The organism is Hungatella sp. SB206, from assembly GCF_051132295.1.
Classification (GTDB): domain Bacteria; phylum Bacillota; class Clostridia; order Lachnospirales; family Lachnospiraceae; genus Hungatella; species Hungatella effluvii.
This window is the reverse complement of record NZ_CP096603.1, coordinates 2560935-2618605: the sequence shown is the minus strand read 5'-3', so window position 1 is coordinate 2618605 and position 57671 is coordinate 2560935. Positions and strand designations below refer to the sequence as shown.

Annotated in this window: 59 protein-coding genes, 2 tRNA genes and 1 riboswitch; of the genes, 9 read left to right on the top strand and 52 right to left on the bottom strand. The window is 50.4% G+C overall.

Translation table 11 applies throughout. From position 1 onward, the window contains the following. Positions 1-10: 10 nt before the first annotated feature. Positions 11-820: a Cof-type HAD-IIB family hydrolase gene (locus tag M1L66_RS11385; protein WP_187021227.1), complete on the bottom strand. Its 810-nt coding sequence runs from the start codon at positions 818-820 to the stop codon at positions 11-13. A gap of 156 nt (positions 821-976) precedes the next feature. Here M1L66_RS11385 and M1L66_RS11380 point away from each other — a divergent pair, with 156 nt between their 5' ends. Next, positions 977-1972, top strand: coding sequence for an ABC transporter substrate-binding protein (locus M1L66_RS11380; protein WP_055655409.1), 996 nt, complete (start codon positions 977-979; stop codon positions 1970-1972). An 87-nt stretch (positions 1973-2059) separates the two neighbouring features. On the opposite strand, the gene M1L66_RS11375 is transcribed toward M1L66_RS11380, so the two are convergent. The 16 genes from M1L66_RS11375 to M1L66_RS11300 all read right to left on the bottom strand — a co-directional run bounded on the left by M1L66_RS11375 (position 2060) and on the right by M1L66_RS11300 (position 15124). Next, the gene (locus M1L66_RS11375) at positions 2060-2539 is read right to left on the bottom strand and encodes a chemotaxis protein CheW (protein WP_187021229.1); all 480 of its coding nucleotides are present in this window, start codon (positions 2537-2539) and stop codon (positions 2060-2062) included. Beyond that, positions 2532-4484: a chemotaxis protein CheA gene (locus M1L66_RS11370; RefSeq protein WP_434692998.1), complete on the bottom strand. Its 1953-nt coding sequence runs from the start codon at positions 4482-4484 to the stop codon at positions 2532-2534. The genes M1L66_RS11375 and M1L66_RS11370 overlap by 8 nt, the downstream gene beginning before the upstream one ends. Further along, positions 4484-5422 carry a GGDEF domain-containing response regulator gene (locus tag M1L66_RS11365; RefSeq protein ID WP_187021239.1) on the bottom strand — a complete coding sequence of 313 codons (939 nt, stop codon included), beginning with the start codon at positions 5420-5422 and terminating at the stop codon, positions 4484-4486. Before M1L66_RS11365 ends, M1L66_RS11370 begins: the two co-directional genes overlap by 1 nt. 32 nt (positions 5423-5454) lie before the next feature. Further along, positions 5455-5937 carry a chemotaxis protein CheD gene (locus M1L66_RS11360; RefSeq protein WP_187021241.1) on the bottom strand — a complete coding sequence of 161 codons (483 nt, stop codon included), beginning with the start codon at positions 5935-5937 and terminating at the stop codon, positions 5455-5457. Then, complete coding sequence (locus M1L66_RS11355; RefSeq protein ID WP_187021243.1) at positions 5927-6550, bottom strand: chemotaxis protein CheC; 624 nt, start codon at positions 6548-6550, stop codon at positions 5927-5929. The genes M1L66_RS11360 and M1L66_RS11355 overlap by 11 nt, the downstream gene beginning before the upstream one ends. 1 nt (position 6551) lies before the next feature. Beyond that, the gene (locus tag M1L66_RS11350; protein ID WP_187021245.1) at positions 6552-6932 is read right to left on the bottom strand and encodes a response regulator; all 381 of its coding nucleotides are present in this window, start codon (positions 6930-6932) and stop codon (positions 6552-6554) included. Continuing rightward, complete coding sequence (locus M1L66_RS11345) at positions 6929-8602, bottom strand: methyl-accepting chemotaxis protein (RefSeq protein ID WP_434692992.1); 1674 nt, start codon at positions 8600-8602, stop codon at positions 6929-6931. Before M1L66_RS11345 ends, M1L66_RS11350 begins: the two co-directional genes overlap by 4 nt. A 26-nt stretch (positions 8603-8628) precedes the next feature. Continuing rightward, positions 8629-9111, bottom strand: coding sequence for a chemotaxis protein CheD (locus tag M1L66_RS11340; RefSeq protein ID WP_434692990.1), 483 nt, complete (start codon positions 9109-9111; stop codon positions 8629-8631). Beyond that, on the bottom strand, positions 9108-9725 hold the full coding sequence (locus M1L66_RS11335) for a chemotaxis protein CheC (RefSeq protein WP_187021251.1): 618 nt from the start codon (positions 9723-9725) through the stop codon (positions 9108-9110). Before M1L66_RS11335 ends, M1L66_RS11340 begins: the two co-directional genes overlap by 4 nt. Positions 9726-9734: 9 nt before the next feature. Beyond that, the gene (locus M1L66_RS11330; RefSeq protein ID WP_002600345.1) at positions 9735-10097 is read right to left on the bottom strand and encodes a response regulator; all 363 of its coding nucleotides are present in this window, start codon (positions 10095-10097) and stop codon (positions 9735-9737) included. 3 nt (positions 10098-10100) lie between these two features. Beyond that, positions 10101-10697 (bottom strand): CheB methylesterase domain-containing protein, encoded by a 597-nt coding sequence (locus tag M1L66_RS11325; RefSeq protein ID WP_434692986.1) that lies wholly within the window; start codon positions 10695-10697, stop codon positions 10101-10103. Between the two features lie 53 nt (positions 10698-10750). Next, entirely contained in the window at positions 10751-11560 is an 810-nt protein-coding gene (locus M1L66_RS11320; RefSeq protein ID WP_243270225.1) for a CheR family methyltransferase, read from the bottom strand. Beyond that, positions 11541-11879, bottom strand: a complete 339-nt coding sequence (locus M1L66_RS11315; protein WP_187021258.1) for a chemotaxis protein CheW — start codon at positions 11877-11879, stop codon at positions 11541-11543. Before M1L66_RS11315 ends, M1L66_RS11320 begins: the two co-directional genes overlap by 20 nt. An 18-nt stretch (positions 11880-11897) precedes the next feature. Then, positions 11898-14228 carry a bifunctional diguanylate cyclase/phosphodiesterase gene (locus M1L66_RS11310; protein ID WP_434692983.1) on the bottom strand — a complete coding sequence of 777 codons (2331 nt, stop codon included), beginning with the start codon at positions 14226-14228 and terminating at the stop codon, positions 11898-11900. A gap of 7 nt (positions 14229-14235) precedes the next feature. Further along, positions 14236-14631 (bottom strand): chemotaxis protein CheW, encoded by a 396-nt coding sequence (locus M1L66_RS11305; protein ID WP_434692981.1) that lies wholly within the window; start codon positions 14629-14631, stop codon positions 14236-14238. Positions 14632-14710: 79 nt separating this feature from the next. After that, on the bottom strand, positions 14711-15124 hold the full coding sequence (locus M1L66_RS11300) for a hypothetical protein (protein ID WP_187021264.1): 414 nt from the start codon (positions 15122-15124) through the stop codon (positions 14711-14713). Positions 15125-15279: 155 nt separating this feature from the next. On the opposite strand from M1L66_RS11300, the gene M1L66_RS11295 reads away from it, so the two are divergent. The 3 genes from M1L66_RS11295 to M1L66_RS11285 all read left to right on the top strand — a co-directional run bounded on the left by M1L66_RS11295 (position 15280) and on the right by M1L66_RS11285 (position 16413). Next, the gene (locus tag M1L66_RS11295) at positions 15280-15930 is read left to right on the top strand and encodes a DUF3298 and DUF4163 domain-containing protein (protein ID WP_434692978.1); all 651 of its coding nucleotides are present in this window, start codon (positions 15280-15282) and stop codon (positions 15928-15930) included. Positions 15931-16077: 147 nt separating this feature from the next. Beyond that, a tRNA-Pro gene (locus M1L66_RS11290) sits at positions 16078-16151 on the top strand. A 189-nt stretch (positions 16152-16340) separates the two neighbouring features. Continuing rightward, a tRNA-Ala gene (locus M1L66_RS11285) sits at positions 16341-16413 on the top strand. Positions 16414-16652: 239 nt separating this feature from the next. On the opposite strand, the gene M1L66_RS11280 is transcribed toward M1L66_RS11285, so the two are convergent. From M1L66_RS11280 to M1L66_RS11250, 7 genes are all read right to left on the bottom strand, one after another. Then, positions 16653-17249: a hypothetical protein gene (locus M1L66_RS11280; RefSeq protein ID WP_434692975.1), complete on the bottom strand. Its 597-nt coding sequence runs from the start codon at positions 17247-17249 to the stop codon at positions 16653-16655. A gap of 6 nt (positions 17250-17255) precedes the next feature. Beyond that, positions 17256-17804 carry a hypothetical protein gene (locus tag M1L66_RS11275; RefSeq protein WP_434692973.1) on the bottom strand — a complete coding sequence of 183 codons (549 nt, stop codon included), beginning with the start codon at positions 17802-17804 and terminating at the stop codon, positions 17256-17258. Positions 17805-17890: 86 nt separating this feature from the next. Then, positions 17891-18697 carry a protein-ADP-ribose hydrolase gene (locus M1L66_RS11270; protein WP_434692971.1) on the bottom strand — a complete coding sequence of 269 codons (807 nt, stop codon included), beginning with the start codon at positions 18695-18697 and terminating at the stop codon, positions 17891-17893. A gap of 1 nt (position 18698) precedes the next feature. Beyond that, complete coding sequence (locus M1L66_RS11265; protein WP_434692970.1) at positions 18699-19538, bottom strand: SIR2 family NAD-dependent protein deacylase; 840 nt, start codon at positions 19536-19538, stop codon at positions 18699-18701. Between the two features lie 204 nt (positions 19539-19742). Next, positions 19743-24008, bottom strand: a complete 4266-nt coding sequence (locus tag M1L66_RS11260) for a DEAD/DEAH box helicase (RefSeq protein WP_434692969.1) — start codon at positions 24006-24008, stop codon at positions 19743-19745. Positions 24009-24222: 214 nt separating this feature from the next. Next, positions 24223-24705: a DUF2461 domain-containing protein gene (locus tag M1L66_RS11255; protein WP_434692967.1), complete on the bottom strand. Its 483-nt coding sequence runs from the start codon at positions 24703-24705 to the stop codon at positions 24223-24225. Between the two features lie 11 nt (positions 24706-24716). After that, positions 24717-25565: an RNA polymerase sigma factor gene (locus M1L66_RS11250; RefSeq protein WP_434692965.1), complete on the bottom strand. Its 849-nt coding sequence runs from the start codon at positions 25563-25565 to the stop codon at positions 24717-24719. Positions 25566-25822: 257 nt separating this feature from the next. Further along, positions 25823-25943, top strand: a riboswitch (FMN riboswitch). A gap of 187 nt (positions 25944-26130) precedes the next feature. On the opposite strand from M1L66_RS11250, the gene M1L66_RS11245 reads away from it, so the two are divergent. Then, positions 26131-26763 carry an ECF transporter S component gene (locus tag M1L66_RS11245; protein WP_187021282.1) on the top strand — a complete coding sequence of 211 codons (633 nt, stop codon included), beginning with the start codon at positions 26131-26133 and terminating at the stop codon, positions 26761-26763. Positions 26764-26857: 94 nt separating this feature from the next. On the opposite strand, the gene M1L66_RS11240 is transcribed toward M1L66_RS11245, so the two are convergent. The 15 genes from M1L66_RS11240 to M1L66_RS11170 form a co-directional block, all read right to left on the bottom strand. Next, positions 26858-28258 carry an immunoglobulin-like domain-containing protein gene (locus M1L66_RS11240; RefSeq protein WP_187021285.1) on the bottom strand — a complete coding sequence of 467 codons (1401 nt, stop codon included), beginning with the start codon at positions 28256-28258 and terminating at the stop codon, positions 26858-26860. A 97-nt stretch (positions 28259-28355) separates the two neighbouring features. Next, a complete protein-coding gene (locus M1L66_RS11235) occupies positions 28356-29327 on the bottom strand; it encodes a DUF4846 domain-containing protein (protein WP_434692964.1) in 972 nt (323 codons plus the stop codon). Positions 29328-29445: 118 nt separating this feature from the next. Then, positions 29446-30354 (bottom strand): aldose 1-epimerase, encoded by a 909-nt coding sequence (locus tag M1L66_RS11230; RefSeq protein WP_434692963.1) that lies wholly within the window; start codon positions 30352-30354, stop codon positions 29446-29448. 338 nt (positions 30355-30692) lie between these two features. Further along, on the bottom strand, positions 30693-32171 hold the full coding sequence (locus M1L66_RS11225; protein ID WP_025530515.1) for an L-fucose/L-arabinose isomerase family protein: 1479 nt from the start codon (positions 32169-32171) through the stop codon (positions 30693-30695). Between the two features lie 47 nt (positions 32172-32218). Beyond that, positions 32219-32854, bottom strand: a complete 636-nt coding sequence (locus M1L66_RS11220; protein ID WP_187021291.1) for a DUF4867 family protein — start codon at positions 32852-32854, stop codon at positions 32219-32221. Between the two features lie 21 nt (positions 32855-32875). After that, positions 32876-34399 (bottom strand): xylulokinase, encoded by a 1524-nt coding sequence (gene xylB, locus M1L66_RS11215; RefSeq protein WP_434692960.1) that lies wholly within the window; start codon positions 34397-34399, stop codon positions 32876-32878. Between the two features lie 87 nt (positions 34400-34486). Further along, positions 34487-35317, bottom strand: a complete 831-nt coding sequence (locus M1L66_RS11210; RefSeq protein WP_187021385.1) for an AraC family transcriptional regulator — start codon at positions 35315-35317, stop codon at positions 34487-34489. 107 nt (positions 35318-35424) lie between these two features. Next, a complete protein-coding gene (locus tag M1L66_RS11205) occupies positions 35425-36609 on the bottom strand; it encodes a PD-(D/E)XK nuclease family transposase (protein WP_207729102.1) in 1185 nt (394 codons plus the stop codon). A 455-nt stretch (positions 36610-37064) separates the two neighbouring features. Further along, a complete protein-coding gene (gene rpsA, locus M1L66_RS11200; protein ID WP_187021298.1) occupies positions 37065-38168 on the bottom strand; it encodes a 30S ribosomal protein S1 in 1104 nt (367 codons plus the stop codon). Continuing rightward, complete coding sequence (ispH, locus tag M1L66_RS11195; RefSeq protein ID WP_434692956.1) at positions 38149-39000, bottom strand: 4-hydroxy-3-methylbut-2-enyl diphosphate reductase; 852 nt, start codon at positions 38998-39000, stop codon at positions 38149-38151. The genes rpsA and ispH overlap by 20 nt, the downstream gene beginning before the upstream one ends. 33 nt (positions 39001-39033) lie before the next feature. Further along, positions 39034-39711, bottom strand: a complete 678-nt coding sequence (gene cmk / locus M1L66_RS11190; RefSeq protein WP_434692954.1) for a (d)CMP kinase — start codon at positions 39709-39711, stop codon at positions 39034-39036. Positions 39712-39729: 18 nt separating this feature from the next. Then, a complete protein-coding gene (locus tag M1L66_RS11185) occupies positions 39730-39864 on the bottom strand; it encodes a hypothetical protein (RefSeq protein WP_434692952.1) in 135 nt (44 codons plus the stop codon). A gap of 202 nt (positions 39865-40066) precedes the next feature. After that, positions 40067-41320: an NAD(P)/FAD-dependent oxidoreductase gene (locus M1L66_RS11180; RefSeq protein WP_187021302.1), complete on the bottom strand. Its 1254-nt coding sequence runs from the start codon at positions 41318-41320 to the stop codon at positions 40067-40069. 64 nt (positions 41321-41384) lie between these two features. After that, positions 41385-42881 carry a polyphosphate:AMP phosphotransferase gene (pap, locus tag M1L66_RS11175; protein ID WP_187021304.1) on the bottom strand — a complete coding sequence of 499 codons (1497 nt, stop codon included), beginning with the start codon at positions 42879-42881 and terminating at the stop codon, positions 41385-41387. A gap of 51 nt (positions 42882-42932) precedes the next feature. Next, positions 42933-44054, bottom strand: a complete 1122-nt coding sequence (locus M1L66_RS11170) for an aldo/keto reductase (RefSeq protein WP_434692950.1) — start codon at positions 44052-44054, stop codon at positions 42933-42935. 153 nt (positions 44055-44207) lie between these two features. Between M1L66_RS11170 and rd the strand changes: the two genes are divergently transcribed. Further along, positions 44208-44369, top strand: coding sequence for a rubredoxin (rd, locus tag M1L66_RS11165; RefSeq protein ID WP_055655477.1), 162 nt, complete (start codon positions 44208-44210; stop codon positions 44367-44369). A gap of 87 nt (positions 44370-44456) precedes the next feature. Here the strand turns inward: rd and M1L66_RS11160 are convergent, their stop codons facing one another. The 6 genes from M1L66_RS11160 to M1L66_RS11135 form a co-directional block, all read right to left on the bottom strand. After that, positions 44457-45776 (bottom strand): aspartate kinase, encoded by a 1320-nt coding sequence (locus M1L66_RS11160; RefSeq protein ID WP_187021308.1) that lies wholly within the window; start codon positions 45774-45776, stop codon positions 44457-44459. A gap of 68 nt (positions 45777-45844) precedes the next feature. After that, positions 45845-47230, bottom strand: coding sequence for an MATE family efflux transporter (locus tag M1L66_RS11155; protein WP_187021310.1), 1386 nt, complete (start codon positions 47228-47230; stop codon positions 45845-45847). 10 nt (positions 47231-47240) lie between these two features. Continuing rightward, a complete protein-coding gene (locus M1L66_RS11150; protein ID WP_187021312.1) occupies positions 47241-48011 on the bottom strand; it encodes an arginase family protein in 771 nt (256 codons plus the stop codon). A gap of 39 nt (positions 48012-48050) precedes the next feature. Then, a complete protein-coding gene (locus M1L66_RS11145) occupies positions 48051-48641 on the bottom strand; it encodes a hydrolase (protein ID WP_434692946.1) in 591 nt (196 codons plus the stop codon). A gap of 176 nt (positions 48642-48817) precedes the next feature. Continuing rightward, positions 48818-49318, bottom strand: coding sequence for a DUF523 domain-containing protein (locus tag M1L66_RS11140; protein WP_434692943.1), 501 nt, complete (start codon positions 49316-49318; stop codon positions 48818-48820). A 33-nt stretch (positions 49319-49351) separates the two neighbouring features. Continuing rightward, complete coding sequence (locus M1L66_RS11135; RefSeq protein WP_434692940.1) at positions 49352-50641, bottom strand: metallophosphoesterase; 1290 nt, start codon at positions 50639-50641, stop codon at positions 49352-49354. Between the two features lie 217 nt (positions 50642-50858). On the opposite strand from M1L66_RS11135, the gene M1L66_RS11130 reads away from it, so the two are divergent. Both M1L66_RS11130 and M1L66_RS11125 read left to right on the top strand, forming a co-directional pair. Next, the gene (locus M1L66_RS11130) at positions 50859-51332 is read left to right on the top strand and encodes a DUF2752 domain-containing protein (RefSeq protein ID WP_187021318.1); all 474 of its coding nucleotides are present in this window, start codon (positions 50859-50861) and stop codon (positions 51330-51332) included. An 85-nt stretch (positions 51333-51417) separates the two neighbouring features. Beyond that, on the top strand, positions 51418-51678 hold the full coding sequence (locus M1L66_RS11125) for a hypothetical protein (RefSeq protein ID WP_187021320.1): 261 nt from the start codon (positions 51418-51420) through the stop codon (positions 51676-51678). Between the two features lie 94 nt (positions 51679-51772). On the opposite strand, the gene M1L66_RS11120 is transcribed toward M1L66_RS11125, so the two are convergent. Both M1L66_RS11120 and M1L66_RS11115 read right to left on the bottom strand, forming a co-directional pair. Further along, positions 51773-52369, bottom strand: a complete 597-nt coding sequence (locus tag M1L66_RS11120) for an ATP-dependent Clp protease proteolytic subunit (protein WP_434692937.1) — start codon at positions 52367-52369, stop codon at positions 51773-51775. Beyond that, positions 52366-52788: a helix-turn-helix domain-containing protein gene (locus M1L66_RS11115; RefSeq protein ID WP_187021324.1), complete on the bottom strand. Its 423-nt coding sequence runs from the start codon at positions 52786-52788 to the stop codon at positions 52366-52368. Before M1L66_RS11115 ends, M1L66_RS11120 begins: the two co-directional genes overlap by 4 nt. Before the next feature lie 274 nt (positions 52789-53062). On the opposite strand from M1L66_RS11115, the gene M1L66_RS11110 reads away from it, so the two are divergent. Beyond that, positions 53063-54265, top strand: a complete 1203-nt coding sequence (locus M1L66_RS11110) for an FprA family A-type flavoprotein (RefSeq protein WP_434692934.1) — start codon at positions 53063-53065, stop codon at positions 54263-54265. A 151-nt stretch (positions 54266-54416) separates the two neighbouring features. Here the strand turns inward: M1L66_RS11110 and M1L66_RS11105 are convergent, their stop codons facing one another. From M1L66_RS11105 to M1L66_RS11085, 5 genes are all read right to left on the bottom strand, one after another. Next, positions 54417-54752 (bottom strand): DUF3221 domain-containing protein, encoded by a 336-nt coding sequence (locus tag M1L66_RS11105; RefSeq protein ID WP_187021326.1) that lies wholly within the window; start codon positions 54750-54752, stop codon positions 54417-54419. Next, entirely contained in the window at positions 54753-55688 is a 936-nt protein-coding gene (locus M1L66_RS11100) for a hypothetical protein (protein WP_434692931.1), read from the bottom strand. 33 nt (positions 55689-55721) lie between these two features. After that, positions 55722-56087, bottom strand: coding sequence for a DUF6054 family protein (locus tag M1L66_RS11095; RefSeq protein ID WP_434692929.1), 366 nt, complete (start codon positions 56085-56087; stop codon positions 55722-55724). Then, positions 56074-56760 carry a hypothetical protein gene (locus tag M1L66_RS11090; RefSeq protein ID WP_187021332.1) on the bottom strand — a complete coding sequence of 229 codons (687 nt, stop codon included), beginning with the start codon at positions 56758-56760 and terminating at the stop codon, positions 56074-56076. Before M1L66_RS11090 ends, M1L66_RS11095 begins: the two co-directional genes overlap by 14 nt. A gap of 228 nt (positions 56761-56988) precedes the next feature. After that, complete coding sequence (locus M1L66_RS11085) at positions 56989-57168, bottom strand: hypothetical protein (RefSeq protein WP_002600396.1); 180 nt, start codon at positions 57166-57168, stop codon at positions 56989-56991. Positions 57169-57671: the final 503 nt, after the last annotated feature.

Here is a 57671-nt window from a genome sequence, read left to right as displayed (position 1 = left end):
CCCCGGACACTTATGACAGCATAAATTTTTCAATGACATGAGCAACGCCGTCGTCGTTGTTGGAAAGCGTCACGTAATCCGCCGCATTTTTCACGGGCAGGACCGCGTTCTCCATGGCCACGCCCAGACCGGCATACTGAATCATGGACAAATCGTTGTATCCGTCACCGCAGGCGATCATCTCGTCCTTCGTCATGTTAAGGCGCGTAAGCAGCCGCTCTAAAGACGCCGCTTTATCAATTCCCCTGGGCAGAACCTCCAGAAAGTGGGGTTCTGAACGGTACACACTGTAATCACGCCCCAGTGCGGCCTTCACCTTCGGTTCCACGAGAGCCAGGTAATCCCCGTCGTCGAGAAGCAGAAACTTTACCACCGGGAAATCCACGTACTGGTCGAAATTTTCTATCCGCCGGACCTCCAGTTTATTGATGTCGGACTCCTTTTTTACATAGATATCTCCGGGGTCCGGCGTAATAATGCAGTCCCCTTCGTATGTAAGAATGTTCACGCCGTGCTCCCTGGCCAGCGCAATGATCTTTTTATTCGATGTCACAGGAAGCTCCTTTGCAAACACGGTCTCACCCGTTTTGCATTCGATAATCCGCCCTCCGTTGAAGGACAGGATATAACCGCCATCCTCTGTGAGTCCCAGTTCCTTCGCCAGCGGCATCACACCATAGGTAGGCCGTCCGGAGGCCAGCACGATGGTTCCCCCCTGGCTTTTCAGCTTCATCAGCGCTTTCTTCGTCCTCGGTGTGATCACTTTATCCCGGTTTGTAAGTGTGCCATCCAGATCCAGCACGATCATTCGATATGCCATAATTCCTTCTCCTGCTTTCGTAAAATTCTCCGTGAAAAGTATATCATACTTCGGGGTAAAATGCAAAATTTAGAAATTCGACTCATAATCCGGGAACTGCTGCCTGTCACATTTCATACAATGTCACTATGAGAAACAACAAAAAAGGAGAATTCTATGAAAAAAATCGTGAGCATCGTTCTCGCCGTATCCATGCTTGCCGTCTGCGTAACCGGCTGTAAAACGACCACAAGGAAACAGCTAAAGCCAGTGGTTCTGAATGAAGTCGCTCATTCTATCTTCTATGCTCCCCAGTATGCCGCCATTGAACTGGGGTATTTTGAGGATGAAGGGCTCGACCTGACGCTGGTCAACGGCGCCGGCGCCGACAAGGTCATGACCGCCCTGATCTCCGGAGACGCCGATATCGGTTTTATGGGGTCTGAGGCCAGCATTTACGTCTATCAGCAGGGTTCTGACGATTACGCCGTAAACTTCGCCCAGCTGACCCAGCGGGCCGGTAATTTTCTGGTCGGCAGGGAAGCCCAGGATAACTTCACCTGGGCCGATTTGAAGGGCAAGAAGGTGTTGGGCGGAAGAGCCGGCGGCATGCCGGAAATGGTATTTGAATACATTTTGAAGAAGAACGGGATCGATCCCGCCGCAGATCTGACCATCGACCAGAGCATCAACTTCGGTTTAACCGCCGCCGCCTTCACCAGCAACGACGCCGATTACACGGTAGAGTTTGAACCATTTGCCACCGGTCTGGAAAAAGAAGGAAACGGCCACGTCATCGCCTCCCTCGGCGTCGATTCCGGATACGTTCCCTATACCGCTTACAGCGTCAAGAAGAGCTATTTAGAGAAGAATCCCGAAACCATCCAGAAATTCACCAATGCGATTCAGAAAGGCCTGGAATATGTAAACACCCATTCCGCCGAAGAAATCGCCAAAGTGATCCAGCCTCAGTTTAAAGAAACCGATGAGGATACCATTGCAACCATCGTTGGCCGCTATAAAGATCAGGACACCTGGAAAGGCGACACTGTCTTCGAAAAAGAAAGTTTCGAACTTCTGGAAAACATCCTGGAGGAAGCCGGCGAACTGAATGAGCGCGTTCCTTACGACAAGCTGGTAACAACCGAATTTTCACAGGAAGCGGCAAAGTAATACCGAATGCCCACACATAACAAACAGATCCCGTTTCCGCTCTTCACCGCCGGAACCGGGATCTGTTCTTTTCACATCATGGCCGTATCAGCCAAATACCACCATGCATTTCAGAGTCTCCTCTGCATCAATCACATAGATCACTTCATTCTCCCAGGCGTACGCTGCTTTGATCTTCAGTATCTCACCAATCCGGTCTGGAGTGTCTCCGGTCAGCCGCGCGTCTGCCGGTACCCTTAAAATCTCCGGTTCCTCCCTCACCAGAAAGCCGCACTGCAGGGCCCCCGTTTCCGTTATTATGACTACCGGCTGGTCTCCGTACCCGCTCTCTTTTGTTCCTGTCATCCGGCTTAAAGAAGCGGCGGTAATAATCGTCCCTTTCCAGTTACACAGACCTTCATAGTAGTCCGGCACACAGGGGATCGGGGTGATACGGCTGTCCCATATGATCTCCCGGATATGGGGAAGTTCGAATCCGTAGACTGCATCCGTCATGCGGACGCACAGAAACTCCAGTTCCTCTCCGCCGTCCTTCTCTCTCGCCTGATCCAAGTCAAAGTCATTCATGGGTCTTTCCACCTCCCGTATTCCGCACCAGGTCTTCGATATCCAGCTGGAGGCAGATGGTTCCGTCCCCCAGCAGGCTGCACCCGGAGATTCCCGTATACTTCTTAAAATGCTTTCCTAAAATAGCCGGAAGCGATTTCTCCACAAGACTGCCCTGGTCTGCCACCCGGTCTGCCACAATGCAGAGCTCTCTCGTACTGCCCTTGATATACGCCATGATTTCGGAACCGATCCTTGGTGTTCCCGGAATATGGTAGAACTTACTCAGGGAAATGACGGGAATATACCGCCCCTCCCTGATCCAGAACTCTCTTCCTTCCTGCATCACCATTCCCGGCCCCTGCGGCTGGTAGGTGACAAACTGAACCACCTGGTGTGCCGGAACCGCGAAGAACCGGTCTCCGGTCTGAAAACGGATGCTCTCGATGATCGTAAGCGTCAGAGGCAGATGCATGATGAAATTGCTGCCTTCCCCTCTGGTACTCTCCAAATGAAGGTGGCCACCGAACGCCTCCACCATCTGACGAACCACATCGAGTCCCACGCCTCTTCCCGAGTACTCGTTAGCCGCCTCCCGCGTCGAAAAGCCGGGCAGAAGGCAGAACTCTAATATCTCCGGCTCGGAATACTCCGATTCCGGCCTCACGAACAGATTCTTTTCTCTGCCCTTTTTGCGGACCTGTTCCAAATCGATGCCGCATCCGTCGTCGCTGACACTGACCACGATCTCACCGCCAACATTGGCAAACAGCAGTGTCACCGAGCCCGCCCGCGGCTTTCCCGCCTTCTCCCGCTCTTCCGGCTGCTCGATTCCATGGTCAATGGCGTTGCGGATCAGATGGAGAAGTGGATCCAGAATACCATCCGCGATCTTCTTATCCACCTCCACATTCTGCCCCTGGACGTGGAAGGACACCTCTTTCTTTTCCTTCTTGCAGATGTCGCGGACGATCCTGCCTAACTGGGGTACCACATTGGAAAACGGCACCATCCGAATCGATATGACCAGTTCCTCCAGCTCCTTTAAAAAACGGCCAACCTGATGGTTCCTGCCGTCCTCCACGCTCCCTTTCGAGGCTTCCAGCCAGGAAGACGCCGCGATAATCAGTTCTCCCGTCAGATTCTGAAGCTCATCCAGCTTTTCCACCCGGACATTGATAAAATCAGCGCTGTTCTGCACAGGAGTCTCGGCTTCGGTCTCCGGTTCTTTTGCAGACTGACCTTCCACCGCCTGTCCCTCCGCCGTCCCGGACAGCTTCGGCATCTCCGCCAGCTCCGTACAGGACTCCACAAACAGCGCGCTCTTAAGCGTCTGTAAGACTGCGCCCGGGTCTTCCGACGTAAAGCTGATATAAAAACCATTATCATGAATATATTCCGTTGTAGAGGAATCCGTCTCTACATTTTCGGGATATATCTTTAAATCCGCACATAAATCCCGGATCTGACGTACAGCCATGTAGGCCCGGACATTCTCCATCCGGCAGTCTTTTTCAAATTTCAGGTGGACGGTAGTCTTCTTTTTTTCTTTTACCTTCTGTACGAGAACCTCTATTTTATCCCAGAACCGGTCTACCGGCTCTGGCTCGAAGCTTTCAAATTTCATTCGTTTCAGTTCTTCCCGGATGAAATCAGTGGCTTCGAAGATTAAATCAAATGTCTCCTGTTCATAACCGGAAAGCCTGGAAGGGTCTTCCCGAAACACCACAAACAAGTCTTCCAGGCGGTGGGTCAAAGTGGACAATCCCGTCAGCCCCATCATGGCGGAAGAACTCTTTATAGTATGCATCACACGAAAGATGCCGTTGATACTCTCTTTGGAGAATACCATCTCCTGCTCCGCCGAGAGCAGCATGGCATCCGACTGGTCCAGAAGCTGGTTGGTCTCCAGTAAGTAGATCTCCAGCATCTCGCCCGTGTCCTCATCAAAAAAGCCCATACCCATCACACTCCCGCCTCTTCCTCATAACCATACCAGACGGTACGATTTTTTCCTGTTTTCTTTCCGCGGTAAAGCGCCATATCTGCGTGCGTCATGTTCATCTTAAAACTCTGTTCCTTATCGAAAAGGCTGATCCCCAGCGTCACAGTGCAGTAAAATGTGGTATTGCCCTGAAGAAAAGGAAACGCCTGAATTTCTTTTCTGATCTCCTCGCAGACTTCAAAACACTCCTGTTTTGTAACTGCCATCAGAATAATCAGGAATTCCTCTCCGCCCCAGCGGACCACCTTATGGCGGCGGCAGACGCTCTCCATAATATTGGAAATACAAACGAGAACCATGTCTCCGGCGTCATGCCCGTAGCAGTCGTTTACGCGTTTGAAATCGTCCACATCGATCATGACCAGTGCATCCTGGCGATTTGGTTCCATCAAATCCTGGGCCAGCTTCTCCACCACAAACCGCCGGTTGTAAAGTCCGGTCAGCTCGTCCCGGTAGGCCACGCGGTTTAATATCTGCATGTTGGCCTTCAGCGTCTCATTTAAGATCTTCAGCTCGTCTCTCTTCCGCTTGTCCTCAAGATGCGCCTTCACCCTGGATTTCAGTTCTTCCGGACGGAACGGTTTTTTAATATAATCACAAGCGCCCAGATCAAATCCCCGGATTACATCCTGTTCACTGTCTTTGGAGGTGATAAAGATCACTGGAGCGTGATTCTTATCCTTTTCTTTTATCTTTTCAAACAGTTCATATCCCTCCATATCAGGCAAAATGACATCGAGGAGAATCAGATCAGGAACCACTTCCTCCAGTAACTCCAGAGTCTCCTTCGCTGAATGGGATTTATAAACCGTATATTCCTCATTTTTTAAAACCTTTTCTATCTGCTGGCATATCAGCAGGCTGTCATCGACCGCCAGTATCTTCTGTCTGCCTGTCATGCTTTTTCTCCTTCCAACCGCCATGTTCTACCCTATATAACCGTAATGCCTGCACTCATTGACTTGACTGTCAGGCTGCCATCCGCCGAATCAAACGTGATCGTCCTGCCATAATTCTTACCGGTATCCTCCGCCGTCACACTCACCTTCAGCGCCCCTAAAACAGCTTTTACTGCCTTTACATTGCGCTCCCCTATGCTTCCGAGAGCTTCGTATTTGGAGAACATCCCCGCGCCTCCCGCCAGCTTCGCCGTGATAAAGCGGCGGTTCGCCCCCTGGCGCTCCATCTCTTTTATGAGCTGCTCACAGCCCTTATCCGCGAATTTGTAGGGATTTTCCTGAGACAGGCTCAGTCCTGCATCCGGAAGCATAATATGTGCCATTCCGGCAATACGGTGTTTCTCATCGTATAAGCAGACTCCCACACAGGAACCAAGCGCATAAGTAATGAGTTTTTCCGGCCGGGAAACTACTTTTCCCTGCGCAATTCCCACCACTACAGGATTATCCTTCATATTCCTCACCCAAAGCCTTGAAAATCCGCTCCAGAGAGTGAATCTCCGGAAGGAACAGAATGTGGCTGACCACTTCCTGATCGTCAAAATGGTATTTATCCTCGATCAGAAGCAGTTCATCGCTCAGTCTCGCAAAGTGAATCATCGGAACACTTAATATGGCTCCGGTCATATCGATACAGATGTCCGGGACAGAAACGTGAACCCTCAAATCCATCATCACCGTCATCGCGTTAATATAGGAACAGCACATGATATTGCCGATCTCGCAAATCGCGGAAAGACTCATATCATCCAGGTTCCTGACATCCTCGACCTCTGTTCCCAGCAGCTTGTCAAGCATGGTCTGGGCGAACTTCGTGCTGATCAGGAACATAAACATGCCGTTCAAATCGCCTGAGAGCTCCAGGAGCACTCCCAGCTTGATCTCCTCCGGACCGCCCAGCATGGCGGGTACTTCCTCGAATTTCATGATTTTCACATTAGGACGCTCGATCTCAATCCTGTGGTTAATCATGCTGGAGAGTGCGGTAACCGCGTTTCCCGTTCCGATATTACCGATTTCCATTAAAACATCTCTCGCACTCTCACTGATGTCCGAATATTTATTCATCTCATACCTCCGCAGACGATGAAAATGCCCGGTTAAGAGCCTGGACGATCTGCTCCGCCTTAAACGGCTTGACAATAAAGTCCCTGGCTCCGCAGTCCACGGCTTCCTTCATCATGGAATCCTGGCCGATTGCGGAACACATAATCACGAAGGCATTTTCGTCGGCCTCTTTCATCTGTTTTAATGCTTCTATTCCGTTAATGCCAGGCATGGAAATATCCAGAAGCACCAGTCCCGGCCTTATTTTTTTGTACAGCGCAACCGCCTCTTCTCCGTCGGCCGCCTCATATACCTCGTAATCCCCGGATCCGGCTATAATACGTTTCTGCATGGAACGCATAAACACGGCATCATCTACAATCAGCACTTTCTTCTCACTCATGACAGCTCAAATTCCTCCACTAATTTTTTCAATACCTGTGCCTGCGCCGACAGTTCTTCGCTGGAAGCGGCGCTCTCCTCCGCCGTAGCGGAATTTCCCTGTACAATCTCAGACACCATCTCCATGCTCTGTCTGATCTGGATAATGGAATCAGCCTGGCGCACAGAGGCACCGGAGATCCGATCCACCATGGTACCGATCACTTCCGTCCCCTTCACCACCAGGTCCAGCGCTCTGGCCGTCTTATCCGCGGCCCCGGTACCGCCGTCCACTTTTTCCGCGGTCTGCGCCGCCAGACGGGCCATCATCCCGGAGGCCTCCCTCGTCTTCGCCGCAAGGTGACGCACCTCGGACGCTACTACAGAAAATCCCCGGCCCGCTTCACCGGCTCTCGCCGCCTCTACCGAAGCGTTCAGTGCCAGTATATTCGTCTGGAATGCAATATCCTCAATCTCCTTTACGATGCCTCCGATTGCGCTGGAGTTCTCCCGGATTTCAAGAATCGCCTGAACCATGGCCTTCATCTCGTCACTGCTTCTGGTAACCAGTCCAATTACCTCGTCCACCTTTTTGCTGGTCATCACAGCATCATTGGCGTTGCTCTTAACGCTGTCCGATATCTCGTTGATATTGGCCGCCAGTTCCTCCATAGAGCCTGCCTGCTCCGTGGCTCCCTGGGAAAGGATCTGGGCGCCGTTTGCAACCTGCTCGGAGCCTCCGGCTACCTGATCTGCCGTACAGGCAATCTGCATGATCGCACGGTTTAAAAGTCCTGTGATCTGCTCCATCGCATCACCCAGTGCAACGAAATCGCCTTTAAACGCAGTTTCCGGATGGTAGTTCAGCTTTCCGTTTCCAACCGCCAAAAGCCCTTCTTCCACTGCGGACACATAATCGTTCAATGCGCTTATGGTCTCGCGGAAGCTGTCCGCCAGCTCTCCCAGTTCATCCTCTGACTGATATTTCAGCTGAACCTGCAGATTCCCTTCCGCCAGGTTCTTTGCGGCCTCCCGGACCTCACTGACGGGTTTTGTAATTCCCTTTGTAATATAGAGACACAGAGCCACGGTTATCATCAGGATGAGGAACGATAACACCAGGATTACTGCTGTCATCTGCTGCCTTACCGCATGCCCCCTGTCAAGGTATTTCTCCGCATTAACCTTGGAATAAGCGGTAATCGCTTCCAGGCATTCCCTCGTCTTCTCCGCTTTCGGCTCGTAGTCACTGCCATATAAAGAAATCGCTTCCTCGTCATTACCGTTTTTCAACGCCTCAATAACGGCTTCCCTGGGCTGCTTCTGATTTTTTAAAGCTTCACGCAGCTGGTTCACCAGATCGTTATCCGGCATCTGTTCTTTCAGCATGGTTAAATTCGTATCCATATCGCCGAGGATCTCATCAATCTCATCCAACTGTACCTGCCGATCCACATTCACTCCCTCCGTAGCAATACTCAGGACCGTACGGCCAATTCTCTGAACGGATGCCCTTAGGTTACCCGCCGTATAGGACGCAGTGAACGCCTTATTGTAGAAGACATCCAGCGATTTTGATACATAGTATACTCCAAATAGAGAGACGATCACGGTTATGATATAAAAAAAGATAATGATACCATAAGAAACCATGAGCTTCTTTCCTATTTTCATATTCTTCATTTTCCTCATCAGTTTTTTTCCTTCCGTCTGTCATTCTAGATCCAGTATCTGGAACGGTTTACCGTTTCAATCTCAAGCCTTCCGCTGCCGGCCATAAAGCGAACGCTCCGTCCATAATTTTCACCTGTGTCCTCCGAGATAATCGCCAGGTCCAGTTCCTGCAACGTCTTTCTCGCACAGCTTACATTCTCCCTGCCGATATCCGGCTGCCCCGCCTGTCCGGCAAAGCAGAAAATCTTCGCCCCTCCGACCAGCTTTACCCGGATCCGTTCCGGTACCGCGCCGGCTTCCTTCATGGCCTCTAACAGCGCCCGGGTCGCTGTATCCGCATACCGCAGACCATTTTTTCCATTGCCTTCCCTCCGTATATCCGGAAGCAGAGTGTGTACCAGTCCTCCAATACCGCCCTCTTCATCATACATACAGACAGCCAGACTCGATCCCAGCGCCATGGTAATGAGAACCGTTTCCCCTTCCGCTACCGCCATCTGATCAGGTTTTATCACGATCTCACTCATCCGCTCACCTCCACCGCTTTCATAATCTCTGAGATAGAGTCTTCACGCAGAACCATGAGCATACAGCTTTTCTGTTCCGCCTCTGCGGTTGAAAAGTTATTGCCAATGCAGATTCCGCCGGGAAATGTCCCTGCCGCAGTCCCGATCAGCGCCGTGATAATGGCTCCTGTCATATCCATGGAAACGGCTGAGTCGGACAGCGTGATCCTCAGGCCGACACAGGCCGAGAGCCCGGTCAGATAGGAAGAAGCCATAATATTGGCCGTCTCCTTGAGCAGATCCAGCATCTGTCCATCCATCTCCCCGGACACCTGCTCCGTGTTCAGCAGTTTCCTGAGAATTACGTCCGTCATCCCTTCTTTGTATATCTGAAGAAGCATACCGTTAATATCGCCGGTAAATGGAATCAGAACGGCCGCCACGTTTTCTTCCGCATAGCCGATCCATTCCGCCAGCCCGTCATAATCAACCGTCTTCATGACAGGAGGGGCGTAACACACCTTTTCTCCGATGATATGGGATAAAGAAGCCATGCTGCTTCCGGTTCCGATATTCCCCATTTCCAGCAATGTTTCTGCCGCCGGTCCGCCCGGCAGCTCCCTTTCGTCCTTCATTTCTCCCTCCTACAAACACGCTTTTACGATTTTCAAGATCTCCTCGTCCTTAAATGGCTTGATAATGAAGTCTGAGGCACCGCAGCGGATCGCCTCCGCAATCACCTGCTCCTGTCCCACCGCTGAACACATGATGACCTTTGCATTCCTTTTAAACGCCAGAATATCATTCAGCACTTCCAGTCCTGATCTTCCGGGCATCGTAATGTCCAGAAGCATTAGATCCGGCTGCACCTCCTTATATTTCTCCACCGCTTCCACGCCGTCGCCCGCTTCCACAAAGTTGTCGTATCCTCCCTGGGTCAGCGCGCGCTTAATCACTCTTCTCATAAACATCGCATCATCTGCTATCATTATCAATGGCTTTTCCATGGCCTACCTCCCGGTTTTATTATTCATATTCATGCAGAACCTGGTTATCTCTCCGCTGATCAGGCCAAGTCCCATCTGTCTTTCCGCTCCGCCGTTTCGAAAGGCCGATTCCGGCATGGAATAAATCTCACTCGTCTCTTTATCCTGTGCAACAGTACAGGCTCCCGCCTGGCGCATGGCCAGCAGCCCTTTGGCACCGTCCTCCCCCATACCTGTAAGAATAATCCCCATGGCTTTCTCCTTCACCGTCTCCGCAACGGAATTCATGGTGTAACTGATGGAAGGGCAGAATCCGCCGTACCGTTTCCCCGGAACACAGCGAATCATGAAGCCGTCCTCCAGTTTTCCCAGCGACATCTGATATCCGTCCGGGGCAATATAGACCGTGCCGTCGCAGACCGGCTCACCCGACTGTGCCTCTTTCACGCGCATCTTGCACAGGGGATTTAAATACTCTGCAAATTTTCCGGAAAAGCCATGGCTTAAATGCTGGATCACCAGAATCCCGCAGGTGGTCGATGGCAGCTCCTTAAGGACCGTGAGTACGGCTTTGGGACCGCCTGCCGAAGCCCCGATCACCGCTAAATATCTGCTTTTCATTTCCCTCTGACCCTCCATTGACTCCCCCTCTGCCATCAGGCGCGCAGCGGCCTCTATTTCCTGTAGACAGCCGGACACACGTATTCAAACAGTTCATGGTTTCTGGGCAATAATTCCGTATGCCCCACAAACAGATAACCGCCGGGCTTTAAAGCCCGGTACAGCTTCTCAATCAATTTCTTTCTTGACTCCTCATTAAAATAAATCATAACATTGCGGCACAGGACCAGATCATACTGTCCCAGCCCCACGCTTGGTTTTAAGAGATTCATCCGCTGAAACCGGACTTTCTCTCTTATAGCGCGGCCGATGTCAAACGAAGTTCCCGCCTCGTCCATGGATAAATATTTCTGCTGCCACAATGCCGGAATATTCTCCAGCTCCCGGACCGGGTATCTCCCCTTCTGGGCCACAGCCAGCGCCTGCTCCGAAATATCCGTTCCCACAATGGAGAAGGATGGGAGCCACCCGCCCTGATCCTTATAGTCCTGCAAAAGCATGGCCAGCGTGTAGCACTCTTCGCCGCTGGAGCAGCCAGCGCACCAGATCTGATACGATATGCGCCCCCATTCCGGCTTAATATTGGTAAGTATCTTATCCCGCAGGAAGTCGAAATGCTTCGGCTCCCTCATAAAATATGTATAGTTCGTGGTCAGCCGGTTTAACAGGATGCTCTCCAGCTGTTTAGTCCTGTCCATCTCCATCTGTCTCATGTACTCTCCCATGGAGATATTACCGCGTTTTTCCAGCTCCCCATTCATTCTGCATTCCGCCAGGATTTTCTTCTTTGACAGATCAATTCCGTACTGTCCGGACATATAGGTAATCAGCTGTGTGAACTCCTCATTCGTAAACCGTATCAATCGCGCCCCCTCCGGCAACCTCATCAGCTGCCATTCCCTTTATGCTACCGTCTTCTTTTCTTATCAGTACGATACACGCCGGAACTTCCTCCGGCGCCAGGTTCTGGTTCTTGCCTGTGATCTGGTCGTTTCCCGGCCGGAACACGGGAATCAGTCCGCCCTCTTTATAGATCATGCCTACGAGATTATCAGGCGCCCCCGGCACCCTTATGATTTCAGGGCACGGAAGAATCAGTTCCACCCGTTCCATGGCTGTCACTTCGCACTCGCCGCCATAATACAGGCGCAGCATCTCTCTTCCAAATCCTTCCTGTTCCATGTGTGCCCCTCCTTTCCTTCAGTCAGCCATCAGATCCGTAAATTCCCCGATGGGTGCAGGTCTCCCGTATCGGTAACCCTGAGCCAGATTGCATCCGATCTCCGTCAGAAACGCCTCATGCTCGGCCGTCTCGATTCCTTCAGAAATCACCTGAATATCCAGCTCATGGGCCAGATGAATCACATTGGCGATGATGATCTTCTCCCGGTCGCTTAATCGCTTCTGGAAGAATTCTTTATCCAGCTTGATAATATCGACGGGCAGATCCTTCAGGAGGCTCAGTGACGAGTAGCCCGTTCCGAAATCGTCCATGGACAGGACGAAGCCTCTCTCTTTGATCCGCCGCGCCACCTCCAGGATTTCTCCCGGATTGTTTAAAAATGCGTTCTCTGTAATCTCCAGCTCCAGATACCGGCTCTCCACACCGTATTTGCCGGCGATCTGTTCCAGTTCCTCCAAAAAGTCAGGCTTCGTCAAATGGATCCTGGATATATTCACCGCAATGGGATACGGCGTTCTGCCGCAGTCCTTCCAGCTCTTAATCAGTCTGCAAACCCGCTCAAACACATATAAATCAAGCTCTGCAATAAATCCGTTTTTTTCAAACAGCGGGATAAATTCGTCGGGCGGAATCATCTGGCCCTCCATCATCTTCCAGCGCACAAGGGCCTCGAACCCGATACAGCGCTTACGGGGCAGATCCACCTTGGGCTGGTAATAGACGACAAACTCCTCATTCTCCGCCGCGCGTTTCATGCGGAATGCAAGCTCCCGTTCCTTTGCGAATTTGCGCTCTGCCTCCCTGTTGTAGAAGCTGTAGATACTCTTATGGTAATCCTTTAACGCCTTTCTGGCCATATTAGCGTGGTCTACCAGGATAGACATCTCCGTGTCCCCCGGTTCTACGAGGCAGACGCCCATGATGCAGCTGATCGAGAAGTCCTTCTTCTCCTCCCGCGGAATCTGTTCCACCCGCCGCAGCAGCTGGTCCAGACGGTGCTGCAGGCCGTTAACAGTCTGGTATTCCAGGAGCAGCGCAAATTTATCGGCCTCAATTCTGGCAAAGCACTCCCCGCCGCCCGTAAAATTACTGAGCAGAGAACTGATGCCCACCAGAATATCGTTTCCTGTCTCATAACTGTAATTCGCGTTAATCACCTTGAAATTCTTGATATCCATGGTGACAATCGCCTGTAACAGCGGCGCGTTCTTCAGCCTCTTTCTTCCCTCGCTTAAAAAGCGGTTGTAATTCCATGCCTCTGTCAGCCGGTCGTGATCCATCAGTATCTGCGTAAAACGCTGAAAACGGCGTTCCAGAATACAGGCGGCCATAACGCGCCCAACCAGAGCGAACGTCATGCTCTCCTCCAGCGTCCAGAGCCTTTCTTTTTTATTATCATTCACACTGATATATCCGATATAGTCCCCATTTTCCATGATCGGGAACTGCATCAGGGATCTCGTTTTTCTCAGCTTCTGGCGTTCCGCTATGACCGGATCCAGAATCTCCAGTTCGCAGATTCGGTTGCAGGCCAGCACCTTCCGGTTCCGAAAAAGCTCCAGATACCGTTCTGCAATGAGGCCTGGTATCGTCTTTAAATTATCGTTACGGACCATCGGCTCCTCTTCCATCCAGGAAGAGGTAATCTCATAGTCCTTCCCTCCGGATTTGCGCTCCAGAATATAGGCCTCACCGCATCCATAATAGGCACATATCCGTTTCAATCCCATTTCGATGGGGCATTCCTGTTTTCCGGGCAGAAAATGATCCATAATTTTGCGGATAAAATCCATGTCGGCTTTTCCGCTGTCCTCTATGTACTCAGGTATGGGGCGGATCGAATACGCCGGATCGATTTCCGCGTCCCCCGTCTCTATTTTTCCGCACACCTCTGTAAAACAGAGGAACTTCTCTTCCTGCTTTGCACGCGCCAGCTCCGCCTTTGCCCTCTTTAGCAGAGAGTCGTAAGTCTGTCCCTGTCCGTCTGTCAGCGTGCCTCCCGCCGTCATGTACAGTTTCGTTTCCCGCTCCAGGCTGGTACGGACACTGTTCATGGAAGAGACCGCATCTTCACGGCTGCGGCATCCCAGAAGAAAGATGAGAAAGCAGTTTTCGCCCACTCTCGCCACAAGATCCGTCCGCCTCAGGGTACACTGCAAAAGGAAGGCCACCTGCTTCACAGAGGCCTCCGGAAGTTTCGTCCCACCGTTTGACGCCTCCAAAAGAAAAAGGCCGTCGCCTCCCCAGTTCTCCGCTTCCTTCAAGTATTCATTAATCATCACTTCAGCCGCCGCTTCTGTCCACGTATTGGTCAGACGGTCCAGCCGTTTTTCTCTGTTTGAAACCATGACCCGTTCAATTCCTCTCTTTATTAAGAAACCGTTCTATATCCATCACGAAGGCCCAGCATCCGGAGGAATCAAGATACACCGCCTGCGTCAAAAAATCATTCTTCTCTCCGATCACTTCCTCAGGAAGCTTAAATATTCTGTCGTCCGGGACTTCAAATACGCCGTCCACACGGTCAGCCAAAAGGGCCGGAAGACCGTCCTCCACCTCCAGAAGGACCGCGTACTCCCGTTCCCGGTTGTCCCCCCACGAAGCTCCAACCGAATAAATCTCAGCCTCACACCCGTTAAATGTAATCGTTTTCTCCTGTCCCGCATTCCCCTGAACAATATGGCGTACCAGTTTCAGCGGAATCAAAAAAAAAGCGCCCTCTGACTCAAAACATAAAAATGTTTCCACCATAAGGCACCTCCTTCGCATCTTTCACATTTGTATATACTATTTAATATATTAACGCATAATGCATGAAAAAGCAAGGTTATTACACCTCTTTTGCCTCCAGCATCCAACCTTCCAGACTGAGTTTGAAACGCTTACGGAACAGGTGTGAAATCCACCAGACCGAAACAGCGGCCACCGCCGCCATCACCAGCAAAAATGTCCCAAAATCCATCCATCTGCCATAGGATGTCACAAACACCAGGGAAACCAGAATCGTCAAAATACTGACCACCGCGATCTTCCGTTCCACACGCATCTTCTCCCATCGGTTCTTGACCAGACGGTCTTTCCGTTTTTCCTCCGGCTCCGGACCGGACAGTTCTTCCTTTACTCCGTTTAAGGTTTCCTCATATATCTTTCTGGCATCCTTGTCGTAGTAATCAGAACAATTTTTCTTTATCTCTCTTAATCCGTTCCATATGATTTTCATAATATCCTTTGCCGACGTAAACATGTCCACCCTCCTTTTTTTCTATCATACAACAAAATGCCATAAAAAGGAATAAAAAGTAGGTCATCTGGTAAATAATTCCATGATGTCCCAGTCATACTGCATATTTCCATTTTAGCGGCCATATTAATATAGAAATCCTGTTTTATGGAGCCAATATGCAGACCATTACCCAAAGAGTACTGTCGGACACCGTATACAGCAAAGGGACTGCCGTACTCACTTATACGATCCGTTATCCTTACTTCACCACAACCTGCTCCGAGGCAGCCGCCTTAAGTATCAATGCGTTTTATTCCACCGCCGCCCGAAAGACGGAGGAGTACTGCCGCACAGTCCTGGCTTCCCAGGCCTCCGTTCAGGCAGAATACGCAAAGAAAGACAACTATCCGTTTTTCGGATATGAGTTCATAAGCGCTTATACCGTCACCTGGAATTCCGGATGCATGACAAGCCTCTATACCGATCAGTATACCTATACAGGAGGCGCACACGGAAGCACGATACGGACCTCGGATACCTGGGATTTCAGCAGCGGCAGATACTTGACACTGGCCGATTTCTATCCCCACAATCCAGCTTACCGGGAAGGCATCTTCCGGATTCTGGATCAGCAGGTAAAGGCACGGCAGAAGGACTCTCCTTCCGCTTATTTTGACGATTACCCGACTCTGATTCGATCCACCTTCAAACCGGAGAGCTTCTTTGTAACACCCAAGGGGATTGTCATCTATTTCCAGCAATACGACATCGCCCCCTACTCAACCGGAATCCCCGAATTTTTGATTCCATTTAAAAAAAGCCGGTAATGCCCGTAATAGCAGGCAAAACGGAACTTTTTCCAGGCAGGCCTCTTCCAACTGGTTTCACTTTTTAAATTTTTCTTTCATTTTCCACTTGCAAATTCTACCAAAAAGTGTTATTATATGTTTCGTTCGCTTCTAAGCGTATCATATCGAGGCGTGGCTCAGTTTGGTAGAGCGCTGCGTTCGGGACGCAGAGGTCGCAAGTTCGAATCTTGTCGCCTCGATGATAAAAAGTGCAGGATATCTTTCATAGAAATCCTGCATTTTTTTTATTTTTACTATTCTTATTTTTATTCCATTTTAGTTTCATTCGGCTCCATTGCAGGCTAAAATTTCAAAAATCGGAAAAATCAGAAAAAAAGTGTAAATTAGTGATTGCAAATTTTTTATCTTTTTGCTATAATAGCGGACATGGGGGTATAGCTCAGCTGGGAGAGCGCTTGAATGGCATTCAAGAGGTCATGGGTTCGAATCCCACTATCTCCATGAGTCATATGCTGGAAGTCTTGATTGTACAAGATTTTCAGCATATTTTTTTGTTTAAATGCAGTATTTATTCCATTTTGTCCTGCTCTTCACCGATATATGGAGGTAACGCCAATGCCGCATCACAGAAAGAAAACCATTGCTCAAATGCAGAATGAATGCAGCTCTGAACAGGAATACGGTTCCTGCCTGGACTGCGGGGATTATGCCTGCTGCGAATACGATCAGGTCGCAAATGTCTATGTATTTTCCTGCCATAACGAGGATTGTCCGCACCACTGGCCGCCCTGTAACACGCCGCGTATCGAAGATGCTCCGGACTGGTTCGCCTGGCCCAGGCCGTAGCAAGGCCGTCTTAGGTCCTCGGTCAATCCTTTGGTCAACCCGTTCACCGTTTCAGCCAGCCGCCCAAACTCGCCTATATTCTTCAACATGGGAATGTGGAGAAATACAATTTCCACATCGATCTGTCTCTCTTTAATCTCCCTCATAACGTGGTAATACAGATGATTGCAATAACTTGTTCCTGCATGCTCAGACAACTTCACCCGGCAGGTTCCTGCACAGAGTCTCTCAATCTGCGCAACAGGGAACCGTGTGGTCAGAATATCCTCTCCTGCCCTAGCCTGCAGTTCCACAGAAATCGCATTTTTCAATCCCGGTTTTTGGCCAAATGCCAGGATCCGGTCGCCCGGTTCCAACACATCGATAATCTGTTTTACACATATCATTTTATCATTTTTTAAGTAAATCTTTTGATCCCCTGCATTAACACAGTCAAGCAGTCTCTTGGAGCTGTTATCCTCTCCCTCAAATCCCGCAAGAATTACCCGCATGTATTTCTACCTCCCGCCATCCCCGTAATGCAGCTCCGCTTCCTCCCATATTTTCTGCCACTCCTCCGATTCCGGTTCCCCGAGATTGTACGTCTCTAAGTCTTCACTTCGTGGATACGCATTCCGGAACGCCTGGGCAATGGCTTCATCCCTGCTGATCAGCAGTGTAAGCGCACTGTCCCACGCCACGATCTCAATATCAGCCATTGGATGCTGAATGGAAATCGGATTTTTCCAGAAACCGGTGTATCCGTCCGCATACGGCAGTCCATAGCTTATCACCTGGTGCAGCCGCACCTCTTTCTTAAATCCCGACAGGACGCCCCAGTACCATGGATAATCCTGCTGCCGGACAATCTCCTCCAGCCGCTCCCCCGGCACCCAAAAGAACGCTTCCCTGCCTAAGTTCCCACCATACGGCTCCAGCGCCTCCGGATAATTTTCATACCCCGTTATCAGCCAGTTCCGTTCCACGACAGCCGGGATAATCGCAGAGAATACCCCGGAAAAATACGAGTAGGCTCTCTCTCCCTTTCTCAGAATCACACCTTTCACAGCCGCTCCTCCCGGCGGTTCACTCACCCGCCGAATTTCGTAAATATGACACGCCCAATTCCCATACACAGGATTGTCGGCAGGAGCTATCGTTCCTGTTCCAACAGCTTCTGATAAATAACCAAATCCTGATCGGTATAGACATCAAATATAACCTGACGGACCGATTCATTCTGCATTAAGAAACCAACAGCCGTCTCCACCGCGATCTCCGCCGCCCGCTCCTGTGGGAAACAGAATACACCTGTCGAGATACAGCAAAATGCAATCGAGGTAATCTGATTTTCCACAGCCAGTTCCAGACAGGAACGGTAACAGTCCGCCAGAAGCCGGCAGTCTGCTCTTCGCAGCGGGCCGGTAATAACCGGACCGACCGTATGCAGAATCGAATCACACGGAAGATTGAAGGCAGGTGTAAGTTTCGCACGCCCCACCGGTTCCTCGTGCCCCTGGGCCTCCATAATCTCATTACAGGCGAGGCGGAGCTGAATGCCCGCATAGGAATGGATGATATTGTCGATACAGGAATGACAGGGCCGAAAGCATCCCAGCAGTGCGCTGTTGGCCGCATTTACAATCGCTCCCGTCTTCAGACGTGTGATATCCCCCTGCCAGAGACAGATCCGGCCGTTCTCCTTTACAGGAGCCAGATCCGCTCCATCCAGAATGCCGCGCGCGGCAATCTCCTCCGACAGATACAAATCCTGTTCCGCCAGAAACTCCGGATCTGCCGGCATTGGAGGCCTTACGTTCATCAGGGAGCGGAGAAGCTGTTTCTGCCCCGCACTATCCTCCGGAATCACAATGCCGCGATACTGAGGCATCTCCTTCTGCATAGCCCGGATCAGATACCTGAGGCGTTCTTCCTGGGTCTTGTAACTCTCATTTTTCAAATCACATCACATCTCTGACTGCTTCCAGAGCTTCTGCAATGTCCATGTTGACATATAAGGATTTTTCTCTGATCTCCTCCGGCCCCCAGGCTTCTCCCTGATTGATGCAGATATAAAAACCATGTTCCTCCCTGTCTGTCAGCTGCCAGAACGGATATTTAATGATTCCCGGCGTGTTCATGCCGACTCCCAGTTCCAGAAACACCAGCCTCCTGTTCCGATTCTGTCTTATAAAACCGGTATATCCGGCACAGGCGCGCTCCCATGCATCGTCCTCAACGAAGTATCTGTCGCACCGCAGATTGACCTCCATGTCACCGCCGCAGACCGGACATTTTGGCACCAGCTCCGACGGTATTTTCAGATTTTTCTGCCGGGCCACCATGGCTCTTACTTCCTTCTCGTTCTCATACAGCTTCTTATGACAGGCCTTTGCACACTGAAACATACCGTAATCACCCTGAGTCGCAAAGATCCGTTCTTCCGAAAATCCAGCCAGCTGAAACTGATGATCCACGTTCGTTGTCAGGATAAAGTAATTCCTGTCTTTCACCAGCTGATACAAATCCAGATAGGGCTTTCCAGCCTGAACATCGTAGCGGTTACAATAAATATGCCGGCTCCAGTACGCCCATTTTTCCTCCTGTGTGGGAAACGGGTAAAAACCGGCCGAATACATATCTGTCATACCGTAGTGCTCGATAAAATCACCGAATTTCTCCCGGAAGCGCCTGCCTGTATACGTTAAACCGGCGGAGGCCGACATCCCGGAGCCTGCTCCGACGACGACCGCCTCCGCTTCCTTGATAAGTCTCCTCACCGTGGACTGCCATTCGCTCATGGTATTCCCCCCTTTTTTGTGCTCTCACCAGGAATCTCTTATCCGAGAGCGTGTCTGAAAATTGATTTCCGCCACACTCCAGGACTCCTTCGTCTTCCTGTCTGAATTATAAACCGCTGCAACATTTACAGCAATAACGCACAAAAAAGTGGGATAGTAACCGGTTCGTTTCTTAGTATCCGACAGATACTATTGCTATCTTCATTACCGGTAGAGCACATAGTCCTGCATCTCACGGATGAAACCGGCATTTTTTAATAATTCGCCGGCATTTTCCGGATATTCCTTCAAAATCAGGCGCTTCTGGTCAGGAAATAAAAGCTTTCTCTGAAAACAGCGGACGAACTCAGAAAGTACAGCCTCCAGCCCTTCTTCCTCAAAGAACTTAAGAACCTTCCCCTGGCGCTCCATCACTGCGGCCGTCCTCCCCTGCCGAAAGGCGACAGCTGTCCCCGGAAGATTCATAAAGTTTCTGTCCTCCGGCTGTTCCAGAGCCTTTCCCCATATCTGCGCCGGATCTGCTGCATTCAGCCAGACCACGTCATCATCCGGCTGTTTTAAAGCCGCTGTCACGCTCTCATAGTCCTCTTTCCGGATAAACTGCGCCCCCGACATACCGGATACATAGTATCCGCGTCTCACTTTTCCCGTGTACTCCCAGATCCGAAGTACATCCAGGGCCTTTCTCCAGGCCATTGTTTCCGGCTCCGCCTTAGCTTCGTCCGTACCGCCGGCTGACAGCAAATAGGCAGAATCCATGCAGGGATCGCATGCTTTGCGGTAGGTCTCTTTACAGAGGACCGCCGTTTCCTTTAAAAACAGGTCCAGCCACTCTTCCATTGTCCTTTTCTTTACTGGACGCACGATATCCCAGCGGCCTGCAGACAGCGCCATCACCCGTGCATTCACCCGCTGTCTCGCCGTTGCCTTCTTCACCTTTTCCCGATTCTGCCACTGTCTCACCGGCACAAAGCTGTCCGCACAGACAAGACCTTTTTCTGCCAGCTTAAGAAGCACCTCCTGGGCGCTGTCCTGCTTCGGTACCTCCGTAAGGAACTTGAGGAAACTGGCTCCCCGGCGCATCAGCTCCTGATACAGCAGCTTCTCATCACCCTCCAGTTCCTCCGAAAGCCCGGAAATCGGCGCATCCCAGTCGATATCTTCATACCGGTAGAAAGCCAGTGTCCCATCAGGCTTCATCTGCCAGAAATAGTCGCCCTGTGCCAAAAGCTTGTCGAGCATGGCTTCGGTGTAATTTTTTACACGCCGTGCAAAAAAGACGGATTCCCAGAATTTGACCGGATACGTCCTTCCGCAGATCTGTTCCACCGCTCTCCTCAGCTGTTCCTCTCCCGGCGCGGCAACAAAGGCCTTTTGGGCCGCCAACGCCGCATAATGCGTCGGCGGCTGAGTCATAGCCTCCAGACGCATGCCTTTGATTGACGCGCGTCTGGCCCTGTCGTAGAGCTTTGCATGGTAAAAGATCCCGTCGTCCTCCACCACGAGTGATTCTGCCGTCAGCTTTTCCAGTATGCATTCCGCCATACCTTCCGGGAAAAAGTACCGCTCACTCACCGCTTCCCTATTCTGCCCGCCGCGGTAATAGAGCATCCGCCGTACGATATGCATGGCCGCTTCCTCATTCCCCTCCAGAAGAGCCAGCTCATACTCTTCCCGGTGTTCTGCTGCAATCCATATCCCAGGCTCCATGTAGGTAACTAATTCTCTCTCCGCCAGATTCTTCAGCCACTCCACCGGCACAGGCAGTTCTCCGGCAATTAAATCGCCTTCCATCATCAAAAGGGAATGAAGCTGGTCCTCATCCTCCGGAAGCTTCTTCCGCGCCTGAACCCTGGCCAGCTCCTCCGCCTGCGGCTTTATCATATCAGTCTGCTTCAACTCCTCATAGACAGCCTCACGGATTCCCTGCGTAACCGGCGAATACTCATACATCTCCGCCGCTTCCGCCTGCCACTGGAACGGAAGAGACATGGGCGACGGCACATCCACACAGACTTCCCGTACTGTAATGAGCCCAGCCCTGATATCGCCCAGGATCTTTATTACACCGTCAATATCCCACTGGTCCTCCAGGCATTCCCGCTTCGTCTCCCGGATCAGGGGATGGCCTGGCTCGTTAATCAGGGAGGAGAGCATCTCCGTGCTCTTCAGCCGCTGCATCCAGAGCGGCTGACGGCCATTCCGTTTCATTCCCATCATAAGCGCACGGGCCGCATTATAGCGAAAGGTCATATTGAACAGAGGCGTCAGGGGAAGCGCCGCCTCCAGAACACTCCTGGCCTGTCCCTCCTCAATCTTGAACAGCAGCCCTTCCGGAAGAACGTCATCTCCGTAAGGATACAAAAGAAAGCCATCCTCCTCATCCACGCAGCCAATATCGATTCCGCATAGCTGTCTGGCCGTATGCTGCAAAAGAAGAGACAGCGGTGCATTGACCCGTCTCCCAAACAGCGCGTGCACCATGACCTGATTGCTTCCCGTATGATCTCTGAACCGTTCCACAACGATCGTCCTGTCGTCCGGAAGCCCTCCGGTTACCACTATCTGACGCCTCAAAAATGAAGCCGCATTGCAGGCCGCTGCGCCGTCGAGGCCAAGCCGGGCAAGTGTATCTGTAAGTGCGTCAGGGCAGCTCGCCAGCCGGCCAGCTTCATCCGGATGCCGTCCTTCCGCCGGCTGTCTATATTCGGTCAGTTGTTCTTCCCCGGCCTCCGCCGCCTTTCCCAACTCCCGGAACAGCCTTCCGAACGCCAGACTGGTGCGAAGCGTCCTGCCTCTCGTCTCCCCCTTCCAGAACGGCAGCCTGGCTCCCTCCGCCGGAACCTGCGTCACTACCACAGTATCCCGGTCCTGGCTGACGATCTTCCATGCAAAAGATCCAAGCACAAACTTATCTCCAATCTGGGATTCATACACGAACTCCTCATCCAGTTCTCCCAGCTTCACCCCATCCTCCGTCTTCGCCGCGTAGAGCCCCTTATCCGGGATGGTACCTCCTGCCGCGACAGCCAGCATACGGCTGTAGGCGTCACCGGTTACCCGCTCATGAATCCGGTCATAGAGCACCCGCGGACGCACCGGAATCTCTCTTCCGTGTTCGTAATCACCAGCCAGCATCCGCAGCACGCCTTTTACGTCCTCTCTCGTCACATCGCGAAAGGAATAAGCCCTGCACAGAATATCCATCACATCATCCACGCTGTACCCGTCGCCTGCCGCCATGGACACCAGATGCTGGGCAAGCACATCGAGACAGAGCCTCGGCGGCTTCGTATGCTCAACTCCGCCCAGTCTGGCGATCTCGGCAGTCATGCCGCAGTAGACGCTCTCCGGTGCTGTCCTGGGATACATATACATCACGCTGACCGATCCCGGATTATGGCCCGCCCGGCCCAGCCGCTGCATCGTACTGGAAACCGTGCGCGGACAGCCGATCTGCAGGACCTGGTCTATCTCGCCCACATCGATCCCCAGTTCCATGGAGGAGGTGGCGCACAGAAGCCGGAGCCGTCCTTCTCTCAAGTCCTGCTCTACCTCCGCCCGCTGTTCCTTCGAAAGACTTCCGTGATGAACTCTGGCAAACCCGTCACCGCCCAGCAGGTTGACGTAATAGGCCAGCTTCTCCGCATACCGGCGTCCTTCCGAAAATGCAATCACGCTTCTGCAGTCCAGACACTTCTGATAGACCGCCATCCCCAGTTCTTCCCAGACCGGATCCTTTCTTCTCCCGTTGGCCGGAGTCGTTCCCACCACCTCAATTAAGACCTTCTTCTCCATGGCCGGAGCGCAGATAACTACCGGCTCGGGGGATAAGTATTCCGCAGACAGCTCCAGCGGCTCTATCGTGGCCGACAGGCCGATGCGCTGGAGATTACGGCCGCAGAGCCGGTCCAGCCTTGCGATGGAAAGCATCAGATGAGCCCCCCGCTTCGTATCGATCAGAGCGTGAAGCTCATCGATGATCACCGCCTCAGCTGTCTTCACGATCCCCTGGCCCGACCGTGAGGTCAGCATCAGGTAAAGCGATTCCGGCGTGATAATCAGAATATGGGGCGGATGCTTCACCATTCTCTGGCGGTCCTTCTGGGGCGTATCCCCAGTTCTGATCGCCACAGTAATCTCCTGCTGCCCTTCTTCCCTTTCGATTCCATCAAGCGGCCGTCTCAAGTTTTCCCGTATATCGCCAGCCAGTGATTTCAGCGGCGAAACGTAGATCAGATAGAGCTTTTCCTCCAGCCTTTCCTCCCTGGCCAGCGTACTTAAGCGGTCAATGAAAACGAGGAATGCGGACAGCGTCTTGCCGGTACCCGTAGGGGCGCTGACCAGCACCGGCTTCCCGGCTGCGATCGCCGGCCACGCCTCCTCCTGTACCTTTGTCACTTTCCCGAATGTCTCCGCAAACCAGCCGGCTGTGGGCTCTGAAAAAATCTTAAGAATATCGTCCGCCATCGTAACCTCCATACAAAACCACCGTCAGACCGGCCGGTTCCTGTTTCTCTTATTCCAATAAAATAGTTTTTCTTATCATACCATACTTTACGCTGGATTAACAGGCGCCTTTTTCCAGCGTTCTTTAATCTCAGACTCCTTTGTCTGGGGCTTAATCCTATCACGGCAAACATGTCAACTGTGTGTCATGATTATCCGGGATTTCCGTTTATTTTTAGCACCAGTTTTCCCGCCAGCCCCTTCTATTCCCGAACCGGGTACTGGAAATCCCTGACCGCTTCATTAAAGTAATCATTGAATGGCCGCAGATATAATCGCGGATCATTGTCACAGCGTCCTTAAACGGTGCCGCATGCACACCACCTCCTAAAAACACATTTCCCGGTGCCAGATTCAGATAATAGCCGCCCGGAATCGGCGCGCGGCCGGCAGGCGATATATGGGCGCGAAAAGCTGCATGATAAGGGGATTTGTCGCGGCTGAATCTCGTATCCCGGTTCAGCCGGTATATAAGATTCTTTGGATACAGTCCAATCACCGACGGATCTTTTTCCGCCAGGCGTTCCATCATCATCTGAAGCAGTTCTTCAAACTCTGCCGTCGCCTGTTCCTTAAATGCCTTGTGGTCTGCCATCCATTTTAAGTTATTGTTCCGCTCAAGTTCTTTTAAAAAGTCCATGATACAGTTTTCTCTCATCACACCGCCTCCTATGCATTGGAAATTATAGAATAGCAGTCGGATTTTAGAAATTCATTCAGATACTGCCTCGCTGCCTTTGTCGTCCGGTAGGCCGGCAGGGAAGAAAAGACCAGAGACCGGTCGTCGATCTCTTCCATCGCCGTCTTGCACTCCTGAAGGAACTCTGTATTTTCCTCCAGACTGGTATACTCCGGCTTCTCCGGATTCACCCTGTGAGTCGCGATCGCATAGGAAATCCGTTTACTGCAGGAACAGACCCCTTTACCGCTTAAGCCGCAGTATTCATCCAGAAATCCAGCCATCTTTTTCTTGATTCTGGACAGTCTCTGCCTGTAAGCCTCCGGAGAAATCTCCAGTATCTCGGCCGCCAGACGGCTTTCCACACGAAACATGGTACCGAGAATGTAAATACAGCGGCTGTCCGTATCCAGGCACTGAAGCATCACGTTCGTACAGGAAAGCTTTAATTCCTGCTCCATCAGGTTCCGGTCCACCCCCATCGTTAAATCCGGTATATCCTTTTCTCTTCCGCTCACAATATCTTCGCCATAGTATTCGAAGCTCAGCGGATGCTGCGCAAACATACTCTTTCTGTAGTTTTTCAGATGATTAACCGCAATACGGAATACCCAGGTGGTAAAAGCGCTCTCCCCACGGAAGGAGGCCAGATTGGTCATCACCCGGATCAGGATTTCCTGCGACGCGTCCTCCGCGTCATGAATGGTCCCCAACATACGCAGGGAGAGATTAAAAACCAGATCCTGCACCCCGGTGAGAAGCTGCTCCAAAGCCCCTTTGTCCCCCTCCGCTGCCAGTCTTACCAGCTCTTGTGTTTCCATTTGTTCCTTTTCGTTCATGTCTTTTTCCTCTCTTTCGCTTTTTTCATATGACGGTTCCTGTATATTTTATTCCTGCATCTAATTAGACAATTTAATATCAGATTTGTGACATAAAACATCAAATAAAAATTTACGGCTCACAGCCAGGCCAGACCGGGAAGCAGAGACCGGCAGAACTGTAAACTGTAACAATAAAAACGAGAAAAAATGAGAATAAGACAGAAAGTTCTTGAAAGCGCCGTATTTCTGTGATATCATACAGTTACAAATAAATATAAGTTCTTCGGGGCGGGGTGTAATTCCCCACCGGCGGTATAGTCCGCGACCCACTGTAACAGTGGTTGATCTGGTGTAATTCCGGAACCGACAGTATAGTCTGGATGAGAGAAGAAATTGTGTGACAGGCAGCAGTGCCTGACACGGTTTGATATGAATTATGACGCCCTGGATCAATTATCCAGGGTTTTTTTGAGTTCCGCAAGCCGGACGCTCTGTTCTGTCAGCCGATCATCAGAACTGCAGGAAGCCGCATGATTCCTCTTAGAGATGAACTTACAAAACCAAATTTCAGGAGGATGCAACAATGAAAGAAAACAAACTGCTGTCAACAAAAAATGTGGTATTAATGGGCATGTTCGGCGCGCTCGCCGGTGTTCTGATGATCTTCGAGATACCGCTGCCATTTATCGCACCCAGCTTCTACGGTCTCGATTTAAGCGAGGTGCCGATTCTGGTAGGTACGTTTGCGCTGGGGCCGATTGCCGGCGTCGTGATGGAACTTGTCAAGATCCTGGTTAAATTAGTTTTAAAGCCAACCAGCACCGGATTTGTAGGCGAATTTGCCAATCTGATGATCGGATGTTCCCTGATTCTGCCGGCAGGCATTATCTACCGCTTCCATAAGACAAAGAAGAGCGCGGTACTTGGCATGGCCGCAGGCGCTGTCATGATGGCTGTAATCGGTGTTGTCATAAACGTGTATATCCTGATCCCTTTCTATTCGAATTTGATGCCGCTGGATACGATTATCCAGGCAGGCGCCGCCATTAATCCGGCAATCAGCAATGTATGGACTTTCGCCCTCATCTGTGTCGGACCGTTCAATATTATTAAGGGAATTACCGTGTCCCTGATTACCTCACTCGTATATAAGAGAATCAGCGTCATTATCCACAGTGCCGGAAGATCTGAGAACCGGTCACAGGCACGCACGTAATTTCATCAGTAAAAGGAATCCTATTTTTAAAGATTGTTTAAGAAAGCGCAGCATCTGTAATCGGATGCTGCGCTTTCTTCACTCTGATACCTCTTTATTCTCTGGGACCCACGATAAAATCCGCATACAGTTCTCTTCTGCTGCTGCCGACCGGCCGCACACCCTTGATGATCCGATATCTGCCGGACTCCAGTTCTCCATACAGGCGTTCCAAGTCCACCGTAAGCGCCTTATAGGAGCCGGAACTCACCTGATAGGTAATGCTGTTCCAGATCACGTCAGGATTCACCGGTACTTCCGACATCTCCATGCCGTCAATTCTCATGAGCCTCATCTCGTCTCCAAACAGGACCGGCGATCTGGACTGGTTATTTATCTCCAAAACCAGCTTCTTTTCAAATACCGCCTCCTCCGACCGTTTCAAATCCAGAAACAAATCAGCTTCCGGCTTAAACGGCCGGTCCGCCTCCATAGCAGCAGGATCTTCTCCGACAAAGGAGGCGTCTGTGGAAATAAGAAAGCCGTATTCTGCCCGGCTTCCGTCATCCCAGACGAGTTCCAGCTTAAACCCCCGCAGTATGCCGCCTGTCATATACGCAGACATGTCCGAACTCAGCATCGCGTTCGCATTGGGCGTGAGACAGAACCTCATCTCGTGGTTGTCATACTCCAGTTTCGTTGTTATGATTGACTTTTCATCGTAACGGGGACTCCCGTCTTCTTTCAGGATATAATCGGAGAGGATCGCCTCGTCCGGCTGCTTATCTCCGGTCAATTCTATGGTAATCCATCGCCCCAGCGGCAGATACGGGATCTCCCGTTCCTCTTTTGCAAGCACGGTAAACGGCTCCGGTCCACAGGCCGCCGTACTGACCGTATCTCCGTCATCTCCCGGTTCATTCCACAGGATCACGCCAGATGCGCTGGGAATCTCCCTGCTCTTCCTCTCCTGAGTCACTCTGATCTGTGGAAGCGGATCACCCTTTACCACCTTAAAAAAGTACTGGTAGTGGGTGTAATTCTTCTCATCTCCCTGCGAAAATTCCAGCTGCACGTAATAGTCTTTTCCATTCACCGGAATGAGTATATCGGAGGGGTTCATCACCTTTCCACTGTCCACCGTGTCAAATCCCATACTATAGATGATGTAATCGATGGGATTGTCCCCATTCCCCTTAACCTTTATCTTAAAGTCATCCGCATAGAAAACCTCCGGCATATGGTACTCTCCATCCGTCTCCTTCACGATCTTCTTCGGAGTAAGCCAGAGGCTGCAGGACGCTATCTCCTGCTCATTTCCATCTTTATCTGTCTCTGTTGTCAAATTATTCGTCCAGTTCTCCAAAGGCACGTAACTGATACCGTTGGATACTACCGTCACTTCCCGTTCTTCCACCGGCTGTTCCGTGGGCCTTTCGGAGGTTTCCTTCGTACATCCAGCCAAAGTAACGGCCAGAACCAGCATTGTAAAAATCATTCGGAAATATCCTGCCATCCGTATTCCCCCTGCCTGCCGCAATCTGATTTCCCCATTCTCTCTTTATCATACCATAAGAGAATAGGAATTTCTTTGCGATAACCTGACGATTTCTTTAATATCCAAATCCATACCAGCGCTTCAGACTCCCCTCGTTAAATACGTATTCCGGCGTCACAAGAGGATAGTTCAGTTCCGCTGCATAGTACCACGGATCGTCCCCGTGAAGGGGATTTTTTATGATCTGAAATTCCTGGGCCGGCATATAGCCCTGAGCCAGCAAAAAACAGCGGCTGCCGTCTCTGTTCTGCGCCACATCAGCCACCATGACGCAGTGTCCCGGACTCCCGCCCTTTATAAACATATCTCCCGCCTGGATATCGCTCACATTTACAGGAACCGCCTCCTCGTTTAAGGAGAGTGTACCAGCGTAGATCATCACTGTTCTTAAGTATTTTAAAAACGTCTCATAGGAATCATCGGAACCGGATTTTGAAACCCAGGAAGTTTTATTTCCATCTACCACCAGTCTCTTTCCTGATTTCCAGGCCGGATAATCCATTAAAAATCCATTGGTTAAATGAAACGCAATTTTATCGTAGTCCCCCATCTTCCAGAAATACTCCGAGTAGATGCGGATAATACTGTCGGCGCACTGCTGCAGATCACCATCAAATACCGGCATGGAAAATACCGCCGCATGGGCGCTCTGATTTTGTTTCTCACTTCCGTCGTAAAGAAGGACAGGGCTCTGATCCGGTTTCATCGCATATCGCCTTAAATATCCCTGAAAGCTTCCCATTTCCTTGGGAATTCTCGTATAGCCTTCCGGTGTAAAGATGCGTTCCTCCAGAGTCTTTCCCTCCGGATTAATCAGAGAATCCCGCTTTTCCGATGACTTCTCCGGCTCCGTCTCATCATCATCGCCGATCAGATAGATGATCTCCTCCTCTTTCTGCGGTGCAGACGCAGCAGGAACCTGCTCACCGGCATAGGTAACGCTCTGGCCCCCGGTTTTGCATCCCGCCGACAGAACCGCCAATATTAAACTGCCGCATATCACCGTATATCTGATGGTTCCTCTCATACTTTTCCTTTCCATCTGCACCATGAACTGCCCGCTCCGGCAGGGACTTTCGCTTCTTTTTTATTGTAGCATAAGTCTCCCGTGATTACTACACGGAAAATTGTCAGGGGTCATGCCGCTATTTCTCGAATACAAACCGGATCGCACCGGACTTCTTCTCCCCTGCCTTCACGGTCTGAAGCCCAGATTCACGGACGAATCCTTTTGCAAAAAGGTTAAAACAATCGGTCGAACAGGACTGGTTTTCGATGCAGAAGAACGGCGCCTTCGGAGTAAACACGACAATATGGCCAAATTCCTCTGTGGCTTCCAGTTTTACCTTGCAGTCGTTATAGAAGATTTCCGCATGCGCTCCCGCCTGGCAGCCCGTATATACGTGATCCAGGGAAAGGCTGTCCACCAACGCGGGTGAGCGTAAATCCGGTACCGTCTCTCCTGCCGGAATCAGCTTCCCGGTAGGAATCTTCTCCTCCGTCATTTCCATGACAGAGGCGGCCGGAACGGTGATCTTCACTTCCTGCTCTCTCTTATTGAAATACGGATGGACCGCGATGCCATAGGACATTTCTCCCTCTCCGCAGTTTTCCACCTCATAGCTCCATACCACCTCATCAGGCAGCGCCTTGACTGTTATCCTTAATGTACTTGGGAATGGAAACATCGGGAAATCCGGCTGTGACTCATTCCACATCAAAACACCTGTCACCAGGGCAGTCTGTCCATCTGCCTCCGCCGCCTTCACCTCGAAGGGCAGATTCTTCACCAGACCATGCATCCTGGCATCATACAGCCTTCCAAAGGCCTGAATTTTTAAATTCTCCGAGCGGTTAGGCGTCGGATAGAGGACCGGTACTCCGTACGTCGCCTTTCTCTGATAGCGTTCCTCTTCCCAGGCGATCATCTGGCGGCCTTCCCAATCCATCTGATAGATATTCATGCCATCCTCCGGATTCACGAATACTTCCATGGTTTCATTCTGAAGAAGGTACCCTTCTTTTCCATTCCAAACGGATTTCTCAACTTTCATTTTCTCTTCCTCCAGTCAAATCAGCTTGTTTTAGTATAGCACAAACCATCCTTTTTTTCCACCGCACACGTCCTTTCTGGTGATTTCTTTTCTCAGGAAATCCCCGGCTTTTCACAATCCGCAGATCCCGCCTTACCAAATCTCATTGCACCTCTATTACGCAAAAAAACAGCCGGACAGATCACGCGGTAATCACCGCGTAATCCTCCTGCTGTCATCATTTAATCTCTATGTGCTTTTCACTTCATTATTACCTTATTTTCTGAGGCCGGAAAACGCAGAATGCCCAGGCCAGGCTGCCGCTCACATCATAACACGCTTATGCAGCGATCCCCGTCCTATGCAAATGGATTTTCAGACGGATAGAGCATACCCTTCGGCTGGTTGAATCCGATATCTTCCACGCCCAGATATTTGAATACTTCAAATAATGCCTTTCCGAAATGGCCGAATGCGACTGCCCCGTGGTGTGGATAGTTCTTCTCGATCAAAACGTGACGGTAGAATCTGCCCATCTCCGGAATTGCGAAGATTCCGATGGAACCGAAGGAACGTGTTGCAACCGGAAGAACCTCGCCCTGTGCAACGTAGGCGCGAAGCTGACAATCTGCCGTACTCTGTAAACGGAAGAATGTGATGTCGCCTGGAAGGATATCTCCCTCCAGAGTACCCTGTGTTACTTCCTCAGGAAGCGCCCTTGCCATGATCATCTGATACTTCATGGAACATGCGGAAAGCTTTCTGGAACATGTATTTCCGCAATGGAATCCCATAAAGGTATCTCTGTGTGTATAGTCGTATTTGCCCTTGATATCGCCGTCATACATATCATCCGGCACCGTATTGTTGATATCCAGAAGTGTTACCGCATCCTGGCTCACGCAGGTTCCGATAAACTCACTCAGCGCGCCGTAAATATCTACTTCGCAGGATACCGGGATACCCATACCGGTCAGACGGCTGTTGACATAGCAGGGAACGAAACCAAACTGTGTCTGGAATGCCGGCCAGCATTTGCCTGCAATGGCAACGTATTTGCGGTAGCCTCTGTGCTCTTCGATCCAGTCAAGCAGCGTAAGCTCATACTGTGCCAGTTTCGGTAAAATCTCCGGCTTTAAGTTGCCCTCGCCCAGTTCTTTCTCCATATCTTTCATCACATCGGCGATTCTCGGATCATCCGCATGCTTGTTATATGCTTCAAATAAATCCAGCTCGGAGTTCTCTTCAATCTCCACGCCCAGGTTATAAAGCTGCTTAATCGGCGCATTGCAGGCCAGGAAATTTAACGGACGCGGTCCAAAGCTTATAATCTTTAAGCTGGATAATCCAACCAGTGTTCTGGCGATCGGAAGGAATTCCTCGATCATGTCCGCACATTCTGAAGCGGTTCCTACCGGATATTCCGGAATGTATGCCTTGATATTGCGCAGTCTTAAGTTATAGCTGGCGTTTAACATGCCGCAGTAAGCGTCACCGCGTCCCTGGGTTAAGTTGTCGCCGCTCTCCTCTGCCGCCGCGATAAACATGCTCGGTCCGTCGAAATGTTTTGCGAGCAGTGTCTCGGAGATCTCCGGTCCGAAGTTGCCAAGATAAACGACCAGTGCATTACATCCTGCTGCCTTCACATCCTCCAGCGCCTGTACCATGTGAATCTCACTCTCTACGATGCAGACCGGACATTCATAGATGTTCTTTGCATCATATTTGGCAGCATACGCCTCCACAAGAGCCTTTCTTCTGTTGACAGATAATGATTCCGGGAAACAGTCTCTGCTGACCGCCACAATTCCTACTTTTACTTCTGGTATGTTGTTCATATGTATTTTCCTCCTGATTCTTTCTATTTATTGTTCTGCCTGCTGCTTCACTGTTCATTGCCTACGTGCAGGTTTTCACCCTTTAAGCCAATAAAAGCATTTGCCGGAAGACCGCCCTCCTCGTGGCCGATCAGCCATTTGTTTCTTGCAAAGAGTAATGCGTCCTCTTTGTTCTTAATCTCCAACGGTTCCATATCCGTGTTGGTTCCCTTTGGAAGGACAACCACACACCGGAAACCTCCGTCTTCTACGTGGCAGGGCGCGTAGTGAAGCGTGGTGCCGTAGACTTCGATTACCGTTCCCGCCGGTACCAGAAAGGCCTCCATCAGAGATGTGTCGTACGTGTAATCTGCCCCGATATCCTGCTGTTTTCCGATGATCAGGACTAGATCCGTCACCGCAATGTTGATCTCGGAGTTTCTGTGGTATTCTACCGCGTTTAACTTCGTATTGTGACCGTTGCAGTAGCCGATCTGAATCGGAAGCTCCCCGTACACATTGTTCTGAATGACTAAAGCCTCAGGCAGCGCCTCCAGCTCCGGAACGGATGGTACATATATAACATCGTCCGGGAGAGGTGTATGTTCCATCTCTTTTAAGATACCGGTTACATCAAGACCGGTAATCACCTTTCCGTAGGCAGAAAACGCTTTGTCTGAAATGTCTTTGATCTGCATACCCATTTAAGTATTCCTCCTCTTCTCCTATAAAGCAGCAAGCTTCTTATAGCTGTTTTTCAAATTCCCATAAAGCTCTTTATAGAGTTCATGATACGCCTTATATTTGCCAACCACACTCGAATCCGCTCCGGTGCTCTGCGCCTCAGAAATCAGCTCGTCGCAGGCTTTCTCCACGCTTTCGTAGATTCCACAGCCGACTCCGGCCAGAATTGCCACGCCGAGTGCCGGACCTTCCGTCTGTCTCACCGTATTCACACTGCAGTCATATAAATCTGCCAGCATCTGTCTCCACACAGGGCTCTTGCCGCCTCCGCCGCAGGCCATCATACTGTCAACATCGATGCCCATCTCCTTTAAAATGTCATTGCAGTCAGAGAGAGAGTAGGAAACACCTTCCATGACGGCACGCAGCATATGAGCCTTCGTATGAATCGCAGAGAGTCCAAAGAACACGCCGCGGCAGTCCGGATCCAGATGGGGCGTTCTCTCCCCCATCAGATAGGGAAGATAAATCAGCTTATCACTGCCAGCCGGGATATTGGCAATATCACGATTGATCAGGTCATAGACGTCCACGTCCTGTCTCTCTGCCTCTTCCACATAGTCCTGACAGAAATTATCCTTAAACCATTTTAAAGAAAGTCCAGCCGCCTGCGTCACGCCCATGACATGCCACGTTCCTGGCACTGCCGCGCAGCACGTATGCACGCGTCCCTTTGGGTCGATCGTTACCTGGCTGCTGTGTGCAAACACGACCCCGGAGGTTCCGATCGTCGTAAATGCCGTTCCGTCCTTTATGACTCCGGTACCGACTGCCGCCGCCGCATTGTCACCGGCGCCGCCCACCACCTTTGTCTCTGTGGAAAGTCCCGTCTTCTCCGCGATATCCGGCAGAATCGTTCCCGTAACCTCGCAGGACTCATAGACTTTGCCGAGAAGAGCTTTATCAATGTTCAGTTTCTCCAGCACCTCATCCGACCAGCAGCGGTTCGGCACATCCAGAAGCTGCATCCCACTGGCATCAGACACTTCAGTCGCAAACACACCAGTTAATATGTAACGGATATAGTCCTTTGGAAGCAGAATATGCCTGCATCGCTCATAATTCTCCGGCTCGTGATTTCTCACCCATAAGATCTTCGCCGCTGTCCAGCCTGTCAGAGGCGGATTGGCCGTAATCTCAATCCAGCGTTCCCGGGGCATGATCTCCAGCATCTCTTCCACTTCTTCTCCGGTCCTCTGGTCACACCAGATAATGGAAGGACGGATCACATTCCCGGCTTCATCGAGCATGACAAGTCCGTGCATCTGACCGGAAATACCAATTCCCTTTACCTCGTCCTTTCCCGCTCCCGCCTTTTTCACCACGTCTTCCACGGTGGCAATCACCGCGTCCCGCCAATCCTCGGGTTTCTGCTCCGCCCAGCCGTTATGCGGCTGATACAGCGGATACTCCCTCGAAGCCGATGCAATTATATTGCCTTTTTTATCAAACAGCACGGTCTTCGTCGCCGATGTCCCCACATCAATACCAATTAAATATTCCATTTGCTGCCTCCTTACCTGTTTCACGCAATTTGCCATAGTTTTATTATACCGTTTTCCGTCAGATTACGTGAGCAGGAACTTGACCACCTAATAGCACTTTCTTGCCCTTTTCCTATATTCACTGGGCAGACAGCCGTAACGTTTCGCAAAGGCCTTCGCAAACGCCCTGCTGTCCGAGAATCCGTGATTCACAGCAATATCACCCAGTTCATGGGCTGTATGCACCATCTCCTTCACCGCGTACTCCACCCTTAAATCCTGCAGATAATCGCGGTAGGTGATATTGGCGTACCGCTTAAATATTCTGGATAAATACGTAGGGGAAAAACCAAAGCGGTCCGCTACCTTTTCTAAGGACAGTGCCTCGTCGTAATGATTTTTCATATACTCCGTAATCTCCGACAGCTTCTCCAAATGGATCTTCTGCCTGATAATATCCGGAGCCTGCGCCTGATCCTTGAACTCCGTCAGAAGCAGATACTTGACAAATTCAAACAGCCCGCCCATCTTCAGCTCCCAGGCATACGTTTTCCTCTCATACGTCCGGTACATCTCCATCACAAGACCCATCAGCTTCCCATTCTGCTCCCCCGATCTCCTGGAAAATGACAGATACGGCTGCTCCTGCAAGTAAACCTCAAATGTCTGCACAGGAATCTGCAATACCAGGGTCCGGTTCGGAAGCGGCGCGTCGATCGAGTGCACTTCATTGGAATTCACTATAATAAAATCCTTCTCACCAATTGGAAAATGGTTCTCCCCCAGATAAAAATCGATCTTCCCCTCCATAACAAGAAAAATCTCGATCGACCGATGCCAGTGACTGGCCCTCTTATACTTCCCCTCTCCGCCCTCAAAGAGAAACAGTTTAAACGGCAAATTATCATTCGGTATAATCATCTCATGGCTGGAATCCATCTCTTCTCCTCTTAACATACTTAAGACAGTCTGCAACTGACTTTGACTTTGATAGAAAAAACAGGCCATCCATTGTATCCATTGGCCTGCCTTTCCGGGTTACCCAGTTATCTTTGTTCCAAAAGTTTTTTCAAACGTTCAATTTCCTTCTGCTGCTCCTTTATCTCCCGTTTATGTTCCTCTATCTCCTGCTGCTGTTCCTCCATCTCCCGTTTATGTTCCTCTATCTCCCGCTGCTGTTCTTCCATCTCCCGTTTATGTTCCTCTATCTCCCGCTGCTGTTCCACAATCTCCCGTTTACGTTCCTCTATCTCCTGCTTCTGTTCCTCTATCTCCTGCTTCTGTTCCTCTATCATATACTGCACTGTATTTCTATCCAGAATCTCCAATGCTTTCGAATACATACCCACCAACTCCTCTGGTTTTACCTGAAATTGAGCTATCTCTTCGTAAATTTCGCGAAAATCCGGGTATCTCTCTATAATCCTCATGATATCCTCCGGCCTGTCAGAACTTAAGAAGAGCAGCCATGCCTCTATTTCCTCATTTAAATTGTAAGTGATTTCCCGGAAAACATCAAGAGCCACAAAAATATATTTCTGCAGTAAATTCAGTTCCAGCCCCGTATCAAACACCTGGCTGGAGCGGTGAATATATTGTCCGGCGATTTTATGAAAATCCACGCTGCTGTTCTCAATCAGGACAATGGTATACACATTCTGAAGCTTCTTATATGTAGACCCATTCTCTTTCCTGCCTTTTATCCGGCTATACTGCCGGAGTATTAGATCTGAAGAATAGCAGGCGGCCCGCTCTCCCGGAAATGCGTAGCCAATACGCTGAATTTCAATGTTCACCAATTCTCCGCTCTCAAGTTCTGCCAGGACATCCATAATCAGCAAAGAGCCTTCCGCCGTAATCCGGTTAGATTCCGGGGATAACACCCGTTTTACCGTCACCTTCTGCTTCATAATACAGGAGAGCATCATGGATAAGCGGTCATTGTGTACATCCGGATCAAAAATCAGTTTAAAAAAGGGATCATAACTGATTTTCAGTCCGCTGCTTCCCATGGAAAATCCGATCAGCTCCTCCTGAAATTCATTCGTCAGGAGTTGAAACTTATGCCATATATCCGGATTGGATTTCAGCATATCCAATACCTGTTCTCTGCTTTTTTTCATCAGCGGGAATAATGGCTTTCCGGTCTGTGCGTTCTGTGCCTCCCGTCCCTTTAATCCTCCTTGCTTTTTCTGACTTTCTAATACCTGTTGCGGTTTCACCTGTGCCATATGCACTTTCCTCCTTAGATTCCTGCCTCTGAACTTGCGGCCGATACGGCCATGAACGGTTCTGCAAATCACGGTTCTAAATAACCATTTTCCGACAATCCAAATACCGATTAGAATTACATAGAAGTGTGTCTAAAATTCAGCAGAAGATATCTGCCTGAATGAGTTTATTATACCTGATATTAACCATATTTTCAAGTATATTCTACAATATATATGATTATTTTTTTTACTAAACATCCGATTACCCGTTTTATTAGTGTCCGCAAAAATTCACAGTGCAAAGAATCTGCCTTGCCGGACTTTCGCACCGGAGCGCGTTTTCTTTAACAGCCATTCTCCCCTGACGCAGAGTACGGTTTCCGCAAAGCATACGAAACACAAAAGCCGCCCGCACAGGATCAGAAAACGATCCCATGGGGCGGCGTAACTCTTGCATTTCTATAACTCAGAAATTATTCCTCGTCAGAATAAACCGGTGCATCTTCATCCATCTGAGACATATCCTGCATCTGAAGAGCCTTCATGCTCAGGCTGATCTTTCTGTCGTCTTCGTTGAAGTCAACAACCTTAGCCTCGATCTCCTGGCCGATGGCTAATACGTCAGATGGCTTATCTACATGGTCCCTGGAAATCTGAGATACATGAAGCAATGCATCTACACCTGGTTCCAACTCAACGAATGCGCCGAAATCAGTCATACGTGCAACTCTGCCGGTTACAATATTGCCTGCTGCGTACTTCACAGCGGCATCCTTCCACGGATTGGTCTCCGGGAACTTTAAGCTTAATGCGATCTTATCACCATTGATATCCTTGATTAAGACTCTCATCTTCTCGCCAGCTTTGAAAACCTTCTTCGGGCTCTCAACTCTTCCCCAGCTCATCTCGGAAATATGAAGTAAACCATCTGCGCCGCCAAGGTCGATGAATGCACCGAAATCGGTTACGTTCTTAATCGTTCCTTCTACGACATCTCCCGGATGGATTCTCTCAAATAATTCTTTCTGCATCTCGGCTCTCTTGGCAACCATAAGCTGCTTTCTGTCACCGATAATTCTTCTTCTCTTCGGATTGAATTCGGTAATTACGAATTCGATCTCCTGGTCTGCATACTTGGATAAATCCTTCTCATATGTGTCGGATACCAGGCTTGCCGGAATAAAGACTCTCGCCCCTTCCACTACTACGCTTAAACCGCCGTCCAGAACAGCAGCTACCTTTGCGGTAAGAACCTCATGGTTCTCAAACGCTTCTTCTAATCTCTTGTTTCCTCTGTCAGCTGCCAGTCTCTTGTAAGATAACGCAACCTGGCCTTCGCCATCGTTTACCTTAACGACTTTCGCTTCCATCTCATCACCAACAGATACAACAGTTGCGAGATCTAAATTCTGGTCATCCGTGTACTCATTACGCGGGATGATGCCGTCGGATTTAAAACCTATATTCAAGACGATTTCATCTTCTTTGACGTCGATGACTTTACCTGTGACGATCTCTCCTGTACGTATTGTTTTTAATGATTCCTCTAACATTTGTTCAAAACTTAACTCTGACATTAGTATGAACCTCCTCGATAATATGATTCGGGGTTGAAGCCCCGGCTGTAATACCTACGCTGCGCACAGAACTTATACATTCAGGATCTAAATCACCTAGTGTCTGGATATAGTAAGTGTTCTTACATTCCTTTTGGCATATCTCGTACAGCTTCTGGGTATTGGAACTCGTCTTCCCACCAACCACGATCATGGCGTCCACTTCTGAAGCTATCCGTCTTGCTTCCACCTGTCTCTCCTGTGTTGCATTGCAAATCGTATTTAAAACAAGTATATCATAACGCGTTTTAGAAAATTTTTCAACTAAATCTTGAAATTTCTTGTAATTAAATGTCGTCTGGGACACGATACACAGCTTTTCACCCTCTGAAAACGGCAAATTGTCCACTTGGTCGGGTGTTTCCACCACTAAAGTATTATCATATCCCCAGCCTTTAATACCCTGCACCTCCGGATGCGATTCATTTCCAATGATGATCAGGCGTCTTCCCGCCTGATTCTGTTCCTGTGCGATCTTATGAATCTTCTTCACAAAAGGGCAGGTGGCGTCCACAATCTCGATGCCGTTCTCTTCCAGAATATCGTAAACATGCTTTCCCACACCGTGGGAACGTATGATGACGATTCCGTCGCGGAGTGCCTTAAGCTCCTCCTCTGACTCGATGACCCGTACGCCCTTTTCCTCAAAATCCTTTACCACTTCTTCGTTGTGGATGATCGGACCGTAGGTATAAATCGGTTTTCCGGCGTGCTCTATCTGTTCATAAACCTTGTCCACGGCGCGTTTGACGCCGAAACAGAAGCCCGCGGTCTTAGCAACAATCACTTCCATAACGTTTTGTCTCCTTAATTCTTCCAGAACTGACTAACCAATCCCATATTCTGCCGCCAGCCGGAGTATCTCGCTGATCACCTCGTCGATGGTCAGGCCGGAGGTATCGACCAGAACCGCATCCTCTGCCTGTTTCAGCGGGGAGTTTTCTCTGTGCATATCGCGGCAATCTCTCTCCGCAATCTCCTTTTCAATCTCCTCCAGGCTGCACGACTCGCCCTTTTCAGTCAACTCGTCGTAGCGGCGTTTTGCCCGCACCGCCGTGCTCGCTGTCAGATAAATCTTTAAATCCGCTTCCGGGAGCACGCACGTACCGATGTCCCTGCCGTCCATGATGACATTCTCATTTCTGGCCAGTTCCTTCTGCAGCTCCACCAGCTTCTCGCGGACTGGTAAGTATATGGAGGAGGCAGAGGCCATCTGGCTGACCTCCTCCGTCCGGATCAGACCGGACACATTCTCTCCGTTTAATATCACCTGCTGGGCGCCGTTCTCATAGGAAATGGTGACACCCACCTCTTTTACCGCCTCCGAAATCACGGCTTCCTCGTCCGGTCTGATTCCTTTTCGTAAAAAATACAGCGCCATGGCCCGGTACATGGCTCCGGTGTCCACATAGACGAAGCCGAGTTTCGCAGAAACAGCCTTTGCGATGGTACTCTTGCCTGCCCCTGCCGGGCCGTCTATTGCAATGTTATAAATCTTTGACATCCTTGACTCTCCTTTTATCTATGGGGACGCGCCCCTCTCTGCCTCTTCTGCCGCACAGGCCCGCGTCTGACTCACACACGCCTCTTCTGCCGCGCAGGCACACGTCTGACTCACACACGCCTCTTCTGCCGCGCAGGCACACGTCTGACTCACACACGCCTCTTCTGCCGCGCAGGCACACGTGTGACTACTAGTACAGCGTTGCGCAAATTCCTGTGATATAGCACTCGCTATCTACGCCAGGTGCACGCCCGCGAAGCTAGCCGTAGGGTCCACTACGCCGTCGCTTCACGGACGCACACCTGACGCAGATATCAAGCACTATATCACAGTTATTTACGCAATGCTGTACTAGTCATTCAGGATCCGGCCTGGCAGCCTCGCTTCCGGCCGTCCAGGCGGTGGACCAGGCGATCTGGAGGTTAAATCCTCCTGTCACCGCATCCAAATCGAGCACCTCCCCGGCAAAGTAAAGCCCGGAAATCAGCTTCGACTCCATGGTAGAGGGATTCACCTCTTTTACAGAGACGCCGCCCTGCGTAATGATGGCCTCGTTGTAATCGCGAAGCCCCGTAATCGTCACGGTAAATGATTTCGTCGCCTGGATTATCTGTTTCCGTTCTTCCCTGGTGATCTCATTCACCTTCTTTTCCGGAGAAATCCCGCTCCGTTCCACCATGACCGGAACCAGCTTGGATGGGAATAAATGAACCAGCGCGTTCTTAAACTGCTTGTTTAAAGTCCCCTCAAATTCACGGAGCAGCCGCGCATCCAGCTGTTCCTCCGACAGCGCCGGTTTTAAGTCGATAACGAGAGAAAGCGGTCCTTTCTTCAATTCCTTTACGGCGTAGCTGCTGGCGCTTAAGAGCACCGGGCCGCTGACTCCGTAATGGGTGAAAAGCATCTCCCCGAACTCCCGGTAGATCACCTTTTTGCCGCGCATCACCGCGGCCTCAATGTTCTTTAAGGAAAGGCCCTGCAGCTCCTTCACTACCGGTTCCTTCACCACAAACGGAACCAGGGCTGGTGAAAGCTCCGTCACCGTGTGCCCGGCTGCTCCGGCAAACCGGTATCCGTCCCCGGTGGAGCCCGTAGTCGGATACGACAGGCCGCCGCAGGCCACAATCACCGCATCTCCGTACACCTTCGTCTCCGTGCCGCCCTTTTTCAAGAGAATCCCGCGGCACCGGCCGTCTTCCAGAAGAAGCTCCTTTACCTCCGAGTGAAGGTGAACCTCCGCTCCCAGTCTCCCAAGCATTCCGGACAGCGCCTTAATCACGTCCGAAGACTTGTCGGACACCGGAAATACCCGGTTTCCCCTCTCGGTCTTCAGCGGACACCCCGCCTCCTCCAAAAGTGCCATCATATCAAAATTATTAAATCCATAAAAACTGCTGTAAAGGAATTTGGAATTTGTCACCACATTCCGGAACAAATCCTCGGTGTCGCAGGCATTGGTCACGTTACAGCGTCCTTTGCCCGTGATAAAGACCTTTTTCCCCAGCTTTTCATTTTTCTCAAAAATATGGACGGTGCCGCCATTCCTGGCTGCTGCAATGCCTGCCAGCATCCCCGCGGCGCCACCGCCCACAATGATTACTGTTTTCATTTCCTGCCTCCTGCTCCCTATTAATTTACACTAAAAGACAGGAAAACACAAGCAGGACTAACTGTTATTTTTTGCCGCACGCCTTTACCCGCTCCTCCAGAGCATCGACCACAGTCCTTAAGACCTTCACGCGGGCATAGTACTTGCAGTTGCCTTCCACGACAACCCACGGCGCGTACGTTGTGGAGGTGCGCACCAGCATCTCGTTTACAGCGGTCTCGTACTGGTCCCATTTTTCCCGGTTTCTCCAGTCCTCGTCCGTAATCTTCCACTCCTTCGCCGGATTCTGCTGGCGTTCCTTGAATCGGCGTTCCTGCTCGTCCTTGTCGATATGGAGCCAGAATTTGATGACCACGGCCCCGGCATTGGCCATGTGGGCCTCCATCTCGTTGATTTCCTGATAGGCCCGCTTCCAGTCCGCCTCCGAACAGAAGCCCTCGATCCGTTCCACCATGACGCGGCCGTACCATGTCCGGTCGAAGACGGCGATATGGCCCGCCTTCGGAACGTTGTTCCAGAACCGCCACAGATAATGGTGCACCTTCTCGATATCATTGGGGGAGGCGGTCGGGTTCACACGGTATCCGCGTGGATCCAAATGACTGGTGAGCCGTTTGATAGCGCCGCCCTTTCCACCTGCGTCCCAGCCCTCAAATCCTAAAACCACCGGAATTCTCAGGCGGTAAATCTCGCTGTGCAGAAACTCCAGGCGCTTCTGGAGCCGGTCGATCTCTTTTTTATACTCTTCCTTGGTCAGCGTCTTCGTCAGATCCACACCGGAGAGCACACCGTTTTGATATCTCTCTTCCTTCACCGGAGGTTTCTCCGACACTTCCGGCTTCGGAGCCGCTTTCTCTCTCAAGGCCGCCTCGAAGCGGTCCGCTACAAGGGTCATGATCTTGGCGGCGGCGTAATCCTTGTCCGTCGCCTCGATGATGGACCACGGCGCACGCTCCGTATCGGTCTTCTGAAGCATCTCCTCGTTGATCTCCAGATAACGGCCATACTCCTTGTTCCTCCGCCAGTCATCCTTCGTCACACGCCAGGACGTCTCCTTGGAGTCCTCCAGCTTCTTGAAGCGCTTCTTCTGCTCTTCCTGGGAAATATAGAGGAACAGCTTGATGATCACCATTCCGCCGTCATCCAGCTGGCGCTCAAACGATAAAATATCCTGAAAGGCCTCCGGCAGATTCTTCTCCTTGATCTGTCCGTCGAACCGTTCGATCGTCACCTGGCGGTACCAGCTCCGGTCGAAGATGGCGATCCGGCCGTCGGCCGGTGTCTTGGTCCAGAATCTCCACAGGAACGGGCGAAGCTGTTCTTCCTCGGTGGCCTTGCTGTTGGCAAAGACCTCGAATCCTCTGGGATCCATCGCCTGAATCAGCCGGTTGATCTGCGTTCCTTTTCCGGCCGCACCCATGCCTTCAAACACGATCATGACAGGGATCCCCGCCGTTCTCAGTTCCCGCTGCAAAAGGCCCAGTCTTTCGCTCTGCTCTCCGATGACATGCTTGTACGTATCTTTATCCATTTTCTTCGATAAATCAATTTTTTCCAGCATAACCCGTTCCTCCTTCAATCCTTCTTCCGTGAAAGCCTGTTTTCCTGCCAATCAGGCTTCTGTCTTCTCAAACACCTTTGCAACTTCCTTCATGACCTCGCTTACCTTGATCATCTGCGGACACTCCTTCTCGCAGCGGTGGCAGGAGCGGCAGTCGCCCGCTTTCTTTTCCAGAGCCTCGTACTCCGCCCTGGCCTCTTCCTCCCTGTGCGCCGCAGTCATGTTGTACAGCGAGAATATCTTCGGGATATCCAGGCCAAATGGACATGGCATACAGTATCTGCATCCGGTACATCCCACCAAAGCCATGGAATCAAAGACGCGCTTTGCCTCTTTTACCACCTCTTTGTCCTGCTCCGTCGCCATACCCACGCTGCTTCTTTTCGCGTACTCCAGATTCTCTTCCACCTGCTTTTCATCGCTCATTCCGCTGAGCAGCAGGCTGACCTCAGGCTGATCCCAGAGGAAATCCAGCGCGTACTCCACAGGAGACTTGTCCTCCGGAAATACCTTCTTTAAATGGGATGCCGGATTCGCCAGCCTCCCGCCCAGCAAAGGCTCCATGATCACCACCCCGAGGCCTCTCTCAGCGGCATACTTAAGCCCCTTTGTTCCAGCCTGGTGCTCGGTGTCCACGTAATTATACTGAATCTGGCAGAAATCCCATCCATCATAATAATCTATGATATCCTGAAACACGTCATATGAATCATGGAAGGAAAATCCAAGATAGCGGATCTTTCCCTCAGCCTTCGCTTTTTCCATCCGCTTAATCAGTTCAAACGGCTTTACCTTGTCCTCCATGCGTTCGCCGCTCAGAGCGTGAAGCAGATAAAAATCGATATGATCCGTGTTCAGCTTCTCCAGCTGCTCATCCAGAATAGTCTCGAAATCCTCCGCCTTCTCCAGCTTCCATACGGGACATTTGGTCGCAAGATACGTTTTCTCCCTGTATCCGTCTGCCAGCGCTTTTCCCACGATTTTCTCGCTCTCTCCCAGATGGTAAGGATAAGCGGTGTCAATGTAATTCACGCCCTCATCGATGGCATGACGGATCATCCCGATAGCGCGTTCCTTATCGACCACCTCATCGTGAAGCAGTGGAAATCTCATGGTTCCGAACCCCAGCGCTGACACTTTAATTCCTGTCTTTCCAAAATTGCGGTATTGCATCTTAGTCCTCCCTGATGTATAAAATTTTGATTTTATTTTACCACATATTTCCTGTATTCTAAAGTATTTTCTGGCTATATTTATCTGCACTAGTTGTAAAATAGTTACATATCTGGTAAAATAGGGTATCAACGAAAGAAAGAGGTGACTGTTATGCAAAAATACGTTTGTGAGCCATGTGGATACATATATGATCCGGCTGATGGAGATCCGGACAACGGAATCAATCCAGGCACAGCTTTTGAAGATCTTCCTGAGGATTGGGTATGTCCGCTCTGCGGAATGGGCAAAGATGTCTTTGTTCCGGAGGATTAATAAGTACTGCAGCAAAACCGGTCCTCACAGGCTTTTAAGCCTCTGTGCTGACCGGTTTTTCATTTGGATATATGGATATACCATTTATCAGATTTCGGTTGAGATAAAGATATCGTAGATCGCCTTGATGGCCGCCTCAAAATCTGCATTTTTAACGCCGATAATGATGTTTAACTCACTGGAGCCCTGGTCGATCATCTTGACGTTGACACGGGCGTGGGCCAGCGCGGAGAAGATTCTTCCGGCGGTGCCTCTCGTGGCCTTCATGCCGCGTCCCACGACGGCAACTAACGCCAGGTCAGATTCCAGTTCCACGAAATCAGGCTCGACGGCGCGGTGGATTCCCGCGATCACGGACTGTTCGTATTCCTCGAATTCGGACTGATGGACAAACACGGTCATGGTATCGATTCCCGAAGGCATATGCTCGAAGGAAATGCCGTATTTTTCAAATACCTCCAGAACCTTGCGGCCGAACCCTACCTCGGCGTTCATCATGGCTTTCTCAATGTTGATGGAGCAGAAGCCCTTCTTGCCCGCAACTCCCGTAATGGTATAGCGCGGCTTGCGGCAGGTGCTCTCCACGATCAGGGTGCCCTTCTCCTCCGGCCTGTTGGTGTTGCGGATATTGATCGGAATGCCTTCTTTTCTGACCGGGAAGATGGCGTCCTCATGCAGAACGCTGGCTCCCATGTAGGCCAGCTCACGGAGTTCTCTGTATGTAATGGTCTCAATGACCTCCGGATTATCGATGATACGCGGATCCGCTACGAGGAAGCCGGAGACATCGGTCCAGTTCTCATACATATCAGCATGGATGGCCTTCGCCACAATGGAGCCTGTGACATCGGATCCGCCTCTTGAGAACGTACGGATGCTTCCGCTGTGAGTGGCGCCGTAAAAGCCCGGAATAACCGCGCGCTCCACATGCTCTAAGCGTTCTCCCAGCTCACGGTTGGTGATATCCGCCTCGAAGCTGCCGTCTTCATCGAAGAAGATGACCTCTGCCGCGTCGATGAATTCATAGCCTAAATAGTTGGCCATGACGATGCCGTTTAAGTACTCGCCTCTGGATGCCGCGTAATCACGGCCGGCCTTCTTTATGAAATTTTCCTCGATGGTCTCGAATTCATGATCCAGATTCAGGTTTAAATCGAGTCCGTCGATGATCTCCATGTAACGGCTCTTAATCTTCTCCAGAATCTTCTTGTAGCTTTTTCCCTCTGCCGCCGCATCGTAACACTGATACAGCATATCCGTAACCTTCTCGTCCTTGTCGTTTCTCTTGCCCGGCGCAGATGGAACCACATAGCGTCTGCTCTTTTCGGAACGAATGATGTCCCCAACCTTCTTAAACTGTCTTGCACTGGCCAGAGAACTGCCGCCGAATTTCACAACCTTTTTCATGTCTTCTTTCTCCTCTGTCACATATCCAATTTATTTAACCGAAATAATATCGTACTTGCCGGGCGCTGTCAAGTGTTTTGTAAAACGGTTTTTTCAGCCTCCTGGCGCGCGGCCAGAACTTTATGATGCTTCAGCCAGCCTCCCGACGCGACACGCGCGGCGTAGACCACCGCTCTCACGGCCCAGTCCAGAACCATGGCAATCCAGACACCGATCAGCCCCATGCCAAGATACCGTCCCAGAACGAAGCTCATGGCAATCCGGCACAGAAACATGGACGCAATGGTAATGCACATGGCAAATTTCACGTCATCTGCGGCACGCAGGGCATTGGGAAGCGCAAAGGATGGCGCCCAGATCAGCACGCAGCATAATCCGTGAAGCGTGCAGATGATTCTGGCCAGCTCCGCCGTCTGTTCTGACACATGGTAGAAGCCGATAATGTGCGGCAGAAATACCAGCATCGGAAAACAGATGAGGAAGTGCGCTCCCATGATGAGGAAAATAAAGTTCTTTGCATACCGTTTCGCCTCCTGATACCGTTTCGCGCCCACGGCCTGCCCCACCACGGTTATCATGGCCAGGGAGATGGCGCTGCCCGGAATCACCTGAAAGGAACAGATGGTTCCCGCCACCGCATTGGCGGCAATGGAGGTCGTACCGAAGCTGGAGACCAGCCCCGCCACAAGAAGCTTACCGCCCTGAAAGAGGCCGTTTTCCACTCCCATGGGAACTCCGATCCCCATGATCCGCCGGATGATGGCAGGATGGAAGCCCAGATGAAAGTTTTTGTCGATGCACAGCGGAAGCTTTGGATTCCGGATCACCCACACCAGGATGACTGCCGCGGTAATTCGTGACAGCAGCGTGGAGATCCCGGCCCCGGCCACCTCCAGATGAAAGCCGTAAATCAGAATGGCATTTCCCACAATGTTGATCCCGTTCATCAGCATGGACACCTTCATGGATATCCCGGAATTGCCCATGGAGCGGCAGATAGCCGCCGACCCGTTATACACCGCCAGAAACGGAAACGACAGCGCCGTCAGGTAGTAATACGTTCTGGCGTAATTCATGACAGATGGTTCGATCTTCCCGTAAATCGTCCGCAGAATCTGGTAGTTGAACAGTAAGGACAACACCATTAAAACCGTTGAAAATATCAGAACCACAAGAATCAGCTGATTGGAGGCCTTTAACGCCTCCTCCCTGTTTTCGTCCCCCAACTCCTGGGCCGCTATGACAGCGCCTCCGGTAGCCATGGCGGTAAACACGTTGATCAACAGAATATTAAGCGTATCCACAAGGGAAATTCCTGAGACCGCGGTCTCCCCCACTCCGGCCACCATGATCGTATCCGCCATTCCCACTAAGACGGCGAGAAACTGTTCGATGATCAGCGGCAGAATCAGCCGCCTGATGGCCGCCTTCGAAAATATCGGTGCTTCTTCCATTTCTCTCTCCCTATTGTATACTGCCCTCCGGCTTCTTATGACCGTTTCGAAGCATTCGGAGGATTCGTCTGTTTGCCGCGTCATTTTGTTTGTCTGACACGGACATCCATCCCGAAAAAGAGTCGTCCTGATTCGCCTCGCCGCAGATATCCACACCCAGAATCCGGCGGCTCTCCAGACAGCGGTACGCCCTCTCAAGCTGTTCCAGCGTCATGGTTCCCTGATCCCAGTCAGTCACCACTTCCTTTCGCCCGAACGCGTCCTTGTCTATGGACAGATACACGGCCTCCGACACCTCTGTTTCCAGAGCCTTAAGCCATGAGTCATCTGCCCCTGCCGCGTTCTCCGAAAACACCTGCACGCGGTCCGCATACTCTGATTCTACGGTATCTGCCAGCGAATCCGCGACACCGATCAGGATCACCTTTTTTAAGTATGGCTGGTCATCCAGCGCCCGTTTGATCCAGCAGCCGCAGGACAAAATTCCAGCAAATATAGAAGGCTTCATATCCGTATGATGGTCAAATACCACCAGGGTAAACGGCTCCCGAATCTTCCTCACCATGAGATAGCTTAAATAGTGGAAATTTCCGCCGTCTATAAAGTGAATCCAGCCTGACAGCCCACTGATCCGCGCCTCAATCTCCTCCATGGATGCCTCATCACAGAATCCGTTTACCCCGGACAAATCCGAACAGTCAATCCATTCACAGTCCCCATCTTTATAGAAGCTTTCTCTCTCGTAAACTCCTGTAAAATTCAGCACTGAAACTGATATCATCGTTCTCTTCTCCCGATTGGTCTTCCCTTTCCGGCGTTCTTAAACGCCCAGCTTTTCCATCTCTTCGTTGACAGAGGCCTCGCAGGAACGCATGGCCTCAATGGTCTTTTCAAACAACTCCTCTAACGTCCAACCGAGCCTTTCGGCTCCCTGGGCGATCACCTCGCGGGAACAGCCTGCCGCGAACCGTTTATCCTTGTATTTTTTCTTCAAACTGGAGACCTCCATATCCATGACGCTCTTCGACGGACGCATTCTGGCGGCAGCTCCGATCAGGCCTGTGAGTTCGTCTGACGCGAACAGTACCTTCTCCATATCATGCTCCGGTTCCACATCAGAGACGAGTCCATAGCCATGGCTTACGACCGCATGAACAAGCTCCGGTTCAGCCCCTGCTTCGGCCAGAAGCTCCGGCGCCTTGATGCAGTGCTCCTCCGGATAATTTTCAAAATCCACATCGTGAAGAAGGCCGGCGATTCCCCAGAAATCCTCGTCCTCACCGTATCCCAGTTCCTTTGCATACCAGCGCATGGTGCCTTCCACCGTAAGCCCGTGAAGTATATGGAAGGGCTCCTTATTATATTTCATAAGAAGGGAAAGCGCATGGTCTCTCGTTACATTTGTTTTCATATTCCTGTCACTCCTCTGTAATTTGGTAACTATTCAGCCGTGCGGCAGTTTGTACAGAAACGTGTGTTACAAGCTCGCTTGTATAAACACTTTTCTGTGCAAACTGGCATAGGGCGGAACGCCCGGGCTTCTTGTTTTCGCTCTTTTCGAAAACAAGAAGATGCACGGTTGAGTAGTTACATAATATTTATGTTGTCATCCATCATATCACTGCTGATTTCCGATATCAAGCTTGAAATGCCGGTTTCCCCCACAACTTTGATCCCATGCTCCTTGAGAAGGCGGGCTGTCACCCCGTCTCCGGCCGTCTTAGCGCCCGAAAAGGTTCCGTCGTAGATGATTCCACTGCCGCAGGACGGGCTGCGCTCCTTCAAAATGGCGTACCGGCATCCATACAGCTTTGCGATCTTAAGCGCTTCCTCCCCGCCCTTTTCGAAATACGCTGTCACATCCTGGCCCTTCCGGTTCATCACCTGAACACGCCCGCCGTCTCTCCGGCATTCCGACGGCTCTCTGGGGGTCTCCAGCCCTCCCATCTGCTCCGGACAGACCGGGATCAGTTCATACTCCCGAAGCAGCTTCAGTACCTCGTCACGACAGCCGTTCTTTCCGTCGTAGCGGCAGTTGACACCCAGCAGACAGGCGCTGACCAGTATTCTTGTATTTTTCTTATCCATGGATAAGCCTCCTTCCAAAATCGTCTCCGGGAACTATGGCCTCAGATCCCTTACTATTTTCAGTTTGTTTTCATTACATCCCGCATCTTCCAGCATGGAATCCATGTATTTTCCGAAAAAGAGCTCTGCGCCTTTTTCTTTCCAAAGTTTCCAGCCCTCGGTATCCGTCACTTCTTTTTCCGGTTTTGTCATGCCGGCAAAGTAGTTCCTGTTCATCTCCACGGCCAGTTCCGTCATCTGCGCCAGCTCCTCCTCCGAAACTGACAGCGCTTGCAGCTCTTTCTTTATCTTTTTTCGCGTGCACGCGTCAAAATACGCCTTGGACAGCGCTTCAAAATCCCCATATTCACCGGGGATTCCAGCTTTTTCCTCAGCCCATCGATCCACATTTACCGGCTTCGTTTCATACGCGATGCTTCCATCCGGATCAACCGTCAAAACGCCGTACCGGTGCGGGGACACGGTGAGGGATCCGGTTGCGATGTCATAAAGGCCGCCGCGCTCTGCAATATGCTGGATATGAACGTGACCGCTTAGATTCAAAGCGATCCCATGAGCTTTCAGCAGCTGTTCCATCTCCTCATGATGATCCAGCAGGAAGCCCTGTGACAGAAGTTTGTTCTGGGCCAGGACATTCTGGTGAGTCACCGTGAAGATGGAGGCCCCCGCTTCCTCAGCGCGTTTCATCTGCCGCTCCGCCCACTGCATCGTGGAATCCTTAATCCGGCCGGGTGCATCCTCCGTATTCGCGTCCAGAAGCAGCAGCCAGACCCGTTCCGACAGCTCATACAGAAAGCTTAAGGATTCTTCATCCTTTCCAGTTGCGTCCTGATACCCCAGACTGCCATATATATCACGAAATTCTTCGCCGCTGACCCGTTCCGTCCTCGTCACCGTCTCTGCCTCAAATTGGGCGGCAAACGGATAAAGGATATCATGATTTCCGGGCAGCACAAGAACCGGGATTCCCTGTTCCTGCAGCTTGAACAGCTTCCCGGCCAGTTCCTCATGGCTTGTCTTCTCACCGTTAAAACTGAGATCTCCGCTTAAAATAAGCGCGTCCGGATGCAGCTTCTCTACCTCCTCTAAAAAAGCGTCCGTAATCTCCGGCGCGTACTGAGTCAGCTTTCCATCCCCATTTCCGACCATTCTCATAAATCCGGTTCCATAGTCCGTAAGCTCCGGTGATAAATAGTGCAGATCTGTGGCAGTCACGACGGTAAGAGGAGAAGTCTCTTTCTCCGCCAATGGCCTGCTGCTCCCGCAGCCTCCAAGTGCGGCACAGAGAAATGACAGAAATACAATATGTGTTTTTTTGATCATAGACGTCCCATCCTGTTTATCTTAATTTCGCAGTTTAAATTGTTACATGATATCAGACTTTGCATTTAAGACTGTTTCATGATATCAGACTTCGCATATCAAACAGCTTCATTATATCAAACCTCTATTCGAGGCACAAGCTTGTAAAAGCGGTAACACTGCCTTATAATGAAATCTGCAGTTTCACACAACCGATGAAAAGGATACTATGTAATTTATGAAAAAGAAACACAGCCCGATTTTGTGTAAAAAAAGAATAAAACATCTGATTTCCGATGTCAGACACTGCCTGCCCGGAATACTTCTGTGCGCAATTTTCCTTTCTGGCATGACTGCCGCTGCTGGCAAGGTGTGCCCGGCCCGGCTCTTATTGGGGATTCCATGCCCCGGCTGCGGACTTACCCGAGCCGCCGTCCTGTTGTTAAAAGGGGATATCCACGGCAGTCTTCTGCACAATCCATTTCTCCTGCCGCTATTGGCCGGAGGGCTTTTATTTCTGTACGAGCATTACGTCCTGGAACGAAAAGCGCGCCTGTTTTCCGTCTACATAGCCGTATGCATCTTCCTTATGGTCGTGTTCTATATCATCCGCATGAAATACTGGTTTCCTGACCGGCCGCCCATGATCTATGAGCCCCGGAACCTGCTGCACCTGCTTTTCACAGTTCTGAAATCCCCGGGGAGCCTGTAACCCGGCAAAGAAAAAATAGACAAATTACGACAGTATATGATATAATTTTAACGGTAGATAGATTAAATTACAGGAGGTACTAAGTATGGAAAACAACACAATGGCGACAGATCCTAATAAGGCTGTCATGACCATGGGGGAATGGCTGATCACGTTAATCGTTCTGGCTATCCCATGTGTCAATGTAATTATGTATTTTGTCTGGGCATTTGGCAATGGAAACGAGAACAGGAAGAATTTCTGCCGCGCCGGACTGATCGTTATGGCAGTGGGAATCGTGCTGTCCTTAATTTTATACGCTGTAGTTGGCGCAAGCCTGGCTGCTGCATTAAGTGCAGGCTATTAAGTTTCATAAAACGGCATCAGCCGATAAGGGGCGGCCGCACCGATGACTGTACAATCATCAGGGCGGCCGCCCCTTTCGTATCTTCTTTTCAGATTTATGCCTTTTCCTCTCTCTTTCTCATCACCGTATCAATAATCCCATATTCCTTCGCCTCTTCGGCGCTCATAAAATGATCCCGCTCCGTATCCCGCCAGATCTCTTCCTCCGTTCTTCCCGTATTTTCAGCCAGAATCCGATTCAGCCGTCTCTTATCCTGCTGAAGCTTCTCAGAATAGATCTGGATATCCGTCGCCTTTCCTCCGATCTTCTCCACTGCCGGCTGATGTATCATGATTTCAGAGTTGGGGAGGGCAAAACGCTTGCCCTTCGTCCCCCCGGCCAGCAGAAATGCGCCGAAACTGGCTGCAAGTCCGATACAGATCGTCGATACATTGCACCGGATATAACGCATCGTGTCGTAAATGGCCAGACCGGCCGTAATAGAACCACCCGGACTGTTAATATAGAAGGAAATGTCCTTCGCCGGGTCCTCCGCTTCCAGAAATAACAGCTGGGCCACCGCCAGCCGGGCCGTCTCATCGTTCACTTCTTCCCCCAGAAAGATAATTCTGTCCTTTAACAGACGGGAAAAGAGGTCGTAACTGCGCTCCCCCTTTGACGTCGTCTCGATCACACTCGGTACCAGACTCATGCCGCACACCTCCAGTTATTCTTTCTTCCGCAGAAGGCGGTTCCCCCTGTCTTCTTCTGCTTTGTCTGCTCACGAAGAGGCGTAAAATGCTTCCGTTCCCGGTAGGTAAACGGCGTGCATCCGTAAGCCCGCCGGAATGCCAGTGTAAACGCCTGCTGAGACTGATAATCCGCCTCGCCGGATATCTCAACGATCGTCTTGTCCGTCTCCACCAGCTTTCTGGCCGCCTCCGTCAGTCTCCGTTCCATGATATAGCGGTGAATGGTACAGCCGGTTTCCTCAGCAAAAATCCTGTTCAAATAAAAACGGGAATACCCCGTATGTGCTTCCAATGCTTCCAGGCTCAAATTTTCCCCGGTTCCCATGTTTTTCTCAACAGACTCCAGAATGTCCTTTACGATTCTGTTTTTTCCATCCATTTATTGCCACACCTCCAGTTATGTTCCAATACAAAACCATCTTCCTCATGGGAAATCAGGTCTCTTTTCTCCCATTATAACAGGCTGCCTTCACTCTGTCTTAATAAAAAATGAAGTTTCCGCTAAAAATCCATCCTTCCGGTTATACTATAATGCAATGGACCGCTGAATTCATACTAAGTTCGTATAAAAATACAATGACATTTTCCCGATTTTGTAGTATACTTCTTACGAAATTATATGTGTGAGATTATGACGAAAGGATGGCTTCATTATGTACTGTGTAAAAAATATTAAAGATGACCTGTTCTGGGTCGGCGGAAGCGACCGCAGACTCGCCCTGTTCGAGAACGCATACCCTATTCCAAACGGGATCTCCTATAATTCTTATCTTCTTTTAGATGAAAAAACCGTTCTCTTCGACACGGTCGACCGGGCAATCACCGGGCAGTTTTTCGAAAATGTGGAATCCGTTCTGGCAGGAAGAACGCTGGACTATGTGATCATTAATCATATGGAACCGGACCACTGCGCAACACTCGGCGAACTGATCAGACGATATCCGGATGTCTCCGTGGTCTGCAACGCAAAGACGATTCCGATCATCAAGCAGTTCTATGAATTTGATATCGATACCAGAGCCGTGATCATGAAAGAAAACGACACCTTCTGTTCCGGCAGACATACCTTCACCTTCCTGATGGCCCCCATGGTACACTGGCCGGAGGTCATGGTGACGTATGACACCACGGACAAGATCCTTTTCTCCGCGGATGCCTTCGGTACCTTCGGCGCCATGAACGGCAACTTATTTGCGGATGAACTCTATTTCGAACGTGACTGGCTGGCTGATGCCAGAAGATATTATACCAATATCGTCGGAAAGTACGGCGCATCGGTTCAGACGCTGCTTAAAAAAGCCGCCGCACTGGACATCGACATACTCTGCCCGCTCCACGGTCCTGTATGGAGATCCGATATCGCATGGTATGTGGACAAGTATTTAACCTGGAGCAGCTACGAACCGGAAGAGAAAGCCGTCATGATCGCATACGGTTCCATCTACGGCAACACGGAGAATGCGGCGAATATTCTGGCCTGCCGGCTGGCAGACCGCGGCGTGAAGAACATTGTCATGTATGATGTCTCCTCCACGCATCCGTCCACCATCATCTCCGAGGCCTTCCGCTGCAGCCACCTCGTATTCGCTTCCGCGACGTATAACGGCGGCATCTTCAGCTGTATGGAGCACGTACTCCTCGATTTAAAGGCTCACAATCTGCAGAACCGCACCGTGGCACTCCTGGAAAATGGTTCCTGGGGCGTAACAGCCGGACGTAAGATGGGAGAGATCATCTCCGAGATGAAGAACATGACCATACTCGATGAAACCATCACGATCAAATCCTCCTTAAAGGAAGACCAGATGGCGGAACTCGGTGCTCTGGCAAATTTAATTGTAGATTCCATGAATTAGCGGGTCCGGTACGACGGACTCTCCTGACAAACAGTAAAAAGCCCTGTCCGGAACTGCGTGGTCTGACACGCCTTCCCGGACAGGGCTTTTTCGTATCGCGTTCGTAAAGCCGCGCAGTATGGACGCCGGCGCCATGCAGTACAGTCCTTCGTCACTCGTCCGCGCGGTAAATGGCAAACACCGTACTCAAACGGGCCGGATACGATTCCATGATCTCGCCGTCATAGACGATTCGGATCTCATCTCCCACCCTCACCTCGGGCACGCCCTCTGCGGATATGACATTCGTCGGCACGGTAATGCGGTCCGCTGATTTCCGTTCTTCTTCCCCTTCATCCGGCTCCACCAGAAAATACTGGTCCGAAATCTCCAGCACCATACCGCAAAAATATCTCTGTCCTGCTTCCTCCGAAGTAAAAAGCATCCAACAAAATACACCAGCGATACAGAGAAACAGGATCCTCAAACTATTTCCACACTTTTTCATCTAGATCACCTCAGTAAAAAACATCCGTCCATCAGAGTCCGTCAACACGGCCTTTGCACCGCGGAACCGGTAACTGGAAAGTAAGAGCGGCTTCTCCCTGAAAATCACATCTGCCGGCGCCCGGTTGCCCAACTGTTCCCCTTTTATCTCATACCGGTAAAACTGGGAATGCCTGCCATATCCGCCATCCATGATAAGAGCCGTATGACTCCGGTTGATCAGGAACTCGGAACATCCTTCCGCCTTCGGGCGGTAGATGACATCCCTCTTAAAATCAGTCTTCACCAGATGAAACTCGTCGTAATAATAGAACCACAGCGCGCCCTGTTCATCCACATTCATCGCATAGCAGTCATAGATCGGATATTTTTTATTTTCCCACAACCGCTGTCCCCGGGCATCCCATACGATCAGACCGCATGCGCCCACCGGCTGGTCCCAGCCAAAATTTCCGAACACGCCCTCGTCGAAGTATCCGGTAATGATGCGGCCGTCTTCCGTCACGATACAGCTCTCGATTCCGTCACCCAGGCACATCTCTGCCAGCTTTGTGCCATCCTTTTTTAAGAGAACTCCGTTATTCTCCGCTGTCCCGTCTTTATATTTCCTGCACCGGGCGCCTACCAGAAGAATATCTTCGCCCAGAGGCATGACGTGATGAAAATTCATCTCATGAAACCCCAGCGGATACATCTCTCCCCCCAGCAGCGTCCCATCCGTCCAGTTTACCCAGAGGCACAGCGCATGGTAGTCCGTATTCGCCTCAGTATCCACAAACATCCCGTTGATCCGTTCCGGCACCGAACGGGCAAACAGAAGCCATACGCTGCCGTCGTAACCGATCGTATCATTCACAAAGGTCTCATGTTCCAGTCCATACTGCTTCTGCAGCGCATTTCTCTCTGTATAGCTGGTCACATATATATTTCTGTCCATCCCAAATCCCCTTCTCACACGGTTATAAATCGGTTATAAGCTGCTTATCATTCGCGTGTGTCTGCACTTATAGGCCTTCACAGCCTCTTCCAGCTTCTCTAAAAAGGCTTCCTCTCCGAATGTATTGAGCTTAAAGAACATGGCCTGGCTTCCACCGGATGTGATGGCAGTCAGCCTGAGTTCCCCTTCATATCCCAGAATCGTCACATTCAAACTGACGCGGTTGCCTCCCATATAGCTGTACCTCTCATATACCATTGTACAGCACCGCACACCGTTAATCTCCTCCTCATGCTCGTCTTCGAACGATGCGGATACACTGCCGTTTAAAATTTCATTTTTTAAGTATTTTTTTAAATGGTCCAGATTCCCAGTTAAGTCAGCTTCAAATTTTGCCATGTATCTCACTCCCTTCTGCCGCAGCCGGCGTATCATCATAGACCGCGAACGGCAGCCACTCCACCGGCTCTCCTCTGTTCTGAATGGCATCTGCAAATGCTTCCACTTCTTCTTTCGAATTCTCTAAGAGTCCAAATCTTCCCGGTTTCAATTCGAACCGTTTCATCAATTCTTCCTGAAGGGAATTGCACAGGTACGTGTGGAAACCTGAGATATCCCAGCCAAGAAGATCAAAGCCAAGGAATCGACGTTCTTCGGTTCCAGTCACTTCTTTCTTTTGGATTATCCTGTCCTCCAGAGACGGCAGGAGTGCCTCTTCCAGCGCAATCCCGATCAGGCGGTATCCCGGATCCACGCCCCTCCGATTATAAAAATAACGCCTGTATATGTCTTCTGCGTCCTGTTTGAACAGGAACCGGCTGTCTGTATCCAGCCGGTCCTCCCCGAACAGACGCAGGGTTTCTTCTGAAAAATCTATAAATTCCTGTTTCTCCATCCCAAGCCGTTTCCGGTATTTCTCTTTTTGCCTTTCATCACTGGTCATGCAGGAAAATGGCTGCGGCTCCGCATCACAGATGCAGCCGCTGGCAGTCAGAATCCATTCGGAAAAATCCTTTAGAAATTCCGGGCACCGGCAGGGACGTATGATATAATAGCCATAATTTACATACATTTCTGTGTCCTTCCTTTTCTGGCTCTATTTTACCAGATATTATTTTCCCATGTCTTTCATTTTCCTTAATATTTACGCTACAACATTTGTCATATAAGTGAAAGAAAATAAAGGTATGGAAGAAATATTCTCCATACCTTTTTACTCAGTATCCTGATAGTGTGTAGTCCTGTATAAAGTTGATTTCCCTGTCCCGTTTACACCAGCATATAAAATGTATTTTTTCATTTAGAACCTCTTTTGAGCTATTACTTTCTTTTGCTTTCTCTGCAAAATAAAATCACTTAACATAGAAAAAAAATCCTGCTCTTCTTCTGTCTCTGCATTTAAAACCAACTCCATAGTTTCGTCTATATCCATATCCTTACATTCCTCATATAATTTCTTTGCAGCTTCGGCCTTCGACATAAATTTTTCCTCCTTGTTCTAAAAAAACAGAAGTAACGCTGAAAGTCAAATTTATCGACCTTTCAGCCCTTCAATTAACACCACCAAATTTGATGGTGATATCTTCTCGGGTTCTATCTTTCACTTCATTCATACCACTGCGCAAGCAGCGAATCGGAAGTATGTCATTACATTACATGTTAATGCAACAGTAATGTTTATTATACAAGAAAAAGTGTTAAAAGAAAAGGCATAAAGTTTTTTCTTCCCCTCTATTTTCTTTGCATTTCATGCTTAATACCGCACTTCCAAGACCCATTCGCCGCTTGTATATCCCCTTTTAAAATGATATACTGGTAACACTTAGCGAAGCATCTTTAAGCTAAGCGCGCATCTTAAAATGGTCTTAAAGGTGTGTTTCGGCAGGAAACACAGCAGTTTTCTGAAAAGGGTGAGAATCATGTGCAGAAACAAAAAGAAAAACAACGATGTATTGCTCCATGCAAAGCCGGCAGAATCAGCGA

Coding starts and splice junctions, on each gene's coding strand:
- M1L66_RS11170 (WP_434692950.1), bottom strand. CDS start 44,054: ATGCAATACCGCAATTTTGGAAAGACAGGAATTAAAGTGTCAGCGCTG.
- M1L66_RS11235 (WP_434692964.1), bottom strand. CDS start 29,327: ATGAGAGGAACCATCAGATATACGGTGATATGCGGCAGTTTAATATTG.
- M1L66_RS11210 (WP_187021385.1), bottom strand. CDS start 35,317: ATGGATTCCAGCCATGAGATGATTATACCGAATGATAATTTGCCGTTT.
- M1L66_RS11365 (WP_187021239.1), bottom strand. CDS start 5,422: ATGACAGGCAGACAGAAGATACTGGCGGTCGATGACAGCCTGCTGATA.
- M1L66_RS11245 (WP_187021282.1), top strand. CDS start 26,131: ATGAAAGAAAACAAACTGCTGTCAACAAAAAATGTGGTATTAATGGGC.
- rd (WP_055655477.1), top strand. CDS start 44,208: ATGCAAAAATACGTTTGTGAGCCATGTGGATACATATATGATCCGGCT.
- M1L66_RS11130 (WP_187021318.1), top strand. CDS start 50,859: ATGAAAAAGAAACACAGCCCGATTTTGTGTAAAAAAAGAATAAAACAT.
- M1L66_RS11260 (WP_434692969.1), bottom strand. CDS start 24,008: ATGGCGGACGATATTCTTAAGATTTTTTCAGAGCCCACAGCCGGCTGG.
- M1L66_RS11155 (WP_187021310.1), bottom strand. CDS start 47,230: ATGGAAGAAGCACCGATATTTTCGAAGGCGGCCATCAGGCGGCTGATT.
- M1L66_RS11255 (WP_434692967.1), bottom strand. CDS start 24,705: ATGAGAGAAAACTGTATCATGGACTTTTTAAAAGAACTTGAGCGGAAC.
- M1L66_RS11375 (WP_187021229.1), bottom strand. CDS start 2,539: ATGAATGACTTTGACTTGGATCAGGCGAGAGAGAAGGACGGCGGAGAG.
- M1L66_RS11350 (WP_187021245.1), bottom strand. CDS start 6,932: ATGAGTGAGAAGAAAGTGCTGATTGTAGATGATGCCGTGTTTATGCGT.
- M1L66_RS11110 (WP_434692934.1), top strand. CDS start 53,063: ATGTACTGTGTAAAAAATATTAAAGATGACCTGTTCTGGGTCGGCGGA.
- M1L66_RS11150 (WP_187021312.1), bottom strand. CDS start 48,011: ATGATATCAGTTTCAGTGCTGAATTTTACAGGAGTTTACGAGAGAGAA.
- M1L66_RS11230 (WP_434692963.1), bottom strand. CDS start 30,354: ATGAAAGTTGAGAAATCCGTTTGGAATGGAAAAGAAGGGTACCTTCTT.
- M1L66_RS11240 (WP_187021285.1), bottom strand. CDS start 28,258: ATGGCAGGATATTTCCGAATGATTTTTACAATGCTGGTTCTGGCCGTT.
- M1L66_RS11305 (WP_434692981.1), bottom strand. CDS start 14,631: ATGGTGGAAACATTTTTATGTTTTGAGTCAGAGGGCGCTTTTTTTTTG.
- M1L66_RS11335 (WP_187021251.1), bottom strand. CDS start 9,725: ATGAAGGACGAAAGGGAGCTGCCGGGCGGACCGGCGGCAGAAACATTG.
- M1L66_RS11145 (WP_434692946.1), bottom strand. CDS start 48,641: ATGAAAACAAATGTAACGAGAGACCATGCGCTTTCCCTTCTTATGAAA.
- M1L66_RS11205 (WP_207729102.1), bottom strand. CDS start 36,609: ATGGCACAGGTGAAACCGCAACAGGTATTAGAAAGTCAGAAAAAGCAA.
- M1L66_RS11250 (WP_434692965.1), bottom strand. CDS start 25,565: ATGAACGAAAAGGAACAAATGGAAACACAAGAGCTGGTAAGACTGGCA.
- M1L66_RS11340 (WP_434692990.1), bottom strand. CDS start 9,111: ATGAGTGAGATCGTGATAAAACCTGATCAGATGGCGGTAGCGGAAGGG.
- M1L66_RS11370 (WP_434692998.1), bottom strand. CDS start 4,484: ATGGGTATGGGCTTTTTTGATGAGGACACGGGCGAGATGCTGGAGATC.
- M1L66_RS11135 (WP_434692940.1), bottom strand. CDS start 50,641: ATGATCAAAAAAACACATATTGTATTTCTGTCATTTCTCTGTGCCGCA.
- M1L66_RS11355 (WP_187021243.1), bottom strand. CDS start 6,550: ATGAATAAATATTCGGACATCAGTGAGAGTGCGAGAGATGTTTTAATG.
- M1L66_RS11295 (WP_434692978.1), top strand. CDS start 15,280: ATGCAGACCATTACCCAAAGAGTACTGTCGGACACCGTATACAGCAAA.
- M1L66_RS11140 (WP_434692943.1), bottom strand. CDS start 49,318: ATGGATAAGAAAAATACAAGAATACTGGTCAGCGCCTGTCTGCTGGGT.
- M1L66_RS11105 (WP_187021326.1), bottom strand. CDS start 54,752: ATGAAAAAGTGTGGAAATAGTTTGAGGATCCTGTTTCTCTGTATCGCT.
- M1L66_RS11220 (WP_187021291.1), bottom strand. CDS start 32,854: ATGGGTATGCAGATCAAAGACATTTCAGACAAAGCGTTTTCTGCCTAC.
- cmk (WP_434692954.1), bottom strand. CDS start 39,711: ATGTCAAAGATTTATAACATTGCAATAGACGGCCCGGCAGGGGCAGGC.
- M1L66_RS11160 (WP_187021308.1), bottom strand. CDS start 45,776: ATGAAAAAGGTTGTGAAATTCGGCGGCAGTTCTCTGGCCAGTGCAAGA.
- M1L66_RS11385 (WP_187021227.1), bottom strand. CDS start 820: ATGGCATATCGAATGATCGTGCTGGATCTGGATGGCACACTTACAAAC.
- xylB (WP_434692960.1), bottom strand. CDS start 34,399: ATGGAATATTTAATTGGTATTGATGTGGGGACATCGGCGACGAAGACC.
- M1L66_RS11115 (WP_187021324.1), bottom strand. CDS start 52,788: ATGGATGGAAAAAACAGAATCGTAAAGGACATTCTGGAGTCTGTTGAG.
- M1L66_RS11180 (WP_187021302.1), bottom strand. CDS start 41,320: ATGAAAACAGTAATCATTGTGGGCGGTGGCGCCGCGGGGATGCTGGCA.
- M1L66_RS11300 (WP_187021264.1), bottom strand. CDS start 15,124: ATGTTTACGTCGGCAAAGGATATTATGAAAATCATATGGAACGGATTA.
- M1L66_RS11265 (WP_434692970.1), bottom strand. CDS start 19,538: ATGAGCGAATGGCAGTCCACGGTGAGGAGACTTATCAAGGAAGCGGAG.
- M1L66_RS11280 (WP_434692975.1), bottom strand. CDS start 17,249: ATGCGGGTAATTCTTGCGGGATTTGAGGGAGAGGATAACAGCTCCAAG.
- M1L66_RS11090 (WP_187021332.1), bottom strand. CDS start 56,760: ATGTATGTAAATTATGGCTATTATATCATACGTCCCTGCCGGTGCCCG.
- M1L66_RS11095 (WP_434692929.1), bottom strand. CDS start 56,087: ATGGCAAAATTTGAAGCTGACTTAACTGGGAATCTGGACCATTTAAAA.
- M1L66_RS11330 (WP_002600345.1), bottom strand. CDS start 10,097: ATGGAAAAGCCATTGATAATGATAGCAGATGATGCGATGTTTATGAGA.
- rpsA (WP_187021298.1), bottom strand. CDS start 38,168: ATGTCAGAGTTAAGTTTTGAACAAATGTTAGAGGAATCATTAAAAACA.
- M1L66_RS11125 (WP_187021320.1), top strand. CDS start 51,418: ATGGAAAACAACACAATGGCGACAGATCCTAATAAGGCTGTCATGACC.
- M1L66_RS11360 (WP_187021241.1), bottom strand. CDS start 5,937: ATGAAGGATAATCCTGTAGTGGTGGGAATTGCGCAGGGAAAAGTAGTT.
- M1L66_RS11310 (WP_434692983.1), bottom strand. CDS start 14,228: ATGGTTTCAAACAGAGAAAAACGGCTGGACCGTCTGACCAATACGTGG.
- pap (WP_187021304.1), bottom strand. CDS start 42,881: ATGCTGGAAAAAATTGATTTATCGAAGAAAATGGATAAAGATACGTAC.
- M1L66_RS11100 (WP_434692931.1), bottom strand. CDS start 55,688: ATGGACAGAAATATATATGTGACCAGCTATACAGAGAGAAATGCGCTG.
- ispH (WP_434692956.1), bottom strand. CDS start 39,000: ATGGAAGTGATTGTTGCTAAGACCGCGGGCTTCTGTTTCGGCGTCAAA.
- M1L66_RS11225 (WP_025530515.1), bottom strand. CDS start 32,171: ATGAACAACATACCAGAAGTAAAAGTAGGAATTGTGGCGGTCAGCAGA.
- M1L66_RS11380 (WP_055655409.1), top strand. CDS start 977: ATGAAAAAAATCGTGAGCATCGTTCTCGCCGTATCCATGCTTGCCGTC.
- M1L66_RS11085 (WP_002600396.1), bottom strand. CDS start 57,168: ATGTCGAAGGCCGAAGCTGCAAAGAAATTATATGAGGAATGTAAGGAT.
- M1L66_RS11345 (WP_434692992.1), bottom strand. CDS start 8,602: ATGAGGAAAATGAAGAATATGAAAATAGGAAAGAAGCTCATGGTTTCT.
- M1L66_RS11315 (WP_187021258.1), bottom strand. CDS start 11,879: ATGGAACAGGAAGGATTTGGAAGAGAGATGCTGCGCCTGTATTATGGC.
- M1L66_RS11120 (WP_434692937.1), bottom strand. CDS start 52,369: ATGAGTCTGGTACCGAGTGTGATCGAGACGACGTCAAAGGGGGAGCGC.
- M1L66_RS11325 (WP_434692986.1), bottom strand. CDS start 10,697: ATGAAAAGCAGATATTTAGCGGTGATCGGGGCTTCGGCAGGCGGTCCC.